Origin of the sequence: Bradyrhizobium tropiciagri, assembly GCF_018130545.1 — a bacterium.
Taxonomy (GTDB): Bacteria; Pseudomonadota; Alphaproteobacteria; order Rhizobiales; family Xanthobacteraceae; genus Bradyrhizobium; species Bradyrhizobium tropiciagri_A.
The window spans coordinates 56,650-114,320 of the sequence record NZ_JAFCKF010000013.1 but is presented as its reverse complement, the minus strand read 5'-3'; the positions used below and the strand labels follow the sequence as shown (position 1 = coordinate 114,320).

Annotated in this window: 53 protein-coding genes and 2 pseudogenes (2 of these 55 only partly in view); 28 read left to right on the top strand and 27 right to left on the bottom strand. The window is 60.5% G+C overall.

Annotated elements, in window-relative coordinates:
• The 7 genes from JQ616_RS37605 to JQ616_RS37575 form a co-directional block, all read right to left on the bottom strand.
• Positions 1-113, bottom strand: the 5' portion of a protein-coding gene (locus JQ616_RS37605) for an MBOAT family O-acyltransferase (protein ID WP_212023227.1). Its footprint begins 1,273 nt before the window's first position; only the first 113 of its 1,386 coding nucleotides appear in the window; its start codon is at positions 111-113; the stop codon falls past the left edge of the window.
• Between the two features lie 6 nt (positions 114-119).
• Entirely contained in the window at positions 120-1,208 is a 1,089-nt protein-coding gene (locus tag JQ616_RS37600; RefSeq protein ID WP_212023226.1) for a hypothetical protein, read from the bottom strand.
• Positions 1,209-1,224: 16 nt separating this feature from the next.
• Positions 1,225-2,121, bottom strand: coding sequence for a class I SAM-dependent methyltransferase (locus JQ616_RS37595; protein ID WP_249137828.1), 897 nt, complete (start codon positions 2,119-2,121; stop codon positions 1,225-1,227).
• Positions 2,105-4,099, bottom strand: a complete 1,995-nt coding sequence (locus JQ616_RS37590) for a hypothetical protein (protein ID WP_212023224.1) — start codon at positions 4,097-4,099, stop codon at positions 2,105-2,107. The genes JQ616_RS37595 and JQ616_RS37590 overlap by 17 nt, the downstream gene beginning before the upstream one ends.
• Positions 4,100-4,346: 247 nt before the next feature.
• Positions 4,347-6,356, bottom strand: a complete 2,010-nt coding sequence (gene asnB, locus JQ616_RS37585; protein ID WP_212023223.1) for an asparagine synthase (glutamine-hydrolyzing) — start codon at positions 6,354-6,356, stop codon at positions 4,347-4,349.
• 36 nt (positions 6,357-6,392) lie between these two features.
• Positions 6,393-7,373 carry a glycosyltransferase family 2 protein gene (locus JQ616_RS37580; RefSeq protein ID WP_212023222.1) on the bottom strand — a complete coding sequence of 327 codons (981 nt, stop codon included), beginning with the start codon at positions 7,371-7,373 and terminating at the stop codon, positions 6,393-6,395.
• On the bottom strand, positions 7,370-8,098 hold the full coding sequence (locus tag JQ616_RS37575) for a class I SAM-dependent methyltransferase (RefSeq protein WP_212023221.1): 729 nt from the start codon (positions 8,096-8,098) through the stop codon (positions 7,370-7,372). Before JQ616_RS37575 ends, JQ616_RS37580 begins: the two co-directional genes overlap by 4 nt.
• A 528-nt stretch (positions 8,099-8,626) precedes the next feature.
• Here JQ616_RS37575 and JQ616_RS37570 point away from each other — a divergent pair.
• Positions 8,627-8,833 (top strand): hypothetical protein, encoded by a 207-nt coding sequence (locus JQ616_RS37570; protein ID WP_212023220.1) that lies wholly within the window; start codon positions 8,627-8,629, stop codon positions 8,831-8,833.
• A gap of 377 nt (positions 8,834-9,210) precedes the next feature.
• Here the strand turns inward: JQ616_RS37570 and JQ616_RS37565 are convergent, their stop codons facing one another.
• A complete protein-coding gene (locus tag JQ616_RS37565) occupies positions 9,211-9,456 on the bottom strand; it encodes a helix-turn-helix domain-containing protein (protein WP_212023219.1) in 246 nt (81 codons plus the stop codon).
• A 163-nt stretch (positions 9,457-9,619) separates the two neighbouring features.
• Between JQ616_RS37565 and JQ616_RS37560 the strand changes: the two genes are divergently transcribed.
• Both JQ616_RS37560 and JQ616_RS37555 read left to right on the top strand, forming a co-directional pair.
• Positions 9,620-10,006: a hypothetical protein gene (locus JQ616_RS37560; protein ID WP_212023218.1), complete on the top strand. Its 387-nt coding sequence runs from the start codon at positions 9,620-9,622 to the stop codon at positions 10,004-10,006.
• A gap of 279 nt (positions 10,007-10,285) precedes the next feature.
• Positions 10,286-11,842, top strand: a complete 1,557-nt coding sequence (locus tag JQ616_RS37555) for an IS630 family transposase (protein ID WP_212023217.1) — start codon at positions 10,286-10,288, stop codon at positions 11,840-11,842.
• A 949-nt stretch (positions 11,843-12,791) separates the two neighbouring features.
• Here JQ616_RS37555 and JQ616_RS37550 read toward each other — a convergent pair.
• Together JQ616_RS37550 and JQ616_RS37545 are read right to left on the bottom strand one after the other, a co-directional pair.
• Entirely contained in the window at positions 12,792-13,103 is a 312-nt protein-coding gene (locus JQ616_RS37550) for a DUF736 domain-containing protein (RefSeq protein WP_212023216.1), read from the bottom strand.
• Positions 13,104-13,810: 707 nt separating this feature from the next.
• Positions 13,811-15,817 carry a ParB/RepB/Spo0J family partition protein gene (locus JQ616_RS37545; protein WP_212023215.1) on the bottom strand — a complete coding sequence of 669 codons (2,007 nt, stop codon included), beginning with the start codon at positions 15,815-15,817 and terminating at the stop codon, positions 13,811-13,813.
• 1,203 nt (positions 15,818-17,020) lie between these two features.
• Here JQ616_RS37545 and JQ616_RS37540 point away from each other — a divergent pair.
• The 3 genes from JQ616_RS37540 (at position 17,021) to JQ616_RS37530 (ending at position 19,381) form a co-directional block, all read left to right on the top strand.
• Positions 17,021-18,250 (top strand): tyrosine-type recombinase/integrase, encoded by a 1,230-nt coding sequence (locus JQ616_RS37540; protein WP_212023214.1) that lies wholly within the window; start codon positions 17,021-17,023, stop codon positions 18,248-18,250.
• A 248-nt stretch (positions 18,251-18,498) separates the two neighbouring features.
• The gene (locus JQ616_RS37535) at positions 18,499-18,903 is read left to right on the top strand and encodes a host attachment protein (RefSeq protein WP_212023213.1); all 405 of its coding nucleotides are present in this window, start codon (positions 18,499-18,501) and stop codon (positions 18,901-18,903) included.
• Positions 18,904-18,973: 70 nt separating this feature from the next.
• Complete coding sequence (locus tag JQ616_RS37530) at positions 18,974-19,381, top strand: hypothetical protein (RefSeq protein ID WP_212023212.1); 408 nt, start codon at positions 18,974-18,976, stop codon at positions 19,379-19,381.
• 147 nt (positions 19,382-19,528) lie between these two features.
• Here the strand turns inward: JQ616_RS37530 and JQ616_RS37525 are convergent, their stop codons facing one another.
• The 4 genes from JQ616_RS37525 to JQ616_RS37510 all read right to left on the bottom strand — a co-directional run bounded on the left by JQ616_RS37525 (position 19,529) and on the right by JQ616_RS37510 (position 23,567).
• Positions 19,529-19,993, bottom strand: coding sequence for a lipocalin-like domain-containing protein (locus tag JQ616_RS37525; RefSeq protein WP_212023211.1), 465 nt, complete (start codon positions 19,991-19,993; stop codon positions 19,529-19,531).
• A gap of 37 nt (positions 19,994-20,030) precedes the next feature.
• Positions 20,031-21,002, bottom strand: coding sequence for a hypothetical protein (locus JQ616_RS37520; RefSeq protein WP_212023210.1), 972 nt, complete (start codon positions 21,000-21,002; stop codon positions 20,031-20,033).
• An 879-nt stretch (positions 21,003-21,881) separates the two neighbouring features.
• Positions 21,882-22,085, bottom strand: coding sequence for a cold-shock protein (locus JQ616_RS37515; protein WP_212023209.1), 204 nt, complete (start codon positions 22,083-22,085; stop codon positions 21,882-21,884).
• 1,275 nt (positions 22,086-23,360) lie between these two features.
• On the bottom strand, positions 23,361-23,567 hold the full coding sequence (locus tag JQ616_RS37510; RefSeq protein ID WP_212023208.1) for a hypothetical protein: 207 nt from the start codon (positions 23,565-23,567) through the stop codon (positions 23,361-23,363).
• Between the two features lie 320 nt (positions 23,568-23,887).
• On the opposite strand from JQ616_RS37510, the pseudogene JQ616_RS39570 reads away from it, so the two are divergent.
• From JQ616_RS39570 to JQ616_RS37500, 4 genes and pseudogenes are all read left to right on the top strand, one after another.
• A pseudogene (locus JQ616_RS39570) lies at positions 23,888-24,121 on the top strand (hypothetical protein); the annotation flags it as partial.
• A 2,538-nt stretch (positions 24,122-26,659) separates the two neighbouring features.
• Entirely contained in the window at positions 26,660-26,887 is a 228-nt protein-coding gene (locus tag JQ616_RS37505; protein ID WP_212023207.1) for a hypothetical protein, read from the top strand.
• Between the two features lie 957 nt (positions 26,888-27,844).
• Entirely contained in the window at positions 27,845-28,069 is a 225-nt protein-coding gene (locus tag JQ616_RS39985) for a DUF6894 family protein (protein WP_433996039.1), read from the top strand.
• Positions 28,070-29,150: 1,081 nt separating this feature from the next.
• Positions 29,151-29,957, top strand: coding sequence for a 3-hydroxybutyrate dehydrogenase (locus JQ616_RS37500; protein WP_349630102.1), 807 nt, complete (start codon positions 29,151-29,153; stop codon positions 29,955-29,957).
• A gap of 115 nt (positions 29,958-30,072) precedes the next feature.
• Here the strand turns inward: JQ616_RS37500 and JQ616_RS37495 are convergent, their stop codons facing one another.
• The 6 genes from JQ616_RS37495 to JQ616_RS39730 form a co-directional block, all read right to left on the bottom strand.
• Positions 30,073-31,392: a TAXI family TRAP transporter solute-binding subunit gene (locus tag JQ616_RS37495; RefSeq protein ID WP_212023206.1), complete on the bottom strand. Its 1,320-nt coding sequence runs from the start codon at positions 31,390-31,392 to the stop codon at positions 30,073-30,075.
• Between the two features lie 557 nt (positions 31,393-31,949).
• Complete coding sequence (locus tag JQ616_RS37490; RefSeq protein ID WP_212023205.1) at positions 31,950-32,318, bottom strand: hypothetical protein; 369 nt, start codon at positions 32,316-32,318, stop codon at positions 31,950-31,952.
• 9 nt (positions 32,319-32,327) lie between these two features.
• Positions 32,328-32,621: a hypothetical protein gene (locus JQ616_RS37485; protein ID WP_249137827.1), complete on the bottom strand. Its 294-nt coding sequence runs from the start codon at positions 32,619-32,621 to the stop codon at positions 32,328-32,330.
• 9 nt (positions 32,622-32,630) lie between these two features.
• Positions 32,631-32,795 (bottom strand): hypothetical protein, encoded by a 165-nt coding sequence (locus tag JQ616_RS37480; RefSeq protein WP_212023204.1) that lies wholly within the window; start codon positions 32,793-32,795, stop codon positions 32,631-32,633.
• Positions 32,792-33,538 carry a CBS domain-containing protein gene (locus JQ616_RS37475; protein WP_212023203.1) on the bottom strand — a complete coding sequence of 249 codons (747 nt, stop codon included), beginning with the start codon at positions 33,536-33,538 and terminating at the stop codon, positions 32,792-32,794. Before JQ616_RS37475 ends, JQ616_RS37480 begins: the two co-directional genes overlap by 4 nt.
• 114 nt (positions 33,539-33,652) lie before the next feature.
• On the bottom strand, positions 33,653-33,784 hold the full coding sequence (locus JQ616_RS39730; protein WP_283812716.1) for a hypothetical protein: 132 nt from the start codon (positions 33,782-33,784) through the stop codon (positions 33,653-33,655).
• Between the two features lie 504 nt (positions 33,785-34,288).
• On the opposite strand from JQ616_RS39730, the gene JQ616_RS37470 reads away from it, so the two are divergent.
• The 4 genes from JQ616_RS37470 (at position 34,289) to fixJ (ending at position 37,029) form a co-directional block, all read left to right on the top strand.
• On the top strand, positions 34,289-34,657 hold the full coding sequence (locus tag JQ616_RS37470) for a hypothetical protein (protein ID WP_212023202.1): 369 nt from the start codon (positions 34,289-34,291) through the stop codon (positions 34,655-34,657).
• A 2-nt stretch (positions 34,658-34,659) separates the two neighbouring features.
• On the top strand, positions 34,660-34,881 hold the full coding sequence (locus tag JQ616_RS37465; RefSeq protein ID WP_212023241.1) for a hypothetical protein: 222 nt from the start codon (positions 34,660-34,662) through the stop codon (positions 34,879-34,881).
• Between the two features lie 112 nt (positions 34,882-34,993).
• Positions 34,994-36,424, top strand: coding sequence for a PAS domain S-box protein (locus tag JQ616_RS37460; RefSeq protein WP_212023201.1), 1,431 nt, complete (start codon positions 34,994-34,996; stop codon positions 36,422-36,424).
• Positions 36,421-37,029 carry a response regulator FixJ gene (gene fixJ / locus JQ616_RS37455; protein ID WP_212023200.1) on the top strand — a complete coding sequence of 203 codons (609 nt, stop codon included), beginning with the start codon at positions 36,421-36,423 and terminating at the stop codon, positions 37,027-37,029. Before JQ616_RS37460 ends, fixJ begins: the two co-directional genes overlap by 4 nt.
• 49 nt (positions 37,030-37,078) lie before the next feature.
• Here fixJ and JQ616_RS37450 read toward each other — a convergent pair whose 3' ends face one another.
• Positions 37,079-37,555, bottom strand: coding sequence for a CBS domain-containing protein (locus JQ616_RS37450; protein WP_212023199.1), 477 nt, complete (start codon positions 37,553-37,555; stop codon positions 37,079-37,081).
• Between the two features lie 269 nt (positions 37,556-37,824).
• On the opposite strand from JQ616_RS37450, the gene JQ616_RS37445 reads away from it, so the two are divergent.
• A complete protein-coding gene (locus tag JQ616_RS37445) occupies positions 37,825-38,094 on the top strand; it encodes a hypothetical protein (protein WP_212023198.1) in 270 nt (89 codons plus the stop codon).
• An 88-nt stretch (positions 38,095-38,182) separates the two neighbouring features.
• Here the strand turns inward: JQ616_RS37445 and JQ616_RS37440 are convergent, their stop codons facing one another.
• Positions 38,183-38,665: a CBS domain-containing protein gene (locus JQ616_RS37440; protein WP_212023197.1), complete on the bottom strand. Its 483-nt coding sequence runs from the start codon at positions 38,663-38,665 to the stop codon at positions 38,183-38,185.
• A 195-nt stretch (positions 38,666-38,860) separates the two neighbouring features.
• Here JQ616_RS37440 and JQ616_RS37435 point away from each other — a divergent pair, with 195 nt between their 5' ends.
• From JQ616_RS37435 to JQ616_RS37415, 6 genes and pseudogenes are all read left to right on the top strand, one after another.
• Positions 38,861-39,700 (top strand): universal stress protein, encoded by an 840-nt coding sequence (locus JQ616_RS37435; protein WP_212023196.1) that lies wholly within the window; start codon positions 38,861-38,863, stop codon positions 39,698-39,700.
• Between the two features lie 14 nt (positions 39,701-39,714).
• Positions 39,715-39,837, top strand: a complete 123-nt coding sequence (locus tag JQ616_RS39980; RefSeq protein WP_433996038.1) for a hypothetical protein — start codon at positions 39,715-39,717, stop codon at positions 39,835-39,837.
• Positions 39,838-40,065: pseudogene (locus JQ616_RS37430) on the top strand (c-type cytochrome); the annotation flags it as partial.
• Positions 40,066-40,136: 71 nt separating this feature from the next.
• The gene (locus JQ616_RS37425) at positions 40,137-40,859 is read left to right on the top strand and encodes a CBS domain-containing protein (protein WP_212023195.1); all 723 of its coding nucleotides are present in this window, start codon (positions 40,137-40,139) and stop codon (positions 40,857-40,859) included.
• Positions 40,860-40,933: 74 nt separating this feature from the next.
• Positions 40,934-41,191, top strand: coding sequence for a hypothetical protein (locus tag JQ616_RS37420; RefSeq protein WP_212023194.1), 258 nt, complete (start codon positions 40,934-40,936; stop codon positions 41,189-41,191).
• Between the two features lie 121 nt (positions 41,192-41,312).
• Complete coding sequence (locus JQ616_RS37415) at positions 41,313-41,990, top strand: helix-turn-helix domain-containing protein (protein WP_212023193.1); 678 nt, start codon at positions 41,313-41,315, stop codon at positions 41,988-41,990.
• A 544-nt stretch (positions 41,991-42,534) separates the two neighbouring features.
• Here the strand turns inward: JQ616_RS37415 and JQ616_RS37410 are convergent.
• From JQ616_RS37410 to JQ616_RS37395, 4 genes are all read right to left on the bottom strand, one after another.
• Positions 42,535-43,860 carry a glycoside hydrolase family 16 protein gene (locus JQ616_RS37410; protein WP_212023192.1) on the bottom strand — a complete coding sequence of 442 codons (1,326 nt, stop codon included), beginning with the start codon at positions 43,858-43,860 and terminating at the stop codon, positions 42,535-42,537.
• A 417-nt stretch (positions 43,861-44,277) separates the two neighbouring features.
• Positions 44,278-45,288: a UDP-glucose 4-epimerase GalE gene (gene galE / locus JQ616_RS37405; protein ID WP_212023191.1), complete on the bottom strand. Its 1,011-nt coding sequence runs from the start codon at positions 45,286-45,288 to the stop codon at positions 44,278-44,280.
• Positions 45,289-45,333: 45 nt separating this feature from the next.
• Positions 45,334-46,338, bottom strand: coding sequence for a glycosyltransferase family 2 protein (locus JQ616_RS37400; protein ID WP_212023190.1), 1,005 nt, complete (start codon positions 46,336-46,338; stop codon positions 45,334-45,336).
• Complete coding sequence (locus JQ616_RS37395) at positions 46,335-47,534, bottom strand: glycoside hydrolase 5 family protein (protein WP_349630101.1); 1,200 nt, start codon at positions 47,532-47,534, stop codon at positions 46,335-46,337. Before JQ616_RS37395 ends, JQ616_RS37400 begins: the two co-directional genes overlap by 4 nt.
• A gap of 214 nt (positions 47,535-47,748) precedes the next feature.
• On the opposite strand from JQ616_RS37395, the gene JQ616_RS37390 reads away from it, so the two are divergent.
• Positions 47,749-48,960 (top strand): FAD-dependent oxidoreductase, encoded by a 1,212-nt coding sequence (locus JQ616_RS37390; RefSeq protein WP_212023188.1) that lies wholly within the window; start codon positions 47,749-47,751, stop codon positions 48,958-48,960.
• Positions 48,961-49,012: 52 nt separating this feature from the next.
• On the opposite strand, the gene JQ616_RS37385 is transcribed toward JQ616_RS37390, so the two are convergent.
• A complete protein-coding gene (locus tag JQ616_RS37385; protein WP_212023187.1) occupies positions 49,013-50,149 on the bottom strand; it encodes a GNAT family N-acetyltransferase in 1,137 nt (378 codons plus the stop codon).
• A gap of 210 nt (positions 50,150-50,359) precedes the next feature.
• Here JQ616_RS37385 and JQ616_RS37380 point away from each other — a divergent pair, with 210 nt between their 5' ends.
• The 6 genes from JQ616_RS37380 to JQ616_RS37355 form a co-directional block, all read left to right on the top strand.
• A complete protein-coding gene (locus JQ616_RS37380) occupies positions 50,360-51,913 on the top strand; it encodes a glucosamine inositolphosphorylceramide transferase family protein (protein WP_212023186.1) in 1,554 nt (517 codons plus the stop codon).
• Positions 51,914-52,108: 195 nt separating this feature from the next.
• Positions 52,109-53,416: an NAD(P)-binding domain-containing protein gene (locus JQ616_RS37375; protein WP_349630100.1), complete on the top strand. Its 1,308-nt coding sequence runs from the start codon at positions 52,109-52,111 to the stop codon at positions 53,414-53,416.
• On the top strand, positions 53,413-54,204 hold the full coding sequence (locus JQ616_RS37370) for a glycosyltransferase family 2 protein (RefSeq protein WP_249137824.1): 792 nt from the start codon (positions 53,413-53,415) through the stop codon (positions 54,202-54,204). The genes JQ616_RS37375 and JQ616_RS37370 overlap by 4 nt, the downstream gene beginning before the upstream one ends.
• Positions 54,205-54,262: 58 nt before the next feature.
• A complete protein-coding gene (locus JQ616_RS37365; RefSeq protein ID WP_249137822.1) occupies positions 54,263-55,405 on the top strand; it encodes a glycosyltransferase family 4 protein in 1,143 nt (380 codons plus the stop codon).
• Positions 55,402-57,372 (top strand): hypothetical protein, encoded by a 1,971-nt coding sequence (locus tag JQ616_RS37360; protein ID WP_212023183.1) that lies wholly within the window; start codon positions 55,402-55,404, stop codon positions 57,370-57,372. The genes JQ616_RS37365 and JQ616_RS37360 overlap by 4 nt, the downstream gene beginning before the upstream one ends.
• A protein-coding gene (locus JQ616_RS37355; protein WP_212023182.1) for a hypothetical protein crosses the window boundary here: on the top strand, positions 57,359-57,671 show its beginning. The gene runs 446 nt beyond the window's last position; the window shows 313 of its 759 coding nt (coding positions 1-313); the start codon lies at positions 57,359-57,361; the stop codon falls past the right edge of the window. Before JQ616_RS37360 ends, JQ616_RS37355 begins: the two co-directional genes overlap by 14 nt.

Genomic DNA, 57,671 nt, shown 5'->3' with positions numbered 1-57,671 from the left:
ACGCTGGCGATCAGTAGCACCCAATTCTGCAGTCGGGGCCATCTTGCACAGGCGTGAAACGAGATCAAAGTAATCGGCAAGAAGGCAAAGAACGCCGCTTGGACAAACGACATGATCAGCTATTCCGAAGTGGAAAGCAGAGAGGTCAGCGGCGCGACCAACTGGTCGGTATAAAGCTGACGACCATACCGATTCAGGTGCGTCACTGAAGCAAAATAGGTCGAAGGGAGAGTGTCCGGAACGGATGCAAGGGCGTCCGGCGGACCTTCGAGGATCCTTTTTATGCGTGAGCGGGCAGCGGCGGCACGGGTCTCGATCACGTCGTCGGTGCAATTGCTTGGGCGAGCCGTGAGAAGAAAATGAACGTGGGTGCCTAGCGCGTCTACGGTCTTACGAAACTCCTGTAGCGCGTCAAAGTAGCGGGTATTTGGCCAGTCTTGGTGAAACCGATCGCAATACGCTTGCGATCTGCCTTGCTCAGGACCCGAGCTGTGAGAAAGGAACTGATCGATCGTAGAGTATTCCAGTGCCGACGGCTCGATCATTGTGCCAGACGCTCGCACGTCAGCGCGCATGCGCTCCACGCTTCCGTAATAAAGCCCGAAGCGGCCTTGCATTGGAAAGCGGACAAGCGGCCACAAAAAGGTACGTTCGGCGAAGTGCAATCCAGTGGCGATGTATTCTCGCCAGCCGCTTCCTTCTTTGGGTCCTCCCGAGCGGACAAATTCGACCCAATAATCCCAAGAGGGGTCTCGGATTAGGGAATCGGGATGCATGGCAAGTAAGAGTTCTTTATATCGGCTTCCTGACTCGGCGAAGCTCCGCAACAGTAGCGCATAGCCTGCCGGACCGAGGTAGCCAATGGAACACAGCGAGGCGACACTCTTTCCAAGCCGCTCACGCAACCGTTTCACGTCGATGCCCATCAAACAGGAACTGTCGCCGACCAAAAGGAGATCAACTGATCCGATCGATCGAGCGCGCTGCATCTGCTCGAATACTGCGATGCTCGACGTGTCATTGAGCTGCAGGCGTTTGCGGCTTACATCCTGCGAGACGGCAGCTAGCAGCATCGCAGCGCCCAACAGCAGTACGAGCACAAGCAGGCCGCGCCACGTCGTCCGAATAAGCGCGAGTGCGAGATTTGGCACTTCTGAAAACACGAGCTGGGGCACTACCTTCATGTATTTTGAACTCGCAAACAGCATGAGGCTCCGAACACGGCTATTCAGGCTTGCGGCCAATCACCGTCCAAGAGTAACCGTGCCGGTGGTGGAGACGCACATCGACGAATCCGACGCTGCGCACCAAGGTCTCAATCTCCTCTCGGTCGTAATATTTAGCCCACTGCGGATTGATCTGATCGAGGATCACCAACCGACGAACCGGCGGGTCGAAGCGGAGATAAACCTCTTGCATATAGCGCCGCAAAGGTAGGAACGGGATGAGCGCCGTGAGCCGACCGTAAGCAACTGTAACCGGATAGATTATGGCCGCGATCGCTTCATTGATGAGAACGGGCAGCCGACGCGTGATCATTCGAACGGGAAGGAAAATCGACCGATAGAGCTGGCTGCCCTCATGGCCGTAGACCCAGATGAGCAGCGTGCCGTCAGGCTTCAATCCCCGGAACGCCGCCTCGAGCACGGGCTTCGGATCCGGGATGTGATGAATCACTCCGATCGAGACGACGACGCCGTAGTCCTTGGGCGGTAGCTCGTCGCCGCGCAAGTTGAGGCATGTCACCCTGTCGGAAACGTCGGCAGTGTTGAGTACCAGCACATCATAGGCCCGACTTGGCTCAATGGCCGTAACGTGCTCCGCACCGGCGTCGATGAGCATGCGAACAATACGGCCCGTACCCGACCCGATGTCGGCGCAACGCTGGTGCTGGAAGTCGGTGCGGGAGAGAAATGGCGCCACGATGTCCTCGAACTGCTCGAGGCTTGCATAGCGGCCTGTGTTCTTCTGGTGGCGCGTCCACTGGTCGCCGAAATCAGAGATCGTCTTGTCCCGTTCGAGCGCGAGGTGATCGTGGATCCCAGGTTGGCTGACCGAGGCAGGAATCCCATGGGGGCTTGAATTTGAGCAAGAGCCGCCAATTTCACGCTGTTTCGACAAGATCATGCCCTCGTTGAGAAAGAACTTTGAGCCAGCTCCAGATGCGCGAGATCAGTGCAAAGCCAGTCAGCGTGATGAATGCCGCGATCACAAACTCGCCTGTTGACGTGTAGCGAGTAAGGGCTACCTGGAACAAGGAATTCACCGCGAAATAGGGGACGACGAAACCTGCGACGACGACCGGCGCTGCAATATCTCCGGGGATGAGGGGCAGGATGAACATGCCGAGAGCTGCAATCGTTGCGAGAAGTCCGATCAGCATTGCCGTCGTAGTCCCGAGCCTGGCTGCGAGGCTCGCTTGCAGATCACTGAAGATGAGTGAGTGTGCGCCGACAGCGACGGCGGACTCTTTGAGTGCAGCAATCCGAGCCGACGATGCCTGCCATGCTTGCGGTACCGACCACTTCTCCATGTTTTGCTGGCTCTCAGCCGCAACCTGGCGCTGCAATGCGGCCATCTCGTTGTATTTGGTCGGAATCAAAGCGTACGACCATAGTCCATAGTAGTGAGCACCGACATGGGCGATATAACGTCCCGGAAAGCGCAGCACGGCCTCTTCTGCCAAAGACATCAAGATTCCATTTCTCTCGTTGCTGCAAGAGACTTGGGTGAGAAGCGTGTTATATTCCGAGACTGTTGAGGGGTGAGAAAATCCGGGCGTGCTCGACCGAGCGTCCTTCAATTGATATTTGCTGACGATCGGCAGAATATGTCGGTAAAGCATCTCATTGTAGTCGTTCTGCGACGCGCGGACATAGTCATCGAGCTGGTTGATGGCGGGCCATTTCTCATAATAGCGGCGTATTTCCGAATCGATCAGCGCCGACATCTCGGGATTCGAGGCCCGTTCGTCGCCCCGAATGCCGTAGGCCACATGTCCGACGAGTGCTATTCCCATGAAATTGGTGGGACTCCAGCTGCCATGGGTTATTCGCCCGGCCGTCATCAAAGCTAACAGGCAAAGCACCGGAATTCCGGCCAACGCAGCGGCTTGCAGTAATCGATGTGTCGCCGGCAAGAGCAGCAGCAGCGCAGCGGAAATGAGAAATACAGGCGCCGATGCCTTGATCGCCGTCGCAATGGCGATCGCGACGCCGACCACGATGGCCGACCACAACCGGCGCGACCGAAGATAAACCAGCGCGGCGGCGACTGCGATACCAAGTGCGGCCGTGAACGTGGCCTCGGTGAGAACTTGAAAAGCGGCCCCAAATTGCTCGCCAAAAGCGAGTCCAAGGAAGAGTGTAGCGATTCCCACCAAGCTCGACGTGGTGACATAGGAGCAAGCGGCGGATATGGCGATCAGAGTCGCGATAAGGAGATTGAGCTGGACTGCTACGAGCCAACGGGGGTCGATGCTCGTGAAAGCTTGCAGGAAAATGTAATAGCCCGGCGTGCGGCAAGCATTGATTCCCAAATATGAGGTGCTGTCAGGAACCAGAACGTTCCAAAACGGCCCTGATGCCAGAAGAACCGCATTGATCACGACTAAAACTGCCGCTGCTGACCCCACGAAGGTGCCCAGGCGAGCGCCACTCCGGCCGCTACGCAACCAACCAAGGCAGGCACCAAGAACGAGCAATCCGCCGAAAACCATCAGATCGGGCTGACCGAAGCGGAGAAGCGGAGACGACAGGAATTGCGCGTTAGTCGGGCTCGGATCACCGCCGGCCAGACCTAAAAGAATTGCCGTACCGAGCAGTCCTGAGGCGCCACAGAGTACACCAAGCGCGATGACGCTACGCCGCCGCTCGGTGTCGGCTCTATCACTCCGGCGTGCGAGAAGCGGCCAGACCAAGGCTGCCAAGCCGAGCCCGCCCGCGAACCATCCGACCCACTCGACAAATCTATTCGGTGCAATGACACGGTAGGTTCGTGCATTCGTGCGCGGATCGGAATTATCAGAAGCGGAAAAATAGAGCGTATTCGCCCAGTGAGAGAGTCGACCACTTCCCTTTTCCATGATCTCGGCATGCAACGAATGCACAGGCCCGAGCGGGTGCCCATTTTCGAGAAGAACGAGTCTCGATTGTTGCGGCTGGGAGGGAGAGTCACCCCAGGCGTCGACGCCCGACATATCCAAAGAGTAAGCATAGTCCTTGACGGGCGATATGCTGTTCGGACTAACGTCGTAAATTCTAGGCGGCGCAAGAATTATTATCAGTAGACCGAGAGGGAGGAGTAGTTGACCATAACGCCATGTCCCCGGCCACAACCAGAAATTTCTAACGATTTCCCGAAACATGCCCCGCCCCCGTTTGCAGCGCCCCTGCCCCGTCGCCTGTGAATGCATTATTCGCCACCGCGATTGCACGCGGCGGCACAGCTGCTTGCCCCCGCTTACCGCCTGTTTCATCCAGCCAGAGACTTAGGTTGAGGATCGGCCACAGCGCGTAGTCGTGATTGACGACCGCGTCTCGATGCTCGCGCCACAGTCGGCGAACGGTATTCGGCTCAAGCCAGGGAGTCAGCCGGTCAGCGGCTTTGTCGAAACAGTCCTCTGCGAGAGGTCGCAGATCCACCCGCAGAAGACGGGCAAGCGGTGTGTTGAAGCCGCGCTTGCCGGCAGATACCACGGCTTCTGGCGCGCCGAGCCGCCTGGCAGCGGCGCGCAGTACTCGTTTGCTATCGCCCGTCCTGCCGAGCAGCAAGCGCGCGTCGATGCGGCCAGCGAACTCCATTACCCGGCGATCCAGCAGTGGCACCCTGATTTCCAGCCCATGCGCCATGCTCATGGCATCGCTTTTCAGCAACAAGCCGCCGGGCAGATGGAAGCGCTGGTCGGCAACGAGGCACCGGTCGACAAGTGTTCCTGCTTCGGACGCCAAAATGCCGCGATATTCCTCAAAAGGATCCAGATCGACGAGAGGCCTGAGCTCCGGGCCGTACAGGTCGTTGAGCAGAAACGCCGGGACCAGGCGGCGCCAATAGGCGTGAGCGTGTTTGGCGCCGCCGTCAGCAATACCCAAAGCCAGCCGCGTAACCTTCGCCAGAAGCGGCAATCTGGTTTCATCGCTGCCAGCCCGTGCGTAGCTCGCCCGGCCGAACGCTTGCCAGACAGCCCGTGGCAAGAGGTGACCGAGCACAGCAGCAGCAGGTGACGCCGCGTAGGTCTGATAACCTCCGAAAAACTCGTCACCGCCGTCGCCCGACAGTGCCACCTTGACGTGCTGACGCACTGCGGCGGACAACAGAAAAAGCGGTATTGACGCCTCGTCCGCCACCTGCCCGTCGTAGATCTTGACTACGCGGCGCAGGACCTCGGCAAGGCCTCCTGGAGCGGCCACGGAGATGGGATGGAATGGCGCCCCAAGATGCTTGGCAACCGAAGCCGCGAGGGGGACTTCGTCGAACGACTTATCGGCGAATTGCGCCGTAAAGAGCGGAGTGGGTGATCGCGAGGAATCATTTGCGGCAAGGCTTACGAGCGTGCTGTCGATTCCGCCGCTCTGAAGAATGCCGACCGGAACGTCGCTCACCAATTGATCGCGGACGACCTGCGGCCAGAGCGCCAGGAATCCGTCGACTGCCTCATCGACAGATCGGATGTCTGGCTGCCGTTTCGGCTGCCAGAACCGCCGAGAGGTTTCCCGGTGGCTGGTGAAAGTCATGACGGTTCCCGGCGGGACCTGCCGGATTCCCTCGAGCGTGGTCGAGGTCGGGCCGCAATAGCCGCGGGCGAGGAAGCGATGGACACCTTCTGATGATAAGCGCTGCGACTGATGCGGATCGGCAAGCAACGCCTTGATCTCGCTGGCGAACCGGACCACATCCTGATCTGCGCTATAGAATATTGGCTTGATTCCAACTCCATCGCGGGCAAGCACCAGCTTTTTTTCCGCCCGATCCCACAGGGCGATGGCAAACATCCCTTCAAGCCGGTGGAAAAACTCCTCCCCCCACGCCAGGTAACCGACCGGGATAATCTCGGTATCGCAGGTCGATCGAAACGTTAAGCCGAAGTCTCGGGCCAAAGCCGCCCTCACCTCGCGGTCGTTGTAGATCTCGCCATTGTAGGAAACGACGATCTGCCCGCTGGGATCACACTGGGGCTGATGACCTGCAGGCGAAAGATCCCGGATCGCCAGCCTGCGATGGCCGAGCCCGACCTGTCCTTCGTACCACACGCCGAAGTCGTCCGGGCCGCGATGCTCGAGAACGTCTATCATTCGCCGGAGTATCGGCTCGACAACAGGGCGACCCGAGCGATGAAAAATTCCGCATATTCCACACACGCCTGGATTCCTTCGCCGTAGACCGAAGGTCTCGCGTCAGTTGACTAAATTCGACTGCAGATCAAACTCCGCAGCTGAAGGCGACCCGCCATTGTGCGGCGATTGATCCCTTCTGTCGTCCAGTGGCTGTGCTTCGTAGGTCTGCCGCTCGGCACTTGTCTTGATCATGATCTGCCGTAGCAGCGCCGCGAGCAGGCCCAACGAGAAAATAAACAAGGCCGCGATCATGCCGCCGATTCCCATGAAATAGAAAACGTGGAGCTGGGTGGCAAGCGCGACCGAGAAGCTCAAAATCGCGGCGGCAACAACAAGCATGCTCATCAACAGGAAGATGCGAAGCGGGTTATAATAGATCGCCGCCTCCAGGATATACTGGATCGTTCGCGTCGAATCCCGGAGGAGCTTCACTTTCGATTTTCCAATCCGCGCTCTGTAGTCGATGGTGACGTAGTCAACAAAGCGTCCTGTCATCGTATAGGCGAGCGTCAGCGACGTGGTGAAGCTGAATGTATCGCAAAGATGATCGAAATAGCCTAATACCGTCGAGCGTCGGAACACGCGCAACCCGGAATTGATGTCTGGAATCTTACGGCTCGCGGTCCACTCGACCAACGAACGCAAAATCCACCTCAGCGGCATCTTGATCAGCGATTCGCGATAGTGGGTGCCGCTGCGAGCACCGACAACCATATCGAAACCGTTCCGATATCGCTCCACGAGCATAGGCAGCGACTCGATAGGATAAGTGCCATCAGCGTCAGTGATCGCAATCAGGTCGTAACGGGCATCGCGAATGCCATCCTTGAGGGAATGGCCGTAACCAGCATTGTGCGGATGACGGATCACGCGGGCTCCGGCGGCAGCAGCCCGTATTCCAGTTTCGTCCTGCGATCCGTCGTCTACAACGATGATTTCGTGAGGGACCAGTTTCGCCGCCTCGAGAGTCGCCCGCACTCGTTGCACGGTATCGCCGATGGCATCCTGCTCGTTGAGTGCAGGAATGACGATTGAGATCATGGCTTGCGCCCAATAGCGAGAACTGATTGACCAAACAAGGTACGGGTAACGGGATTGAGCCCACGAGAAACTGGCACCAACCAACGATCGAACAGTGAGATTTGGGAGTTGACGGCCGTGTCGTTCAGAGAACGATGCCGCATGAGCCGGTTTGCCCACCAACCGAAACCACCCACGGGATTGAAGTAATCGACACGCACGGGCTCCAAGCCCGCCTGCACCATGAGGTCGCGGAATTCGTCACGTCGATAGCGACGATGATGGCCGGCCAAACGGTCCAGGTCGTTGTACAGTATCTGGAGTGCGGGAACGACGACCAGGAGATGGCCGCCGCGAACCAAGGCCCCCGCGAGGTTTTTCACGGCTTGACCATGATCTTGAATGTGTTCCAGCACGTTCAAGCACACGATGGAGCGAAAGCCGTCCCCGGCCAGGGTTTCCGGGAAGTCCGGATTCGTAATATCGGCAACCGCGAAATCGAGATCAGGAAACCGCTGGCGCGCCTCGGCAACCGACTCCTTGTCGATGTCGACGCCCATGTAGGGGCCACAGGCGCGGAGCTCGGACGCATAGCTTCCGTGACCGACACCGATTTCTAGCACAGGTCCGGCCAGGTAAGGACCAAACGAGTCCAGGATCCAGGCCATATAGTTCGTGGCATCCGCCATGGCTGAGGAGTACGTCCCAGCTCCCGTCTGCACGGCACGATTTTGATCGTTCGGCACGCTTGGATCCTTGGTGTCCGTGGCCCAGCGGACCGCTGGATTGCCTTTAAGCCCTAATTGCCCCGGACTGCCCCGCACAGTCAATTGCTCAATGCATGCTGAATGTCTTGCAGCCGCAAGTAGATCGATCGAGGACGGACTGCGCTCGTGGATCGCAACGCCCGTGATCGAGGCGGAGCAACAGTTCGCGCTCCATCACGCGGGTGTCCCCGTTCGTCGTCCGTTCGGGCCAGCGGGTAACTAAGTATTTGATTTAGCTGGCAGGAGCGGTAGGAATCGAACCCACGTAACCGGTGTTGGAAGCCGGTGCCTTATCACTAGACGACACTCCCATGGAGACAGCAATGACGGATGAAGAGACCTTCGAGGCGCTGGAGAAATACTTCGGCTGCACCGTTCACGGCTGGCCGTGCATCCCGCGGGCGCGCGCCAAGTGGTGGCGGTTTTCGCGCACGCCGTGAGGACAAGCTGGTCGATGGCGCCCTCGCCGCGGTCAGCCGCGGCCCGTACACCGCCGCGATGAGTCGCGTGTTCTGGGAGCAGGTCCGCTACGGCCAAGGCATCTGCGAAGACGCCGGCGGCTACGATTGGCGGTGCTGGTGTGCCGCGCTCAGCCTGCCCTTCCGGCAGCCGACGTTCACGTACAGTGGCTATGTCGCGGCCGGCGAGGACGCCAAGATCGGCGCCGCGTGTCGGAACATTTTCACGCAGCTTGGCGCCGGCAAAGGGATCTGATGGTCCTGACTGGGTGAATCGAACCCCGCGTCTCCCGGTCCACGGCCGAGCGTCCTACCATTGAACGAAGCTCGGCCCACTCGATAACTGTGTCGACTTTCGAACACATTGCCGGCGAGCTGGTGGTCCCTGCCAGTCAGCATGACAAGTGCCACACCTGCGGCCTCTGGATATTGTTTGGCAATCTCATGGATTTGCCAACACTCTGCATCGCGGGAACACCACTCGTGTCGATTTTGAAATCGCTGTCTGTGTGCGTCTCCAATCGGTCGCACACGTATACGGTTTGCCTATTGGCTTTGTTCTGCAGAACTATGCTCTCGTGCGCGAAGGGATTGAAACCGGATGATCGACGCCTGAAAGATGACGGCGATGCGTTAGTCAGCCTTGATCGACGACAGCCGCTTTATTGCGTCGCGAGGATCAAAGCCGATGGCTTCGGCGAACGCTAGTAGTTCAACCACGTCGATCTTTCGTTGACCACTCTCAACGGTCGCAACGAACGACTGATATCGGCGGAGCTTCTTAGCGACCTCGGCTTGCGTCAATCCCGCCTTTTTTCTTTTTTCAATTAGAAACTGGGTCAAGGCCTTATGCCGTCCCGACTGCAGCGTCCTCGACATCCCCGCCCCCAAAACAACTGAGGGGGCGACCAAATAATCCGATTTACAGATTATCTAAAAATAAGATATTTGAGTGCACAGTGCACTGCGAACAAAATTCGGCAAGTTGACACGGCTTCACCTTGCCGTCGAGGTTCACTCGCTGGGTTCCAATGAGGAATCAATGGCCATTGTCGTAGAGGCGTTTTTGGATCTGGGACGCGGTGATGAGAACCCGCTCAGTCCATCGTCGTACAGCGCCGGCTATCGGCTCGTCGAGACAGGCGAGGTAATCTGCACCGTTGAACTGTCTGTTCCGATCGTCGAAGCGGCAATTCTCAAGCGGTCAAAGGTCTCGATCATCGTCACCCCCGGTGGATGCGTCGAAGTGTCTTCGGGTGGTTCAGCTGCGCACGAACAGATCGATGACCTCGTCGCTCGGGCGGTCACCCAGGCAAATCTTCATATGGAAGAGGCGACCACATCGGACCTGGAATCCCTGCTGCATCGGCTTGAACGTTCAATCGGCCTCGTGAAGGAGGCAATCGCACGAGCACCAGTGGCCCTCTGAAGGCTTCTGCTTGGCTAGGTGGATCCATTCGCCGATCGGGGCGGAGGTGTGCTGGTGCGCCTGTTGGGTAATGCGCACCTCAAAGGCCTGGATCAGGCAAGCCCGTTAACGACCCGGAGCAGACCGTCGCTAGCCGTGAGTTGCCGATTTTAGGCCCATAAGCTGACGTCCAGCATCCAGTCTGCCCGCTCGGAACTGGCTTGACTACCAAACCCTTATTGCTGAGCCACGGGTCCTACCCGCCCGGGTGATCCGTGGTTCAGAACAGAGAGGTGCAACATGCCCTGGAAGTCAAATACGCTTCTCGAGGCCCGCAGCGAATTCGTGCGACTGGCGCTCGCTCCAAATGCCAACATTCAGGGCCTCTGTCGGAGCTTCAACATAAGCCAGCAGACAGGCTATCGAACGCTGGAACGGTATCGGATAGCCGGCGCGAGAGGCCTGGAGAGCCAGTCACGCCGGCCGCACCACACGCCGCATCGCTGTCCGGTCCCTATCGAAGTGGCCGTTCTAGCCGTGCGCGCCGACCACCCAACCTGGGGCGGGCGAAAAATAGCGTTCCATCTTCGATCAATGGGCAGCGCCGGAGTGCCTGCGGCATCAACCATTACGGCGATTTTGGCCCGCGATAACCAATTGAAAGGCGCTCCCGACCCAGGCAGGTTTTTGGGTCTGCTCGGGCAGTTGCACAATCCGCTAAGTGAACAAGACCTGCCGGCTTCCCTTGAAAGTCATCCCGACCTGCCGATCCTAGTCGAGAAGCTCGAAAATGGCCGCCCCGTTCAGCGGCGCCGCGCGCTCGCAGTAGTGGCTTCACGCAGCGGGCTAAGGACAAGCGTGGCTTGCCGCATTCTCAGGCAGAGCCGGTCAAGATATGCGCGTTCGGTCCGCCTGTTCGAGGAGGGTGGAGCCGAACGGCTGTTCGCCCCTCGCATTGGCCCCCATCGCAAGTTCGACAGCGAGCAAGCCAAACAGGCTTTGTTCAGCATCCTACACCAGCCGCCAGCCAATTTCGGCATCAACCGTACAACCTGGAAAATGGCTGATCTGGTGCGTGCGATGCACGAGAAAGGGCAACCAGCCTGCGAAGATGTAATCCGCGCGATCGTGAAAGGTGCCGGCTACCGCTGGCGCAAGGCACGGATCGTTCTGACCTCCAACGATCCCGACTTCTCACAGAAGCTCCAACGTATCCGTTCTATTCTCGCCGATCTCAAGGTCGAGGAAGCCTTCTTCTCGATCGACGAATTCGGCCCCTTTGCGGTCAAGGCACAACCTGGACGCATGCTGATCGGTCCCGGCGAACAACATTTTGTAGCGCAATGGCAGCAATCGAAAGGCTCAATCATCGTCACTGCCGCCATTGAGTTGTCGCCCAACCAAGTCACCCATTTCTACAGCCGGAAGAAGAACACCGAAGAAATGATCCGCATGCTAGAGGCACTCGTCGCCGAATACCGCGATCGCACCAAGCTTTATCTTTCTTGGGATGCCGCCTCCTGGCACGTCTCCAAAGGGCTGTTCGAATATATCAATGCCCATAACGCCAGTATTGAGAGCAACGGCCCACAGATTGACACGGCACCGCTTCCAGCCCGCGCGCAGTTTCTCAATGTGATCGAGTCGGTCTTCAGCGGCATGGCTCGGGCCATCATTCACAACAGCAACTATGGATCGATTGACGAGGCTAAAGCGGCTATCGACCGATACTTTTGCGAACGCAATGCTCACTTCAAGGGCAATCCACGGCGCGCGGGCGGCAAGCTCTGGGGCAAGGAACGGGAGCCCGCCGAGTTCTCTCCTTCAAACAACTGCAAAGACCCTCGTTTTGGATAAACGGCGGCGGTACTCCCTTGGTCAAGGCGCCACGGCATTTATGAAAGCTCCGCCTCGGTGAAACGGAGGGCAGCCTCTGTACTGACGACATGACCGCGATTGGACCTTAGCGTGAGCCTCCGTCTTGGCCCTTCTGCGATGCATGCCCCCACCGTGTCTTCGAAGGCTCGGGAGATTCATACTGGCGCATCACCGCACAACAACGACGCCGCGCGACTTCTCGGCCAAACGGACGGTTCGCGGACGGGCGGAGCAGGTCTAGCTTGGGTTTCCGGACATCAACGTGTTCGACAGGAGACCACGGTCTCCTTTCGTACCGGCGCCGAAGCCTCCGAGCGGCACGAAATTCCTCGGCAATATCTCGCCGCTCCCTCTGATGCGCTCACGACGCTTAGAACCTACCGCGATCCGATGCAGACGTTATTCTTCCGCGAGACAAATCGCTTAGCAATTTGTAGCGACACCGTGCCAACCGCTAGCGATAAATCTTGGATGTGCAGACAACCACTTAGCCGACCTTCGGCGGCAGTGCTTTTATCTTGCGCTCTCCTATTCTTCACGCTTCCCCTGCTCACGCTTGCTCTTTCTGCCGTGACAAGGTCATTGCATCGCCGTCACGCAGCGTCGCCGACCGCGCGAATCCCTGTGCACCGTGCGGGTTTGCACGCTCATCGACGGCACAATTTCGTTGCCGCAAAGGTGCGTCGACGCTCCTGGAAGCTGACGAAATCACACCTCCGGAGATTAAAAATCCAAGCCAGATCCGATGCGAAAATCCAATCGCTCGGCCCAGAACGCTGCTCCAAAATCCATCGATCGATCGCCTTTTTCTCGGCCGGCGAAGCCTCCTTTCCGACCGCAAAAATGCCCTTCCGCTCCCTCCCAAAGCAGCGCAGGGCACGCAAAAATGCCCCGCCTCCGAGGAGGCGGGGCCGATGATCCGTCAAGCTCAGTCGACGCTGCGGCGCGACCAGATCAGGGTGAAACCCTCGTCGCCTTCGATCCTGACCAGCGAGGCGTAGATCGGGGCCGGGAAGCTCGGATCGTCGAGCTTGACCGAGAGATATTCGCGATCGCTGTCGCGGACGGTCTTCTTCCAGGCGGCGCCGAACTCGGTTGCGCCGGCGAAGATGCGGTAGTCGGGAGCCTTGTCGTTGTCCTTCTCGGATGCCGTGAACCTGGCCTTGATGTTGAGCGTCAGCGTCTTGATCGAGCCGGTGTAGCCGTTGTCCGATGCGGTGAAAGTGCCGATGGTCGCCATGATAATCTCCGTCTGTTTTGCTCGGGCCGCGCCCATCGCAGCCTCGATGGCGATCCCTTGCCCGGGGAGCGATCGGCCCGCAGCCGCAAGGCCCGCAGCGTCAGCGGAGGACGGCGAAAGCCTGCTTTTTTGTTGTCCCGCGAGGAATGCCGCCACTTCGCGGCAGGGGAAAAAAGCAGGCGTGAGCTGTTGCGGGAAGGCGATCGAGGCTGTTGCCGTCCCTCGGGCCTGATCAGCCCAATCGAGGATGCGTTGGACGCGAGCCTGTGCCCCGATTGACGGGGATTATCATGGCGACTGCCGGCGCCCCGCAGCATCGGACAACGGTGGGATCGATCAAAAAAGCCAACGTCTGCGCATCAATGGCAGGGGCGCCCCACCGGACAAGCGAACGCGAACCAACCGCATTGTTCGTAAGGAACCGACGTCGTCGCCAGGACTATCCGCCCGCTTTGTGCTCTTGCCGCGAAGGTCTGGACACGACCAAAGCTTCCGGCCTGATCGCCTCGTCCCTGCAAAAAGAAGGCGCGGCGCAGCCACATCGGCTGCTGCAAACAGCGTGACTCAGACGGACCGAGGCCCGCATTTGGGAAGGGCAAGCGTGCGCAGTCGCCGCTGTGCATTGATTGAACCGGCCGCGCGCCGTCAGGTGCGCGGCCGAAAATTTTGGAGCACGCCGGGGCCGCTTACGCGGCCCCGTGCACGTCTTACTCCGCAGCTTGCGAGCGAAGTTCGCTGCCCTGCGCCTCGCTTTGCAGATCCGTTTGCCCCTGCGGCGTGGCTGTCCGCAGCAGCGACGGCAACCAGTCGGTTGCCGCCAGCAGCTGCTCGGCGGCTTGCGCCATCTCTGTCTTCTTCATGCCCGACATCCGCTCTGCGGCCTCCTCGCTGACGCCTTCCCGGACGGCCTCCAGAATGCCCACCTTGGTGACGCGGCCGAGATAACTGCGCACCGTAGGCCGCCAGTATCCGGTCATGTCGAGGCCCACGGCCTCAGCCAAACGATCGGCTGCCGCAAGGGCGCGAGGCCTCCGGTCAAACGGCAGTTTGACCGCATTGACGGTCAACGCGACACAATGCGCGAACAATGCCATGCGGCTGTCATGGTCGAGTCCGGCCACGAATTCCCACAGCGAGCCCGCGTCCTTGGGCATCTGCCTCGCCCAATTGGCATGGCGATCGGACCACGCCTTGCCGGCCTGAGTGTCCTCGATTCCGACCGCATGCACGGACAAATCCGTCTTCACCGGCTGGATGCCGACCACATGCGCATTGGCCCCGAGATAGAAGACTTGCGCGGCCAGCGCATGGGTCACCGCCACGATGGTAACGTCAGGCTGCTTACTCAGATTGAGGCGCAGCCCCAACGTTCGGTGCGCGGTGAGGTCGCGGACCAGCGTGTCAGAGAGACGCTGAGCCTCCTCCTCCTCGTCATTTTCACCGTCTTCCTCCTCACCGGCGCGCTCGGCTGGATCGCCTCCGCCGCCCTCCTCTTCCGATGCCTGCGCTTCGCTGTCCTGCCCGGTCTCAGCATGGGGTTTCTCGTCCTCGGGACGGATAAAGCCTCGCTCGATCCGCAAGGTGCCGTCGTGATTGAGGATCACGAAAGCCCCGCCGCGCACGATGTCGTCGGGATCGTAAGCCTGTCGTTTTGCCGCCAGCCGCTCGATTTCGGTTTCCAGTTCGCCGAACCGCGCATCCACCTCGTCAGGCAGTTCCTCGGCCGTCTGATGCTGTTCGGTCAGCCGGTCGAACTCGCTCTGGACCGCGTCAAGGGCGACCTGATCGTCCGCCGAAAGCTCGACCGGATGCGGGTAGACGCGGCGCATGCCATGGGCATGCGGGAAGTCGAGATGGGCTTCCGTCCACCGCCATCCCTCGGCCGCCCGCAAGCTATCCGCCTCGCGGCTAAGCCTTGCCGTCACCAGGAGATCGAGCAGCGAAACGTCTTCCAGATAGCCGCCGCGATCCTCGGTGAAGAGGTCGCGCAGGATGGTCCCGCCCGCTTCCGCATAAGCCTCGAGCCCGACAAAGCGCGCCCGGCGATCCGTGGCGGCGACATGGGTTTCCGTGAGCAGGCGGCGGATAGTGGAGGCATCCCGGTCATAGGAGAGACGCTCGTAGACGGCCTCCTGCCGTGCCTGATCGTCAGTGATGGCAAAGGCCATCACCTGCTCAAGCGCCAGGTCGCCCTCGCGATAGAGCTGGATCAATTTCGGGGAAACCGCGCCCAGCCGGAGCCGTTGCCGCACCACATTGGGCGTGACGCCGAACCGGGCCGCGATCTCCTCCGCGCCAAAGCCCCGCTCGTCCGCGAGCTTCCGAAACGCCTCGAACTGGTCGGCCGGATGCATGCTTTCCCGGGTGACATTCTCGTCCAGGCTGATTTCGTGGGGGTCGTTTGTGGTATCGACGATGCAGCGGATCGGCTCGGACTTCTTGATTTCCTTGCGCGTCACCCGCAACAGCTGGGCCAGCCGCCTGCCCTCGCCGATGGTCACGCAGAAAAACCCCGTGGCCGCCCCCTCGCCATCCACCTCCGGTTCAATCACCAGATTCTGCAGGATGCCTTTGGCGGCAATGCTCGCCGCCAACGCCTCGATCGCCGCCTCGCTGTGTGGCGTCTTGCGTGCATTCTTCGGGGACTTCTTGAGCTTGCTGAGCGGAACGCGAACTTCCGTTCCGCTTGGTATTCCCAGTGATTTGGCCGACATGATCAATCTTCCTTTTGCTTCCATGGGTGCAGGCGCACCACGCGCCTGCGCCCCTGCCCGTCGGCGAGACCGGGGTTAGCAAGTGCCAGGGCGACCCGGGCGGTGGGGTATCACCCGCCCGATCAGGGCCGGTTCGCAAGAAGCGGGTCTGCACAAGCGCGGGCCACGACGTCCAAAGTCATAAGGATGAGCAAAGCGCGGAAGACCGGGGAGACCGCTCGGGTCGGCGCCGGCACCAGCCGGCGCTTTACCCTGGCGCGCGCGAGGGGCGGAGCCCCATAGCCCTCGACGATGAGAACGCTGGGCAACAAAGAGGAAGTGCAATCAAGCCAAGAGTGAGAAAATCAAAGAGGCAGCCGGCGACAGGGCAGTGATAGCGACGCGGGCATGGAATGACCGCGGGAACCGAGCCGACTGCAGTCGCGAGACCGGTCAACAAGGCACCCGAGCGCGGGACAGCGATAGCGACGCCGGCATGCAATGACGGCGGGGCCCGCGAGCGAGTGCCTCCGGCGAGCGACACATTATACTCTCTTACTTGCGCGAGGGATCGAAGCCGAATGGCCGAGACGCGATGCGGCTCGGTTGACGAGAGCCCGCTGAGGCGTCAGCCGCACGCGCACCAATGGAATGAGCCGTACCGCAAAAGTGATCGATATCCGCATCCAGGATCACGTTGGCGCGCCCACCTCGACCATTCCTTCGCAATCCCTCATGCCGGCCCAAACTACCGCTCGTCGCAATTGAGTTATCGTCCACAACTTGATCGTATGTGTCGGCGGGCGTCGACGATCCTGAGTACGCGTCTTGCCTGGAAGGACTCCTTTTGGGGAGAGCGCCGCAAAAGCATGACATCGCCTCGATCAGTCGCCGGCGCAAATCTCCAATTCCCGTCCTCGTCCGAAAGTGAATGCAGAGGCACGCTTCAGATAACCCAAAGCGGGACGATGACGCTCTTGTAGAGCCCGATCACGATTCGGACTTTGGCCAATCAGTCAAGATGATCGAGGCGTCAAAGCGACGGGAACATATTGACCCGCACGATCCACTCCGTCTTTCTGTCGCCGCGGCCATGGCATTTCCCGACGGCTCAATGACCGCTTCCGGGTTGCGCAGAGAAAATGCTCGCGGCAGACTCATCATCGAACGTGTTGCCGGCAAGGACTACACGACGCTCTTTCATATACAGAGAATGAGGGAATTATGCCGCGTCGAAGCAAGGGTGCCAGGCTCCAGCTCAAGGCCGCTCGACGAGGCAAGGCCGGCAACGTCACCCACCGAGCAACCTGGATCATCCGGGACAACGGCAGGGATATCAGCACAGGCTGCGCTGCAGATGAAATTGCGGCCGCGGAGCAGAAGCTGAAGGACTATATTGCATCGAAACATATCCCCAGGCGCAAGGCCCAAGACATTGAATCGATCCCGATCGGAGACGTGCTTTCAATCTATCTCGACGCGGAGCTCTCCAAGCTCCGCGATCGATTCAAGATCACGGAAGACGACGACGAGACAATTCCAGGCATCCGCAAGTTCAAGAAGCGAATTGGACGGCTGAACGACTGGTGGGGCGCCAAAATGCTCGCGGATGTTGATGGGGAGCAGTGCCGTCAATTCGCGAAGAAGCGAGGGAACAAAGGAGGCTCTAGGCGTGATCTCGAGGACCTGCGCGCAGCTATCAACCACCACGCTGCGGAGGGCTACCATCGAGGAGTCGTCAAGATCACGTTGCCCGCCAAGGGCGAGCCTCGTGACAAGTGGCTCACGAGATCCGATGCCGCTAAGCTGATCTGGACCTGTTGGCGCTACCGCGAGATGCAGAAAATGTCGCGGGGACCACTGAAGGGCGAGAAAGTCGCGACGGACAAACGGCCTCTGCGGCATCTGGCGCGGTTCATTTTGATCGGCGTCTATAGCGGATCCCGGGCCGGCGCTATCGCCGCGGCCTCACCCATCCCGGCAGTAGGCCGAGCGTTTGTCGACCTGGATCGCGGCATATACCATCGGCGCCGCCAAGGTGACGCGAAGACCAACAAGCGCCAGCCGCCGGTTCCGATCCCGCCGCGCCTGCTTGCGCATCTCAGGCGTTGGCACCAGATCGATTATGACGCAAAGCACTTCGTGGAGTTCAATAGAAAGCCCGTGACATCGGTGAAGACGGCTTTCAAGACTGCGGTGCGACTAGCCGGCCTCGGCGCGGGCATTTCGCCTCATACACTCCGGCATACGGCAGCAACCTGGCTGATGCAGCGTGGCGCCGATCCATGGCAGGCAGCGGGTTACCTTGGTATGTCGCTCGACGTTCTCCTCAATACTTACGGCCATCATCACCCCGATTATCTGGCGGACGCTGTGGAGAAGATCGCCAAACGAGACAGGAAGCTCCAAGGAACCCGCGACAGTTTCGGTTCGGTGTTGCCGCTACGCAGATAGAAGATGCAGTTTCACGTGGCTCGGATTGCTAGTGGACCGGGGACTATCAAGTTCGCGCGACGGCAGACGGACGGGACCCGGGCGCATACCCGCAGCGTCCCGGGCGCCCTCATTTCGATAACGGTGAGCTATGGACTCTATGGCGAGACGTGATTTTCATTTCAATCGTCATGGACTCAATCTTCGGGTTATCGTCGCAAGTCATCGCCCACCGGGGTTCATGCTGATCGTGATCAGGAGGTCTCTCGATGATTCTACCTGCCGGTGCGACAGTAGCAGTCACTGACAGCGATACGATCCGCCTGTTCCACAATGCAGGCGTTAAACCTGGGGTGCACTTGGTCGAGATCACGGCGACTCCGCCCGCACCCGCTCACTCAGGCTCGGGTGCGGGGCATCACACCGGCCGCACCGGTCCCGATAGCACGCATCCTATCGAGGACGACTTCGCCGCAGCTACGGCTGCATTCCTGAACAAGCTCTGCCTGGACGGGACCATCGAACACTTGGTCGTTGTCTCGGCCCCCGAGACCCTTGGGGTGATGCGCAAGCACTTCCACCGCGACTTGAGAAGCAAGATCATAGGCGAGCTCGCGAAGGACTTCAGCCGGCGCCCGCTCGAAGACATCGCTTCACTGATCGCCGAGGCCTGACGCGTTCCAGGAGGACGGGAGGCAGCTTTGGCAAATTCTTGCGAAACGTTTGGTCTTGCGACCAAACTTCATGAATGAGCAGGGCCGTCAGCAGAGTTCGAACTGCCATTGTGACGGCACGCAACACAACTGGCGGCTTGAACATCTCCGCTCCATTCTTGAAGTGGAGGCCCCTCCGGACGCGATAGGCGGCCGGGTTATGCGCTGCCCCGCTTCAACCTGGCTGGACCAGGCCAACCGCACCAGTTTCGCACCAGAAACGCCCCCCGAAAGAGCGACGAACGCAGCCAAAAATCAAAGAAAATGCAGAAGAATCAAAGGCTGCATCCCGTTTCCCTCCGCTCTTAACGGTTTGGTTGCAGGTTCGAGTCCTGCCGGGCCCACCAATGAGATGAATAGCTCTTACTTCAGGATCGTTGCCTGCGGGGCGATCGCCGCACCTGAAATCGCACCAGATACGTCCACTTTTCGTTCGTGAGGGCGGTTCGAGCTCCACTTCCACTGCCGCGGTATTCCTCGCAGCAGGTGCCATGTCCGCTAAGGGCCCCATCTCGGAAATGAATTTCCGGGCCTAGGTTGTCCGCAATGGTCCATGAGCAGCCCTCGCGTTGCCTCGATCAGAAATCTAGCGTGCACTTTTTGCGCGCTCGAAGATTGTTGTCGCCACCCCACCGCCCGACGAGTGCGGGTCCGTGAAGTGCAGCTCATCACCCCTGATACCGAACGAACGTTTCGTGTTCTTGCCGTCCCAGTTGGGCAATGTCGCACGCTCGACTTGAAACGTGAAACTCTTGTCCACCTCGTCGACGACGTAAGTGCCGAAATGAGCGAAGCTTCCAGAAACGACAGCGATGCTCTCATCTGCTGTCGGGCTGGAGCGGCTACCCGACGCAAACTTCGGGAGGCCACCGGAAATGAAGATGATTGAATATCGCCCGATCGAATCGAACACCAGATGGCCCTTTGCATTTGGGCCATAAGCGTCGAATCTTTTGCCGTCCCGCTCGGTTACGACGGAAATAAGCGTCCACGTGCCTTCCAAGTCCTTCGGATCATAGCTAACCGAAGGGGTGGGTTCCGAATTGACCATGGGCAATCCTCCTTTCTTTGCTCGAAAAGCATTCCGGTCAAGCACGATCCCTAAGTGAACGTCTTGCGGCCGCGAAAGCGCCGACAATCTGAGGCGTCAAATAGATCGGAAGTTGGAGCAGTGCGAAGTAGAGCCACGTCAGCTCTGGCAGCGACGATCCCGACAGGGCGGCGGCCATAAGTCCAACGTTGCGATGGCCCGTCGCAAACCCCGTTACGAAGGCTTCGTCGGCTCCCATAGCTCGAAGCGAGACTGTCGCGATTAAGAGACTGCCGAGAGCGATAACAAAGGCGACTGCAGAGAGACCAAGCAGCAGGATCGGCTCCGCGAAGAGCTTCAACACGACGCCATCGAACATCGCAAGACCAAACAGCGTAAAAGCCATAAGGTTGATACCAGTGAGTTCGCTGCGATACGCCTCGACACGGGCGCGACCGAGCCACAACCTCAACCCTGCCGCAACCAGAGCCGAACCGCCGATCATCACGAAGAGGTTGCGGCCGAGAACAAAGCCGTCAATCGGGATTGTTGTCCCGGCAACCCAGCTTACCAAAATGGGTGCAGTGAATGGTTGGATCGACATCGTGGCAAGCAAAAGCAGAACCGCGAAGGTCGCGTCGATGCCCAGCACAAGAGCAACCGCCGGGGTGGCCATGATCGGTGCGGCCCCAGCTTGCAAGCTCAGCGACAAAACAAAATCGGGATCAAATCGATCTCGGCCGACAGTGTTCAGGAACACCCAGAACAGGGCGGGAATAGCCAGCATCGCCCAGGCCGTTGCGGTCAGCAACCTCGTTGGCCGCGTAAGGCTTTGCTTTGCGTAGCTTAGATCGAGCTGCGCAAACGCATTGACAAGGAAAATTGCAATCATCAACGGGAGGCTCGGCCTGAGGGCCGTGCCCAATCCCGGCCAAATCACCGGAACGAAGACGCCGATGCAAAGCGCGATGGTCATTCCCCTCGCACCCTGCGTACCAACAATCGACAGCAAGGTTCGCAGCCTGGCCATACGACCTTCTCCCCGGGAACATAATATTGCACATACGCGATGTCTGAAACGGGTCAAAAGCGGGCTTCGCAGCGTTGCCCCTCGATCGTCCGCTAACCGTTCGAAGCCGTCATCAACAGCGTCGGATTCAACGATCCGCCAAGGGCCGCAAATGGCTTCGGGTTGACTGCCGTCAGACGTCCGAAAGAGGTCGAAAGCCGGTCGCAGGGTATGAAAGAGGCCATCAATCCATGCGGCTATGTTTGTCGCGGATGCGGATACAGGCGACTGGCAAACGTGGGTTTATGGTGCGCTCGGAGGGCGTTCGCATTTGCTGCGATTTCAATGGCTTATCGAAACCGGGAATGATTGGGCACATTTCCAGCGCTTGGGTGCCCTTTTAGACAGGCCACCAAACGCGCGCGGGGCCATTAGCCGAGTAGCGGATTTCTACTCCGCGGGTCGCAGGTTCGAATCCTGCCGGGATCGCCACCGCTTTGTTCTTCTCTTTCATTCTCAATAACTTCCGTCGATGTTAGCCACCCAGACCTAAGGCGTTAGCCACTCGTCGTTCCCGCGCTGTTCGCGAGCTTCGTCACTGCCGCTTCCGCGGCGCGCTCTTGATCAACTTCATCGATGTATTCTTGCACTAGCGCATTATGTCAGCTCCGACGCAAGAAGTCGGTCAAGCCAAGCTTTCTCTGCGCGCTGGCATGAGCATGAAAAAAGACGGCCTCAGGAGCGGTACACCCTGAGGCGGTGAGTTACCTGTAAAACGCCCGGCAGCCAGAAGGCGGCCGGGCGGTAACTGTCGCTCCATGTTGCAGTCTGTGTATCTAAGCATTTCCAGCTGACGCCAGTCTTACGGGCCGCCCGTAAGAGACCGGTGCAGACGCGACGTCAGCCCAACCGGAGGTTTTCGGCTGACGTCTTGCCGCGGTTTTCCCGCTCTTCGTAGCTAATCTTTGCACCCTCGTTGAGGCTGCTCAGTCCCGCTTTCTCAACTGCCGAAATATGCACAAAGACATCCTTGCCACCGTTGTCCGGCTGGATGAAACCATAGCCCTTCGTCGGGTTGAACCACTTCACTGTACCGGTAGCCACTAGACAAATCTCCCTTGAGGAATGACGGCAACCTAGTTCGACAGCGCCATACCTCGCAAGGCGAAACGCCGCCACCTCTTCTCTTTCTAGGCTTGTGTGAACCCCGCCATACTTGATTGGCGCAATCATCGCTAAACTCTGAGCGGTGGCGTAACTTTCGGGAGGTTTCCCGATGGTGTCTCCAACAGTGCCTACGGACAAAAAGTTCTTGTGCCCGACTTGCGGTGAGGTCGCGCTGACCGTTTCCGCCGCGGGGGCCGCGCTCGTGTATCGTGCGATATCCAATCTCCTTTGCCCCAACGGGCACGGAATTAGGATCACGTCGGACGGCGAGGTCCTGGTGACCCCTCACCTCCGAGTGAACAAAAACATCATTCCCGAAGCCGGCGTGAAATGAGCGGGAGGCAGCCGATGAATGGCGAGAACATTGCAAGGAAGACGGTGCTTGCGGCGCTCGCCATTGCCATCGCGGTTTGGGCGACCCTTGGTCCGCCGGAGCCAAGCTCCAATTCGCCGGTACACGTCGCCAGCAGGCGGTGATCGTCTCGGGATAGGCTATGAGCCTGAGTGACGCTTGGGATTTCGGGCCACTCGATAGGAACGATTCAGTGTCGGGAAAATTAGGCAGTTGAGCGACGGCGCAATCCCGCCCCAAGCCAGCTGCCTCGCCATCAGTCCCAGCGCTCTTCCCCGGAGCGCTGGGATTAATTATGCAGCCGACAAATGAGAACGACCCCAACATCAAGCGCTAGAGCCCAACCCCGCGCCGCTCCCCCTACCCGCGACGAATGCCCAAGCAGCCCCTATTCCATCAAAGGTTCCAATAGCTTAGCCTTATTCTCGGCAAGTTTCGGCGACAGGCTGCGGTTTTTCGGAAGCTCCGCGTTTCGCTGCGTTGGTCGGGAGCCATTTTATGTGGATCCGCATTTTAGTGGTTGGAATAGTGGGGTTGGTCGGGGTGGGTGCGGTTGCAGCACTTGGGAGATCCGCGCCGAGGCCGCTCGTTGAGTATCCGGTGACTGAGAGCGTCGGGAAGGCCGATAGGCTGTCGCTCATTCCTGAGCACGATACAGCCGTCAGTGCGGCCGTTCTCGAGGCACCGACGCCGCCGACCGCGTTGGTAGCGCCGCCGCCTGTACCGCAGACGATATCCGCCCCGGAGCCCGTGCCTGTCGTCGCTGCCCCGGTGCCCCCTCCTATCGTCGCTCGACACCGACATGAAGCGACCGCCCCGATCCTAAAAAAGAAAAAGCGCCTCGCCAGTAGCAAACAAGTTCAAGCCGTCCACGAAGAAAGGCCGATGCCGATCCGCACCGTCGACTGCAACGGAAACGGATTGGATAGTGTTTTGCGGTCGATGCGGCTAAAACCGGGCTGCTTGTGAGTTGAAGGGCGAACGGCTGGCGTGGTGTAAATCCCCGCAACAACTATGCAGCCCGCAAATGAGAGAACGACCCCGGCGCCGCGCGCCGAGGCCGCCATTCACAACTCCCGGCCAGGGTTGGGGGGATTTCGGCCGGGAGCCGAGGAACACTACTTCCAGAGCCACTGCTCGTTCCCGGCAAATACAACGTCATTACGGATTACCCCGGCTCGGTTTGCCGGAAACCGATAGCTGTTCTCGAAACCAACTCGGCTGACTGACGTAGCTGCCGAGTCGGCCATCGCTTCTCCTGGGGCAAAAGGGAGTAGTGGTCCGGCAGGGGTCGCCCGTTTCCAAGTTACGGGCGGTTCCACTTCCAGGTTTCACCCGTCATCATTGGAACGACAATCTTCGATCTCATCTGCGCGGGGTGAGGCTCTATCGGTATCGTGAGGTCAAGTGCCTCGGCTGCGAGACGCATCAGACGGTCGCATTGGATATCGTAAGGCGCCCGAAGTGGACGCCCGTCCACGAACTCGAGCGCTACATGCGCTGTAGGCAGTGCTCTCGATCGAATGGCTACGCCTTCAAACGGAGCCATCTCGTAGCTTTGCGTACGAACAAGATCTCGGCCACGAACCCGCCCTCGACGTGGTGGCCGGGAGAGCGCTAGGAGTCGTTCCCGTGAAGCTCAATTGAAACGATCGGCGAAATTCGCCGGTAACATTTAACTGCTAGTCTTCCTGGATTGATCTGGGGAGAATTTCAAATGGTTGCTCTTTCGAAGGCTATAACGGATGTCCGTGCCTCCCGTCGGCCGATTTCGAGCCTTGCTCTGGTTACACTGTTCAGCATTGTCGGATTGGTAGTGTCGATGGCCCTGGCGCGACACGGGATCGACATCGCGGCTGGCATGTAGCGAACGATCGCATACCGCTATGTCAGCAGCGGGACGATAACCCGTATCTTCACGGTACAGGACGGCGGCGCCGATTGCTAAATCACGCTTATGCCGACAAGCTATGTCCACCGAGGCGTCACGTTCAGCGTGACACACCAATACGACGACCAATTCGAGATCGTCGTTGAGATGGACGAAGAGGTGATACGCGGCGTCGTGCGCACGAGGTTGCCTGAACTTGCAAAGCGGCGCGCTGAAATGCTCATCAACCGCAAACTGAAAGATAGACTCAAGCTTGTATGAAAGTGCTGGCCGACAAACATGTCCGGCACGCGAGCAGACTCAATCGATAGGCCTCTCTGAGCACAATCTTCGTCGCGCAAACTTGATCATCCCAACGGCGAAACGCTCCTCCCACAGACGTCGTTCGACGAAACGGGTCTCGACGTCATTAAGTCTGGTTCGCAGCAGCCCTTGATAGTGTTCGACGTTTCGCTCGTGCGTCCGCAGCGATGCGGCATTGCGCTCTTCCATGGCAACTCTCTCCATTCTAGAGGGACGACAGCAGAGCTGTCCTGCGAGACGAGCCTCACACACCAAGCTTAGATTCATCTAGGGAATGAGAACGGCCGGCATCGGCTTTGTCGGGAGCGGAATAAGGGCGCTAGGTTGGACTGGTAGCGCTGCTACGGCGGCAAGCAGCACTAGCGCAACTACCAAAGATTTCGCCATGGGTTCCGGCAGCAATGAAATCAATGAATGGGTGCATTGTAGCACCCGGTTTACGATATTCTTGTGAACCCACTCACACGCCAAAAGGCTGGCGAAGACTATTGAGCTGGGTTGCACATGGGATCGGCCAAGGCTGGCTCGCACGAGAGCCGAACGCTAGTGAGACTTCTAGACTATTTTTGTTTCGGCAGATTGCTCGGCACAAATTGCACTACCGGCCCGAGTTCCATCGGGCGTAGGCTCCGGTTCCAACGCCGGAGCAGTGTCATGGGCAGTGGCATCTTTGGAAGCGTTTGCATCGTCCTAGTCGGACTAAGCCCCCTCGTCATCATCGGCATAGCGATGTTCGTGCAGTAAAGCGCGAACCTGGCCGTACGCACCAGGCGGACAGGTGGAAGGTCCCAGCAATCGCCTTTCCCTCTACAAGGCCCCCAAGGTTGCTGAGGCCACTTGTCGCAGACGCTCATAGCCAAACTGGGTCATGAACCTTTTGGCCGGACGTGAGACGGACCACCACCGGGATTTTGCAACAACCTTCTCGGGGCTAGGGCCAGCGCCGTTCGCGTGTTTTCAAGCGGACGGCGTTGTGCGTTTGAGACCCCGTCCAGCGTCCAAGCACTGCTGGCTCCGATGCTTCGCGGTGTCCGCAGTTAGAGCACTCGAATAAGCACACTCGCGGCCTTCATCGTCATAGGTATCAATCGATGAACAGTTCGCTCGTTCCCACACTGATGGTTGAGCCTACCCACTCGGCAGGAACATTGCGCCCCTTACAATTGTTTGTTTGAGCACGGAACGGGACCACGGACGTGAGAGACAATCTCGAATATTCAGCGAACCGGCTGGTGGTCGTCGAGCAACCCGGCGGCGGGTTCCTGGTTGAGATCGCGCCTCTAACGGGCGGTCAAACCATCAGAACAATGACCTATCAAAGTACGCGGCAAGAGATAGCCGCAGCAAAGAGGACAATCGACGGGCATCCGGAAGGCAGACGCGCCCCGTCCTCTCAACTAGTTCCTTTGGGTTCAAGCGAATTGGAAACAAGCCACCGAAGTTGCCCGTGCGGCGCTGTCTACGACCGTACCCAGTCCACCGTAGAAGATCGCAAGAAAGGTAGCTTTGCATGCTCCGTCTGCGGTACAACGCTGGAAACGTGGAACTCGGCTTGGATCCCGACATACCGACTTCTCGCGGGACCGGTGCGGCCGCCCGAATAACCGGTCGGCCAGTGAGTCCAAGGATCCGCCCTCTCTGCCTGCTGGTTTATGAGCAATGGATCAAGGCGACCACGAGGGTCTGCTTCCCGCGCTAAGGCGCGGCTATGCTCGACTTGCGAGTTGGATGGTCCGCGGCAATAGGACTCCCGAGCCGAGCCGACAACCAGAGCCAACGCGCACCGAGACACCGAACAGATTGCCGCAATCCTCGCGGCACACAGAGCCCCCTAGATCGTAAAGGCTGATGCTAACGAGGCAGCGCATACCGAACGGTAAATGATGGACCGTCTCCCGCCGGAGCTTCATAGATCACCACATCAGCTGGTCCCATAAGCTGACGCATAGCGTCGCAAGCAATCGAATGCCTGTTCTGATCCGGACTCACTATCCGATGCAGTTCACCTGCATTGATCTCGATATGCGGACGCCCTTGTCTGGAAGCCCTCGCGATTTGAGCCTCGGCTTCTTCCCGGAATTCTTCCGTCGTGGGCACGGCTCGCCCTCATTGCAATTGGTTCTCAAGCAGCAATTGATCAGTAAAATCTCGACCACTTTAGCATCGCGCCGCACGCTCTCAACCTTTGTTTGATGACGGCGGATTTTTCGCCTTCAGCAAGCGCTAACGGCATCCGCGCAAGCATTCAAGCCGCTCCAGGATGGCCGGATCTACATGGAGTGCCAGTAGCAGGCGCCCTCTAGGCCCCTGCGATCCTGAACGAATCCGATGCGGGGAATATTGTTTGTTGTCCACAGTGGGTATCGCGCCACACCGCACGGGTGGGAATCGCCGTAACGTTCACGCCTATTCTTCCCACTTGAACCCATTGGAGGTTCAATGCCTTCTTGTGGGCAGCTGACGCTGATCGAGCATTTGCCGGACTGATTGTAAACGCATCGCGACTTCACTTCCAAAACGGCGCGGCTGGCGTGGACCTATTTCGAGCTGAGAAGATCGCCTCCGTCCCGGACCGATCACATCATGACTGCCGCTTTTGTGGAGCTACGCTCACTCTTGTTAGAACAATCATGGAATCTGAGAGCGGAATTGTCATTCATACGTTTGAATGCGGGCTGTGTGGAGACCGCACTTGGACCGACTAAGGTCAGCAGGAAGCTGCAACTAGGACAGCACCGGTCCTCATAAAAACACCAGCGCCCCTTACCCGGCGCTGGTGCGTAGTTGCGCAGGCGTTGTAGCATGCCGCTGCGTACAGAGATTCTCCGCAAACTGGCCCCCGCAAAACAATGCACAATTGGTCTATGCGGAACTCGCCAAACCGGTGCCTGATACCTATCTTGGAAGGATGCCGATCACGCGAAAGCCGATCGAAATCCCGCCCAAAGGTCGCCCGGAAATTCGCCGATCGGTTCGAGCTGTCGACGACAGCCATCAGGCGCTAGAGAAGGCAAAGGCGCTTGCCCGGCGACATAGGGACGCTGAATGAAATGCGTTCGCGCCTCCCTGCCCCCCGAGAGCGCGGCGCGCCGGAACATGCTCAGGAACAAGCCTGCACCGCTCCCGTAGCCGCCCAATTAGGAGGCGCGGATGACACGCTACTTTTCCGACATCCGAGAAGGACGCGATCTTTGCCCCGACGATGAGGGATTGGAACTCAAAGACGTTCGTTCCGCCAAGATGGAGGCTGCCGCCGCGTTGGGTGGTGTGGCCAGAGAGGCTAAGAGACTCGTTTCTAGATTGGTCGCTTCTCACCCGGGCAAACTTCGACCTGGCCAACGTAGTTGCTCGGCTCGACCTTGCAGCCCGGCTTAACCGGTCTGCATCCTCCCGACGAATTGCAGATCATTTGCCCAGCCGGCGCTGGTTGGGGCTTCGACTTTGCCTTCGCGCTCTGAGCGAAGGCGCTCTCAAGCAAGCCGCCCGATATCGCTAATGAGAAAAATCCGGCCACTCCAACAGACAGCGCAATTCGCATAATGAACCTCCAAATGCTGATCGGAACGCCGCTTCGAACGGTGCGGACGGCGTTATGTTGTGTTCGCCTCGCAAAAAACGGCCCCAGCGAGGGGGTACAAGCTGAGGCCAAGTCAGAAAACGATTAGAAGCGCGCTGATGCCCACGATGAGCGCGATGAACGCAAGAGCCACAAGGCTGTACTCGACGCCGTTCATGGCCCAGTTTCCCGAGCGTTAAAGAGGAACGGCTCCGACGCTGTCCGGGGCTAGCAGGCCAATGCGGCGGGCCGTCCTCCGCGCCCATCCAAGAGCGCTATGCACGGTACCGGGAAAAGACGGCACGGACATCGGGAAAAGGTAGCAATAATTGGCAATAAAGGAGGACCCCGCCGCCCGGTAATCAACCGGACGTCTCTGAGTCTCCTTTCGCATTCAGCGCACGCTTGATCCAGATCAACGGACGCGCCGGATAGGCATCATCGCGTTGGGCCTCCGCCCTATCGCGATAGCTGCAATTGCATTGTTTGTTTGAAGAAAGATTCGCTTGCCGATATACCGGCTGGGTCTGTGAGAACCATCCGGATCAACCGTGGACTGGCGATCACGCTTGCCGGTGCGGAGGCGCTGGAGCGCCTTGCCCTAAGTGCAACAGGCCGAAGCCGGATGATGAATCGCCGCGGCTGCCACGAGGCTTTCGGAGCATGTTCAGCCGGCGCGACCGCCGATAGCGTGCGCCCATGAAAAGCAACGACGGCGAGCTCGAGCTCTGCGCCCTGAGCCTAATTCTGGTGGCGTGATCTCCGGCCCTAGTCCAGGTCGTGTCTGCGTCGGCTGATCGAGTGTGTGACGAGCTAAGGGCTTGAGCTGTAGCTGGATCTTGGGATCTGAACCGACCTAGTATGATTATGTGTTCATTGAACGCTGCGGGGGAAACGAACGTGGAGCGAGTTCTTGAAGGACGAACGGCGTTGGTTACAGGGTCGGTTCAAGGCATCGGACTCGCCATCGCCCAGGCGTTTGCGTCTGCAGGCGCGCGCGTAGGCGTGCACGGACTGGCCGATCAGAGCAAGTCGACCGCAGCAGTGAAAGCGCTGTTGGATAGCGGTGCGTCCGATGCACGGTTCTTCGATGCAGATATGCGCTCGCCGGGCGCTATTGATCGAATGATGGCCGAGGTCGACGCTTGGGGTGGTACAGACATCTTGGTGAACAATGCCGGCATTCAGCATACAGTATCTCTCGCGGATGCCACGCGTCAGGTGTGGGACGATGTCATTGCGGTCAATCTTTCAGCTGCGTTCGACACGATGAGGCATGCGCTACCGAAAATGGCCGAGCGAGGCTACGGGCGTGTGATCAATATTGCTTCCGTGCATGGGCTAGTCGCATCGGTCAGCAAAGCTCCTTATGTTGCATCGAAGTTTGGCTTGATTGGCATGTCGCGTGTGGCTGCGCTTGAATACGCCGCAGTCGGCTCACGAGAAAACGGCGGGGTTACAGTGAATTGCATATGCCCTGGCTTTATTGAAACGCCGCTCATTGAGCCGCAGATCCAAGCGCGAGCCGAGCGTTTTGGGGGCGATCGCGACGCAGGTATTGCTGATCTGCTGGCGGAGAAGCAGCCGAGCCGGCGGACCTCTCAGCCCGAGGAGATCGGCGCCCTTGCGCTTTGGCTGGCGCAGCCGATGTCCCATAATATCACTGGAGCGGCCATTCCAATCGACGGAGGTTGGACTGCTCAGTAGCCGGGATACATTTCTGGCCGACTAGTCGCATGTAAATCCCATCGCGGACGCCACCCGTAGGGGCCAGCCTGACGCTGACATCGTCCGCCAAATGCGGGGCCCTCCCCGCCTTGTGCTATTCGGCTATTGCCCGCTCCGCCCCATTTGGCTGCGGCGCAAACCGACGACGGACGATATGGATGTGTCCGCGCAGGTCGTAGATCTGATCGGCAAACGCCAAGGGAAAGCGTATTTGGCTAACTGCCCTTTCGATGCGGTCGAGTTCAGCTTGCTGCGGAGTCAGATCGCCGCTGCTCGCCTTTGAATCAATCGAGATCTCTAGCGACTTGAGCTCCCCGTACCAATAGAGCAGTCGCCGGCGCATAATCCATTGGTAAAGCAGCGGCAGATAGTGAAACGCCGGCAGACCAATCGCGATGGCCGTCACGAGTACGGCGATCGCTCTTTGCGCATGGACAGTCATCCATAGCGGCAAATGTCTCTGCAAGTACGAAGGGCCATTCTTGTAGAACTCGATGGCGGCTGCAGCGACGGGAAAATCCGGATCCGTTGGCTTTGGAAACTCGCCGGCGCGTTGAAAGATTCCCGGTTTGCTGTGAACGTCCACCATTGTCGTCAGCAACAGGCTGACAATCGCAGGGTGAAGATCGCTGCGAACGAGAACACTGCTCGTCGTTGCGATGAGAGAGATATCATTTGGTGGGATGTTTGCTTCGACGTCCACCACGCCCTGGGGGAGCACCAACCGGACCAGATTTGGAAAAATGCGGGTGAATGCTTCGGCGGTCGGGAAATTCATCAGGCGGACATTGGGCGCCCGTAGCAGTGATTGCACAGCCGATGCATCAGGCGCACCAAGGATCAACGCGGCATCCAGCTTTCCGTCAAACAAAGCTTGAGCTGCCGCGCTCCCCGCCAACGGCACAAGGGTTGCTGTCTCGGCCGAAACACCACCTTTGCCAAGGATTGCTTCAGCGGTATGGCGCGTGCCACTTCCAACCGGCCCAACCGCGATTCGCTTGCCTCTGAGCTGGACCAGGCGGTCGATGGGCTCGCCCGATGAATAGAAAATCCAGATGGGGAGATAATCGACGGTGCCGAGGGATAAGAGGCCCGATGAAAGTGAGGCGTTCGACACGCCACCGGTAACAAAACCAATCTGAACCCCCGAGTTAGGGTCTTGCAGAAAGGCTAGATTCTCCAGCGCACCATCAGTCTCCCGCAGGTTCATGGCCACGTTAGCCTTGGCGAAATGCTCACGGTAGCGCTGCCCGAACCAGTCGAAGCTGGCGCCTTTAAACGCAGTAGCCATCGTTACTTTCGAAGGTGGAGCGGGCAGAAAATAGCTCAGAATGAGCGAAACAACGCCGATGATGCCTAAGCCGATGAGCAATCCCACCAGCAAGGTCCGGCGGCTGAATCCGAGAAAAGGCATTCGGTTTGCTCAAAATAAGATGCATGGCCCGAAAAGCAGAGAATAGGGAAATGTGTCGACGCAGTCCAGATTACCCGAGCCAAGATCGTCTTGGCTTCCTCAACGCCAGCCCTTTGGGGCAGGACCGACGCTATCAAGTTTAGCGACCCGGCCGGCTTTCAACCGGAAGCCGACATGACTGCCCCGGCGAATGTCAGAGCGTGTTAGGGTCATCGAACCTTTAGGCTCAGAAGCTCAATTTTCATACTTTAGCAACGCGCATTCCCGGGAAAAGACCATGCCAGCTTACATGATTGCCTTGAACCGAAGCGTAAGTGATCGAGCGGGACTTGAGGCGTACTGGAAAGCGGCGCCGCCAACTTTTGATGGCCGCGGTGCCAAATTTCTATCTGTCTATCCGCCTACATAATTGGAAACATGACTCGTGAGCTAGAGCGCGGTCTTGCTTTGAGCGATCAATCCCTCGATCTCAATCCGAATTTAGCTCAGGCATGGGCGATCAAAGGCTACCTCAGCGCTCTGGCTGGCGATCTGGTCGTGGCACGTCATGCCTTAGATCAGGCGACACGACGCAACCCTTCAATTCCGAGGATGCTGGGTGTGCCTCCGCCCCAATGCAGCCTGGCGACATGGGGCGGTCCCTGCATGAAGCTGGCGGCGAGAGCGATCTCCGTTTCAAGCGCTTCGCGATAACGCGTCACGATGCTGTCGCGAACGGCCGTTTTGGTATTGCACCCGCAATAGAAGCACAGCTCCCGAAAGTACGGCACGTGCAGGTAGATCGAGATGATCTCACCGGCTGCAAGCTTGCCGAGCCAGTTCGCAAAATCCCGACCGGCGACCAACGGCGTGAAATCCGCGGCCGTCGGATAGGAGGTGTATCTGGGGACGTTGAGCCCTGAATACCGGCGAGCGACGCTGTCCACGATTTCCGCCTAGCCGCCCCATGCCGAAGGCATCCGCAGTTCGATGGAGTCAGCGAAGATGGTCCAGTCCCGGACGCCCTTCTGTCGGCAGAAGTCTGCCTCCGCGAGCTGCGCGGCCGTGGTGAGCGAGCTCGCATCGACCTTGAACATCGCCTGACAGGCCCGATGCTCGTGACCGGTATCGTCGCATACAGTCTTGATGAAGCGAACGTCGAACGATGGCATGACACCCTCGGATAGGCTGGTTCGTTGATTGCATATCTTGACGGCGATACGCTCGTCCGCATTGATCTGACGCAACATCAGAACTGTTTATGCGGCGTCCCGGCCGACCGTACATGCAGCTGCGGCGACGGCGAAGCCGACGATCACGCACACCGTGAGCAGGCTTGCGAGCAGGTCGATATTCAGCGCAGCGGCGGTGACCGCCGCTGCCACAACGAGCACGCAGAGCAGCAGTACGACCTGCTCCATCAAGCTGCCCCCTCCTTCGCGGCTTCAGCGGCCAACTTCTCGTCTTCGGCAGACTGAATGTAGAAGCCGGAATAGGTATCGACGTAGCAGAGATGATCGTGCACGGCCTTGACCCCAGTGACGTTATCGGCAGCAACAATGGCAGCCCGCCTTGCACGCTCGTCGGTGATAATGCCGCGCAGATGCACGATGCCGCCTTTCACCGTGACCTGCAGGCCGAGCGGGCGCCAATCGCGCGTCTCAAGGGCACGCACGATGCGATCATGAATGTGTTGATCGTCCGCCGTCGGATCCGGGATTTCATGAGCGATTTCTGCGACCGCGCGCAACAGATCGGAACGCGTTACCATTCCGACTAGGCGACCGTTGCGCGTCACCGGCACACGCTTGATCCGCTTCTTTTCCATCACATCGACAAGCTCCTGCAGCGGCGTCTCTTCGGTCACCGTAACGGGATCGCCCGACATGATTGCGCCGACCCTGCGGCCCCGCTCGTGCAGGAACTCGTCAGCCGCAAGGCCAGGGCCAACAAGGAATTGCAGCCAGCGGGGACGCCGGCGTTGGGTGCCAATCTCGCTCCGCCGCAGAAAATCGCTTTCCGAGACAACGCCAAGCAGCTTGCCAGCACCGTCGACGACTGGAAGCCCGCTGATATGATGATCCATCATGAGCGTTGCGGCTTCGAGGATCGAGGTGTCGGTTCCGACAGTGATGACATTCCTCGTCATGACCTGGTGTGTGCGCATGTGCATTTTTCCTTTCAACTGCACGCACTCTCGCATCAGGCGACGTCGGCGACATTGACTCGCCTCAACCTCAACAACCTCGGCCCTGATTTGACGTCGATCAAAGCACCGCAATCAATAGCGAGCGAGGATTGCTTCATCATCGTGCTCTGTCCGGCTGCCGCGGGCGGTCATATCCTCGGAGGTGAAAATCATGCTCAGTGCCGTGCTAGCGACGATCGGGGTCGTCGCGATCACCGTCGTCACATTTGCCCGCCTGGTATTCCCGGTTCGGCGCGCCGCGCTGAGGCCGTTCGTCGGCCCAAGCCTTCGGCGGCCTGCACCGCGGCGTCGACCGTTCTAAGGCAGCAACGGGTTTTTGACCTGCATCAACAACTCACAATCCCGGACGGCTAGACTTGCGTTTTCGTTGAGGTTTCGCAAATGGCCGACAGACAAGCTTGGCGCCCTATCATCTTCTCGTGCCCGGCCACCGGCGACCGTGTTCAAGGCCTACTGCCGAGCGAGCGATCCGACAGTGACGGCCCGCACCCAATGACTTGCACTGCATGCGAGGGCATTCACCTCGTCAACCCTCAAACCGGTTCGGTCATCACACCGACCACGGCTAACTTCGCCGCCTGGCCCCGCTAGCTTCACCCTGCTTGAAGGCTGCCCGGGCCACTGGAAAGCATTGCCGCGGTTGACGCAAATCAACAGGCTGAGCGATATCGTGGGACAAAGGTCTTCCACTCACCGAGGACGTTCAACATGACAGATCACAGCAAAAATCGGCCAGGCACGGGTGCCGTCACCGAAGCGATCCAAAGCGCCGCCAAGCGGGCAATCGCGGTGCAGTCCGAATTCTCCGAGAAGCTGATTCAGGCCAATCGGCACTGGCTGGAGCAGATCCAGATCGAGTCGAACGAGGCTTGGGAGCTGTTCCGCAAGTTCAACTCAAGCACCTCGGTGGCCGAGAAGATCACGGACTTGCAGGACTGGATGAAGCGCCGCACGGCGCGCGGTGCGGAGGATGCGACCTATGCGATCGAGACCGCACGTAGCCTGAGCACCATCGAGCTGAACCTATTCGCCCGGAAAACCGGCGACGAGGCCGAGCCGACCCGGAGCGCGGCCTGAACGTGCCGGCACGAGGTGCCCATGAGCCTCCGAAGGCTGACGAGACATGGGAGCGGATTGAATCCGCTCCCTTTGACCGCGACCTGGAGCTTGCGGTCATCGAGGGTAACGCCATCCACAAGCTGGTCTTTCCCTGTCGTCGTTTCGCCGGCGGCTGGGGCAAGGTCGGGACCGCCGAGCGCATCACGGTGCTGCCAACTCATTGGCGTGTCTGGGTGAAGTAAAGCAACTCCGAATGTATTCACTGGAGTTGAGCCGGCATGTGCTGATCGGCCGGTGGCCTTGCTCGCCCGAACATTGTACTGTCGGACGAATGTAAGGCTCTCTCGGGGAAAGATGTCCGACCGCATCTGGTATCGCTATGGCACCGCCTTGGCAGCAGCAGCGCTCGTCCTTATGTTGCGCGCGGCACTGGACCGCTTTTTTGAAGACCGGACTTTCACAATCATCTACGTGCCCGTCGTGCTGTTTGCCGCGTTCGCCGGCGGTCGCGGCCCTGCACTTCTCGCCACCGTTCTCTGCCTCGGCATCAGCGCCAAGTCCCTCGGCAAATCGCTTGTCACCGATCCCGCGAACCTAATCGATATTGCATGCTTCGCGATCCTCGGCCCTATCCTCGGCTTCATGGGCGATCGGCTGTTGCGGGAATCGAAGCAGGCACGGGACCGCCAGGCCCATCTTCAATCGATCCTGGATACCGTGCCCGACGCCATGATCGTGATCGACGATCGCGGGATCGTTCGCTCGTTCAGCGCCGCGGCCGAGCGCTTGTTCGGTTGGTCGCCGGCCGAGATTGTCGGAAGAAATGTGTCGAGTCTGATGCCGCAGCCCTATCGCGGCGAGCACGACCGCTACCTCGAACGCTATCTGACCACCGGGGAGCGTCGCATCATCGGCATTGGCCGAATTGTGGTCGGAGAGCGGAGCGACGGCTCGACCTTCCCGATGGAGCTCGCTGTCGGCGAGGCCAAGGCACCCGGAGACCGCTTCTTCACCGGCTTTGTGCGCGATCTCACCGAGCGACGAGCGCAGGAGCGCCGCCTGCAAGAACTGCAATCGGAACTGGTGCACGTTTCGCGATTGACCGCTATGGGCGAAATGGCATCGTCCATTGCCCATGAGATCAACCAACCACTCTCCGCCGTGACGAACTACATCCGCGGCGCAACGACGCTGATGGCGGCCGAAACGCTCGATACCGCGCGAATGCGTGACGCCCTCGATCGTGCCGCGCAACAGGCGTTAAGGGCCGGGGACATCATCAAGCGCTTGCGCGAATTCGTCGCAAAGGGCGAAACAGAACACTCGCTGGAAAGTCCGGTCACCCTGCTCGAGGAGGCCGTCGCCCTTGCATTGCTCGGCGCCAAGGAGCAGGGCGTCCGAGTCGCCATTCGAAGCGACCGAGACATGCCATCGATCATCGTCGACAAGATCCAGATTCAGCAGGTCGTGCTGAACCTCGTCCGCAACGCGATCGAGGCGATGGCCACCAGCGCGCGTCGCGAACTGACCGTTGGCGTCACCAAGACGGGAGATGAGGCGATCTTCACCATCGCCGATACCGGACCCGGCATCAGCTCCGGCATCACGGATCGCCTGTTCCAGCCTTTTGTCACGACAAAGGAGCACGGTATGGGCGTCGGACTGTCGATTTGCCGGACGATCATCGAAGCCCACGGAGGCCGCATTGATGCCCTGCCGAACCCGGGCGGCGGCACGGTCTTTCAATTTACCCTCCCCTTTGCGGAGGCCGGAGAAGAGACATGACTGCGCGCCGCACAATCCTTGTCATCGACGATGACTCCGCGATGCGAGATTCACTCGCGTTCCTCCTCGACGTCAATGGATTCTCCGTTGCGACCTTCGAGACGGCGACCGATTTCCTCGATCGCTTCGCGCGACACGCCGTTGACTGCGTCATTTCCGACATTCGTATGCCGGGCATGAGCGGCCTAGAACTTGTCCGCAAGCTCAAAGCCGACGCGATAGCCTGCCCCGTCATCCTGATGACCGGTCACGGCGATGTCGCCCTCGCGGTGGAGGCGATGAAGGCGGGCGCGATCGATTTCATCGAAAAACCGTTCGAGGACGAGACCTTGCTGCGCGCGATCCGGGAAGCCCTGCAGCCACAGTCGACGACGCCGGCCGACGGTGCGGTCCGGCGCGACGCTGAAACCCGCCTGGCAGATCTCTCGCCGCGTGAACGAGACGTGCTGCGGGGACTGGTGGCCGGCAAGATCAACAAGATGATCGCCCACGATCTCGGCATCAGCCCTCGCACGGTCGAGGTCTACCGCGCCAACCTGATGGCCAAGACCAATGTACGTAGCATGTCGGAGTTGATGCGGATCGCGATTGCCGCAGGGCTCTAAAGTCAACCGCAAGTACTTCGTTCAAGCGATCGAGGAGAAACGACCCGCTCTAGACCAAGCGCAGGCGTCGTGCCGTCTCGCAGGGAACGAATGACGGCGCCTGCCGCTTCGTACAGCGCGCCAGGGCGCGCATGACGTCTTCGCGTGCGATGATGCCGAGCAGGTGATGATACCTGTCGATCACTGGCAGGCTCTTGAGGCGATTTGCGACCATCAACTGCAGGACGCGCTGCAGATTTACATCCGGCTCGACCGCGATCACCTCGCTCGACATGATCTCGTCGACCGTCGTTCCCATGCGATCGGCATAGTGCGGCAGCATCTGATCGGGTGTGAAGGCGAACGTTTTTAAGGCATCAAGCTTCGTGACGAAGCCGACCACAACATCGTCGCGCAGCACCGGATAGGCGTCGTAATCATCCCTGGCAAACAGCCGATAGAGGTCGCCGACGGTCATCTCCGGAGCAACACTCCGCGCCGACTTCGTCATATTGTTCGCGACGGTCTCCTGAAGAAACTCGTACATGGCTGGGCTCCTTGTCATTGGCCAAGTTCTGCTCGGGCGGCTTGCACAGTCCTGTCGACCGCATCGCCTTGAAGCGAGGCGCCTCCCGCATGAACCTGAAGCTAATCGGAAGCGCCCGACGGGCGTTGACGGGGATCAAAAGCGCAACACGTTCGTTCTGGCGCCAACTAATTGCGGAATCTCGCGCGGAGATCGCCTACGGGAAAATCCGGAATTGGCACTCTCGCCAAGTTCGAACAACATCGCCCTGCAATTGACAGGAGGACCAGATGAAGCCGCAACTGTCCCTGCTCTTTATCGGAAGCGCCGTGCTCTCGGTCGTGCTCGCAGTGGCCTGCGACTGGTTCTTCCCTGACGTTCTGCCGCTTGCTTCGACCGAGCCACCGCACGCCTCCTGGCGGCTCGACGCAGCCTTCGTTCTCACCACGATCACGTGGACCACGACCTTTGTGTCGGCAGCTTCCGGATTGGCGCTGTTTCTGCGATACGTCAACGACGCGGCAAAGCTCGAAGAACGCCAGGCGCGGGTCGATCGATGAACATGACGGCTGGTGCGCCCTGCTGTGCGCCTTGTCTCCGCAAACCAGCCGTTGGAGAAATTGCTGCGATCTGCAATTCGATGCGCCATCACTTCGCGGCGGTCAGTTCCGCGCTCGTCGTGGCGACCTCGCTGCTCCATCTGCGCTCGAGCACCGCCAGCACCTCCCGGCGGCTAAGGACGCCGAGGACTGATCCAGCGTCAACGATCAAAACCTGATCGACTTTGTAGAGGTCCATGTGTGCAATGACTTCATCGAATGATGCGTCGATATTCGCGACGACCGGCGAAGAGTTCATGAAGATGGCGACGAGGAGCATTCCGTCACGCTGGGTAAGCCGTTCCACAGCGCCGAAAAGTTGCCCAGACCGGCTGCCCGATGAGGCGCTCATTTCGGCCTCGTCAAATTGGAGAAAATCAGCGTCCGAAATTGCACCGACGAGAATGCCGCGATCGTCGATGACCGGGAGAGCGCACTGACCGCTCTCGAGCAGTAACTTGATGGCGTCGAGCAAGGCTGCGGTTGGCGCAATCGATGCGAACGAGCTACGCATCGCTTCGGTTGCAAGCATCGGACTTCCTCCATCGACAATGACCGGCGAGCGCGACGCGTTAACCCCTCTTTCGGGCCGACGCACGATAGCAGAATGCTCCTCCTCCGTTTTTGATCTGGATCAACTGAAACGGACCGCTGCAAATGAGGTAGATCAAACTGGCCACCGCTCAGCCGTGCTTTGATGAAGCAATCCGCGCCACGGAGAACGGCGATGTTCCACAACATACTGGCCCACATTCCGACGGAACGTTTGGCGCGAGCGGCGGTCGACGGGGCGATTTCGCTGGCGATCAAGATGGGCGCACATCTCGACGCTGTGGCGATCGGGTATGAAACCGCCACGATCTCCCTCGCCGTCGACGGCGGCGCAGCGGTCGCCTCGATCTTCGAGGTCGAGCGGGAGGAGGCACTAGAGCGGGCCGAGGCTGCGCTCCGGGTCTTTGACGCGGTAGCGCGGCATGCGAACATTTCCTATACGATGCGCGCCGTGAGCGCGTCCCCCGCCCAGGCGCGATCAATTGTCTGTGCCGGCGCGCGGCTGCACGACCTGACAATCATCGGACAACCGGAGCCCAACCATACCAGCTACGACAATGTGATCCCGCAGGAGGTGCTATTCCAGGCTGGCGGCCCGGTCCTGTTCATGCCTTATACGTTTAGGGGCACGTTCGCCGCCAGACGGATCGGAATCTGCTGGGATGGCAGCCGGCTCGCTGCCCGTGCGCTGCGAGATGCAATGCCCTTGCTCCGCATGGCCGATGCGCTCACGGTGATCACTGCGGTCACCGGTTCGGCATGGACGCTGCCCGAGGCCTCGACCGACCATTTGATGCGGCATCTCGCAAGGTTGGGCCTTCCCGCGCGATTGGCGTCGATCCCGGCGTCCCGGTCCGAGGTTCAGCCAACGATCGTGTCGCTTGCCGCGGACGAGAGCCTCGATCTGCTCGTGATGGGCGGATATGGCCATTCTCGTCTGCAGGAGACGCTGCTCGGCGGGGTGACGCGCGACATGCTTCGGTCGATGACCGTTCCTGTCTTGATGTCGCACTGATGACGAGAAGAGCGATGAGACAGGTCAGTTCGATCATGCGCGCCTGCGGTGGCGTGGTTGTCATGATGATTGCGATTGCGCTGCCGACGGAAGCCGGCGCCGACTTCGAACAGGGACGCCGGTTAGCGCGGCTCTAATGCGCGCGATGCCACTCCATCGACAAGGTTAGTCCAAGCCCGCTGACGATCGCGCCGCCGTTTCGCACTTTGCACCAGCGCTATCCGGTCGAAATGCTGCAGGAAGCGTTAGCAGAAGGAATTGTCACCGGACATCCGGCAATGCCGGAGTTCAGCTTCGAGCCAGATCAGATCAATGACTTCATCCTGTTCCTGAAATCACTGGAGAATGGCAAGGCGACCGACTGAGCCAGATCAACACGCGTCGCCCATACATCGCTATCCATTAACTACCAAGGTTACTGCAGCGGAGGTTGAATATGCGTGCTCATCAGATCATGACTAGGCATGTCGTCGGCATCAGCGCGCAGACCCCCATCGCTGAAGCAGCCAACATCATGCTGCGCTGCCATGTGAGTGGCTTGCCGGTCATCGACGATAAGGGTGCGCTCAAGGGAATCATCTCCGAGGGCGACTTTCTACGCCGCCGCGAGATCGGCACCGAGCGCAGGCGGTCGGCGTGGCTCGAGTTCTTCGCGGGCGTCGGCACCGCCGCCACGGATTTTGTCCACGAGTGCGGCCGCAAGGTCGAGGATGTGATGACAGCGAACCCTGTCACCATCGACGAGCAAACGCCCCTCGCCGAAATCGTTCAGCTGATGCAGAAACACCGTGTCAAGCGATTACCCGTGATGAACGGTCCGGCCCTTGTCGGAATCATCACCCGCGCCGATATTCTCCGGGCGGTAGCCACTCTTGCGCACGAAATTCCGGATCCCACCGCCGACGACGATCACATTCGTGAACACATTTCCAGGGAAGTCTACGCCACAGCCTGGCGTCCGGCCGGGTTTCAGGTCCAGGTGCGCGGCGGCGATGTACACCTGTATGGCGTGATCTTCGACGAACGCGCGCGCCGGGCTGCAGTCGAACTGGCCGAGGCCACGTCCGGCGTCAAGAACGTCCACGATCATCTCTGCTTCGTCGATGGTTATTCGGGCTTCTACGTGGCATCCCCGGAAGACATCAAGGCGGCCAGCTGACGGTCCGCCGCCAACTGATTCCTACATCGTCATCTTCGGTATCACCGGGCCAATTGAGTTTGAGAGAGGCATCGATGCACGAGATCACACACTTCATCGCGCTGCCCTACGATCACGCGGACCGCCAGCTTGTTCCCGGCCAGCAGCTCAAATGCGCCAATCCATCCGCTGCGATCGAGCATGCCAAGCACTTGTGGAAGGTATTGGGCCACGCCGGCGCCGCCGCGATCATCCGGAGCGGTGACCCGGAGACCGGGACCACGGTGCTGAGGACATATGGCATGGTGCCGACGAACCTGGAGCAAGCCCTGCGCGGGACCCGGGAACATTGAGCCACGCGCGAGGACCTACGTATAGTTACGTAGGTGGCTTCTACTTAGGGGAAATATCCAAATTTTCCGCGGCACCAATAAGGATCAATCTGCACCCGTTATCCCGCGATGGAGTGCCGTTATGCAGACCCAGGCCGCCGTTTCCTTCGAGATCGCCCGTCATCCAGTCGGAACCGCTCCGGCTCAAGCCCCGGTAGCCGGGCCGTTCGGCGTGACCGGCACGGCGATGCGGTTTGCCCGCAATGCCGAGATCTACGGCGAGGACGAGGATGCCGAGTATGTCTATCAGGTGATCTCCGGCGCCGTCCGGTCCTACAAGATCCTGGAAGACGGCCGCCGCCAGATCGGTGCATTCTACTTGCCAGGAGATGTTTTCGGTCTCGAGGCCGATGAGGCCCACATCTCGTCCGCCGAGGCGGTTTGCGAGACGCGTCTGTTGGCGGTGAAACGCAGCGCACTGTTGGCGCGGGTTGGCCGGGAGAAGGAACTCGCGCGCCAGCTCTGGAATGCGACCGCCCGCGAGCTGCGCCGCTTCCAGGAGCATTTGAGCCTTCTGATCAGCAGTGCTGAAGAACGCGTTCTGGGCTTCTTGCTCGATATGAAACGCCGCGCCGCGAAGAACGGCGTCGTCGAGCTGCCGATGTGCCGGCAGGATATCGCTGACTACCTGGGCCTGACCATCGAGACCGTTTCGCGCACCTTTACCCAACTCGAACAGAGCGGCGCGATTTCTCTGCCGACATCGCGTAGGGTCGAGTTGCATAGGCAAGCAATGCTGAATCGTCTGGCTGCGGCGTAGTGCCCACCCAACGAAGCGGCGTGCTGGCGCAACACTTTAGCCTTGCAGGCACCGAGACTTCGGACGGTTTGTCTCGGAGATCTGAGCCCGACGACCAAATCGCGCCGACGGTTGAACCGGGGGTTGGCGGCCCAAAACAACGAAAACTGATGTAAATTCTGGTGGATCTGGCGGAGAGAGAGAGAGAGAGAGAGAGAAGTCGAACCTACGAGCCATGCCGTTCAGCGGTCGGGATCGCAAGCTACGCCAACCGCACCAGTTTCGCACCAGAAACGATCCCGCCGAGCGCGATAAACACGGCCAATCATCACAAAAAACGTAGAATAATCAAAGGCTGCATCCCGTTTCCCGCCGCTCATAACGGTCTGGTTGCAGGTTCGAGTCCTGCCGGGCCCACCAAGAGATCAACATCTTACCTGGTCCTCGTTACCCGCAGAGCGGCGACCGCACCGGCGCACGACGTTGCCGGACGATACAGGCCAAGGCTCACCACACAACAGATTGCCCCTTGAAGGGCCGCCCCCACGTGAGGCCCGCTAACGCACTAGCTCTGAGGTTTGGTCAGGAACGAGTTCTGAGTCCAGTCGGCGCCGGCTATCGCTACAGCGATCGAACCGCCATTGTTCGGACCGGAGCTACTGGCCAGATACTGGTTCAGCAACGCAAAGCTGTTGCTTGGCTCAGACGCCGCCGCCGTGCCCTGATTTCCAGACCATGAGCCCGTCTGCCGTGTGGTGTCAGCCAACGAGCTCGGTTGCGCAAAATCTTGGTTTGCCCAGCTTCCAGTGCTTGCGCCGGTCGTGCTCGCCGACCAGCCGGACGGTGAAGCCATTCCCATCGCGCTTAGGAAGCTGGGGACGGTCGTTGTAGTAACCGTGCCCGGGTCGACTGCCGCGGTACTCGGCGAAGTCGGGTCCGAGGTTGCAGCCGGCGTGACAACAGTGGTCGGAGCGGCAATTGAGGTAGCGGTCGTGTCCGAAGTGCTGGTCGTGGCCGGCTGTGACGGGGTTGTCGGGGTCGTCGTCGACGCCGATCCGGTGACGTTGGCACCGGTGACGGAGCCGCCGCTTCCGGCCGCCCGATAAAGCTGAATCTCGTCGATCTGCATCGCCATCGATGAGGGAGTCGAACTGTCGAGCGCAGTATGCCAGCCGGCCGCGTTCGAATTCGCGACCTGGTTGCTCATGATCAACTGCATCGGCTCGTTCGGAATCGGGACCTGCGCGCTGGTCACCGTCGCGATCTGCCTTCCGTCGAGATACCACGTGATCGATTGGCCGGGCACCCAGTTGATGCCGTAGATGTGGAAGCCGGCCGTAAGGTCGATGCCGGTGTTGACGGTGCCGCCGACCGTCCCTGAGGGCGTGTGAAGATGCCAGGTGAAAGCCTGGTTCGCCGGCCCGTTGCCGGTATATCCCCCCTCCTGGATATCGATCTCGAAATTATCGCCGCTGCTCGCGCCTGCGCCGGGCATCAGCCACAGCCCCGGCCATGCACCGTCGCCGCTCGGCGCCTTCATGCTGATCTGAAGGTAACCGCCATCAAACTCGAGATTTCCGTAGCTGCTGACGGCGCCGGACGTGATCGGAAACGACTGCGCCGTGCCCTGATTCATGCCGGTGACATTCTGCCTGATCGCCGTGAGATCCAGGACCCCGTTATTCACGGTCACCTGGCTCGGCATGTCGTAATCAGCGTCGTACGGTCCGCCCGGCCCGCTTCCGCCCGATCCGTTGCTATTCCACGCCCACCCGTTGGCGGCGCGACTGGTGATGTAGTTGTGCCAGTAGCTGTCCAGCGTCGTGCCGGAGAAGCTTTCCTGATAGACGAGATTGCTTGACGTGAATCCTGCTGGCGCGGCAAGTGCCATTCCATGTCCCTTCCGGAAGATTGAACGAAGAATTCCACCGTCGCGAACTGCGCGACCCATTCCAACATCGCGAACTGCGCGATCATTCCCCTGCCGCGAAACGCGCGACATACTGCACGCCCGGCGCACGTGATGCGCGGGCACATTTCAACGCAGTGGAGATTTCGAGGTACGCCCCTTCGACTGCAGGTCGGTTGGCTAAAGATCAAGTATGGCGAAAAATGGTTTCAAAATGAACTTCACACAGGCGTTTGCGGAGCCGCTCGCCTTATTCACATAACATTTTGACGCGGAGGCCTTAGTTCGATTGGGATTTAATTCTCGACGCGATCGCCACGAGATCGTCGATATCGAGGCCGCGCGGCAAGCGACTCGAAGTCGCGCAGCGGCGTGCTGTCCGAAACGGAGACGGAAAAGCTAGATGTGGCGATATCCTTCCGGATTCTTCAGCTGCCAGTGCCAGTGATCCGCGCACATCTGCGCCAGCGACTTGGCCGATTTCCAGTGCAGCGCCTGTTTCGCAAATGTCGGATCGGCACAACAGATCGCGACGTCGCCGGTCCGCCGCTCTGCGATCTCATACGGAATTGGCCTGCCGCTCGCGGCTTCGAATGCGCGAACAACCTCCAGAACGCTGCTGCCGTTTCCCGTTCCCAGATTGACCGTGAACACCCCGGGCTGTTCGAGGTGGCGCAGGACAATGAGATGGCCGGCCGCAAGGTCGACGACGTGAATGAAATCCCGGACACCGGTGCCGTCAGGCGTGTCGTAGTCGTCTCCCCAGATCCGCAGCTTCGCGCGCTTTCCGATCGCCACTTGTGCGACCAGCGGCACCAGATTGTTCGGAACGCCGATCGGGTCTTCGCCGATCAGGCCGCTCTCATGCGCGCCGGCCGGATTGAAGTAGCGCAGGATGCCGATCCGCCAATCCTGCTCCGAGCGATGGAGATCCTTGAGCATTTCCTCGATGAACAGCTTGGTGCGGCCGTAGGGATTGGTCGGCGCCAGCGGGTGCCTTTCGTCGAGCGGCAGGTAGGCGGGCATGCCGTAGACGGTCGCTGACGAGCTGAAGACCAGCGTCCTGACGTCAGCCCGTTTCATTGCCGACACCAGCCGCATCGTTCCCACGACATTGTTGTCGTAATAGGTCATGGGATGAACGTTGGAGTCGCCGACCGCTTTCAATCCCGCAAGATGGATCACCGCGGTCACGCCACAGGACCGGAGCACGTCGTAGATCGCCTCTTCGTTGCGGATGTCGACGCAGTGAAAGCCAAGCGGCCGCCCGCATATTGCTTCAACACGCGCGAGCGCGGCTTTGTTGCTGTTGCAGAGATTGTCGATCACCACGACATCGAAGCCAGCATCCAGCAGCGCGATGCAGACGTGGGTCCCGATATATCCAGCGCCTCCGGTCAGCAAGATCATGTCAGTCACCGTATCGGTCGAACAGGCATTCCGTGCAATGCCGCGCTAGGATCTCTCGATCTGGGCGCGCGACGACAATTGCTGTGACAAGGCGTCGGCGATGCCGCCGAGCCGTGCCGTGGTGTAGGCAAACGCGGTGAGGCTGAAGCCGGCCACGATCGCGCCGGCGCGCCGCGCGGCGTCGAACTTGCCGCGCATCGCCGCCATGAGCTCGCTCGCTACGGCACGCGGCAAAACTTCGCGAACGTAACGCTGCTCGGACTTCAGCCCGTCACCGGCTCCCGCGAGATTGCGCAAGACCGCCTTGGCGGTGCCCTCGATCAGGCAACGCTGAACGAAGTAAGCCCAGGTGGCCCGCTGCGCGGGCACGACATGGTGCACCCGCGCCCGCCGTCGATAGGCCCAGTAGCCGCCGGGATAGAGGCGCGCGGCCCGGATGCAGAGCTCGGTCTCCTCGCAGCTCTCGGCCTTGCCGCCGAACCTCGCGCGACCGCTGACGGAGAATCCAAGCTTGCGGCGTCCGAGATCCGACGTGAAGCCGCCGGCAGCGCGCAACACGTCGGCCCGCACCGACATGTTGGCGCCGATCGGATTGCGGATGCGCCCGTCCTCCACATGCATGCCGGCATAGGTGCAGCCGACGACCCACCCGAACTCGGCGGGAAACCAGGAAGGCGGCGGTGCTTGCCACAGCGGCAGCACCGGTCCCCCCGCCCCCAGCACCGCTGGATCCTGGTAGGCCTCCAGCAGATCCTCAAGCCAACATGGCTCGGCAGCGGCATCGTCATCCAGAAAAGCGATGACCGACGCCTTGGCGTGCTCCGCCCCGGTCATCCGTCCGCCGGACAAACCGGGTTGGCCGATGTTGGAGAGGACGGTGACGCCACCAATCTCCTGCGCGGCACGCGTGCGCAGGGCTTCGTTGTTGTCGATCACCAGGATGATTTCCCTGGCGGACCGGGTCTGGGCGCGGACCGACGCGACCGCGCGTTGCAGCACATCCCAGCGGTCCAGCGTGTGCGCGCAAATCACCACCGAAGCCTCGATCATGGCGTTCTCCGTCCGCTATCCGAAGCCTGGCTGGCTTCGCGCGCCTGCTTCGCTCGTGCCGTCGCCGCCTTGAAGACGTTCCAGATCGCGCTTCCATCATTGCGGATATCGAACTGATCGTGTTCATCGGCAGGAAAGCGGCCGCTGTCCTGACGCGATACCAGGCGCCAAACCATCCAGCCGGCGCAATTGGGGTCGCGCTGCAGCTTGTCGAGCCACATCGCGTAAGCCGCAGCCGAGTCCGGATTGGAGCGCGCGTAACCGAACTCCTCGAGCAGAACCGGCTTGTTGGCGCGCGCCGCGATCTGGCAGAACTCGGTGATGCTGTCTGCGAACTGCTGGACCGTCAGTTTGTAGTAGAGCGGGTAGCCGTGCCAGGTCCCGAAATCGAGCGTCGCGATCGACAGGTCCGACAATTTGTCGGAGACATTGGCATGCCCTGAACTGACGAGATGATTGGGATCGAGGAACTTGACGTAGGCGGACATCTCGGTGGTCCACGCCAATCGCAAGCTCTCCGGACTGGCGTTGCCTTCGTTCATCAACTCCCAGGCCATGATGGTCGGGTCATCGCGGTAGGCAATTCCGGTGAGCGAATTGGGGCGCTGCACGACGTGACGAACCCAACTCATGTAATCGCGCCGCGTGCGCCGGTCGCGAAAGAAGAACCCGGACTTGTCCTCGCTGCCATACCAGGCCCGCATCTGCTGCGCGCCGCCGGTGTAGGCCCAGAAGTCGAGAAACGCGATGATCAGCTTCAGGTGTCGCTTGTTCGCTTCGGCGATCAGGAAATCAACCTTCTGCATCCCGTTGGCGCCGTCATTGAAGGCCATCCCGCCTTCGCTATCGTCCCAATAGATCAGATAGGTCCCCTTGACGCCGAGATCGCTCGCGTCGGCCTGCATCCGCCACTGCCAGATCGTCGCCATGCTCCCGTCGAGCGATCCGATGACGGGCTGAAGGAAGGTACGGACCACATTGGCGCCCATCGCCACCGCGTCGTCGAGCACGCGGGTGACTTCCTGCTGTGACCCGAAGGTGAGGTAGTGGTTGTTCACGCCGGTCACGAAGAACGGCTTGCCGTCAATTGTGAAATGCGTTCCCTGAGCCTTGATGAAAGGCGTTGGCGGCGGTCCGTCGGCAGCCGGGCTCTCTGCTGCATTCACCAGTGCCGGAGCAGTGAGAAGCGCATACACAAGGACACGCAGTCCAATGTTGCGCAGCCTGTCTTTCGCGCCTTTCCAGCCGACACTCATCCGTCCACGTGACTATCGCGCACAGGCGAACGCAACTTCCCCGAAGGATTACTCCCTTCGGCACCGTGCTCCGGCGGGCTGTTTTCTCTACAGTGACCCACGGGCTCCGGATCGAACATGGCAAGTTGAGATGCAGCAGTATGGATAGTGCGCCATGACGGACACTGACGTGGTGGTGATCGGCGCAGGCCTCGCCGGCTCGACCACCGCAGCAATATTGGGGCGCGCGGGCATCCCCACCGCACTGGTCGACCCTCATCCGGTCTATCCGCCGGATCTGCGATGCGAGAAGCTCGATCGCGGTCAGGTCGCGATTTTGCAGAAGACCGGTCTCGCCGACATTGCCCTGGCGGCGACGACGTTCGACGGCGCGATCCGTGACGGCAAGGCCTGGATCGCCCGCTTCGGGCGCGTGATCGACAAGCGTCCGGGTGGGCAATACGGTATCCTGTACGACAACCTCGTCAACGTGATGCGCAGCGCGATTCCGCCTGACGTGACGAACGTCGTCGCCAAGGCGGTTCACATCGTCACCGGCGATGACCGTCAGCAGGTCTCGCTGTCCGATGGCAGCACCATCTCAACGCGTCTCGTCGTGCTGGCCAACGGATTGAGCGTTGCGCTGAAGGACCAGCTCGGCATCGAACGCACCGTCACGAGCCCCTGCCATTCGATCACCATCGCCTTCGACATCAAACCCCGTTCCGGCAGGGCATTCGACTTCGCGGCCCTGACCTATTATCCGGAGCGCGCCAGCGACCGGATGGCCTATCTCACGCTGTTTCCGATCGGCGCGTCGATGCGCGCCAACCTGATGGTCTACCGGACCATGGACGATCCATGGCTGCGGGAGATGCGCCACAATCCGGAGCGCGCGCTGTTCGCTTTGATGCCGAATTTGCGCCGCATCATCGGCGACGTCGAGCTGGTTGGGCCGGTCAAGATCCGCCCCGCCGATCTCTATGTCAGCCAGGGCCATCGCCAGGCCGGGATCGCCCTTGTCGGAGACGCGTTCGCGAGTTCATGCCCGGCGGCCGGCACCGGTGCGGGCAAGGTCTTCACCGACGTCGAACGGCTCTGCAACGTCCATATTCCGAATTGGCTCGCAAGTCCCGGCATGGCTGTAAACAAGATCGAACAGTTCTACGACGATCCGGTGAAGCGCGAATACGACGAAACCTCCAAATCGTGGGCCTACCGGTTGCGGTCGATGTCCATCGAGGAGGGCATCAGCTGGCGCATCCAGCGCAGGCTACGCTTCTTCGTCGGCGCGGCGATCTCCGCGGCTTGCAAGATCGGCGTGATCTCCGACGGCGATCAGTTCGTGCCCGAAGGATGGACGCAGCGCCTGCGGGATCGCACCTAGGCGCGCTTGTCGCTGAGCCTACGATCGCCGAGGCCTTGGCGCGTCTGCGCGCTTACCGTGATTTCTGGATCGCGTGCCAAATTCGGCTGCGCACATTGCGGTACTGCTGATAGCCCTGATGCTCCGCCACTTCCATCGCGAAAGCCAGCGGATGACGTGCGCGGACATCGATCAGCGTATCGACCATGGTTCGTCGGCCGGTCCACAGCTGCGACATGATCCCATCCGCCGACGAACATGAATCGATCGTGTCGGTCTGACCGGATTCGAGCAGCTCTTCCGTGATCCTGCTGATCAGCAGCGCCCCCGGCGAAAAGCCGGCGAAGGACGCATCGAATGCGGTTTTCCATGTATAGGCCCGCTGGCCGCTGTAGATCAGGACCTGCGCCGCGATCGCAACGCCATCGACGCGCAGCAGCGCAACCGAGGCCAGGTTGTGCGCGGCAAGGTCTCGGATGAATTGGCGGGCAAAGCGCGCATCGCCGGCATCGCACAGCAGCGCCGTTCCCTCCTTGCCCTTCCAGCTCGCCGCCTCGAGCGCGAGAAAGATTTCGAACGCAGCTTCGGTCGCGGCCGGCGTTCGATCGTTCACAATCCCGACCTTTCCTGTCGCGGAGAGCCGATTCCAATCCTGGCGCAGCTTCTTGCGGGTCGATCCCGATTTCTTGATCCCTGCGCTCGGATCCGCAAACGGGCGTTCGATGCGCGCAAGCTCGCGGTGTCGTCCCCTGCCCTCGAGCTGCCGGAGCATCGCCGGATAGACGACGGGATCAGCTTCGAAGGAGCGCAATTTGATGATCTTGGGCAGTCGAATGTCGCGTCTGATCACGTCGAAGAATGCCGCCACCACCTCATCGGCACGCACGCTGTCGACCACGGCATTCGAGCTGAACGCATAGTTGTAAGGGATCGCTTCGAGGAACGCGGGCGCCGTCGGCAGATTGCGCCTCTCGCACAGCGCCCAAAAGCCGACTAGACAATGCGGCTTCACCCCCTCGTCCCAGGCAATCAGGACGTGGATCTTGGCAAACCCGGTTGCGGCGGCCGCAAGCAACGCCACAGGATGCATGAACGCGTTGCCATCGACGCGCGCGACGAGATCGTTCCACGGCTCGCAGAGTTCGGCACTCGGTGCGCAGCTGTATGCAGAAATCGATCCAATCTTGGTCGGCGACCAGCCCACATTCATGCGTCCAATTGACGCTGCCGGCCGGCTGAGCGCAACCTCACCGAGGGATTACCTCGTCTGGCATCACGCATCCGGATGCGGTTTTAGGCATAGTTTTGCGGCCGGTCGCGTGAGCGCGGCCTCATGCCGCAGACACACAAGGTGCAGTTTTCCGCATCGGCGGCTCCCGAGGTCGCGCAGGCGAAGGACTGAACCGGGCTCGGGGTGTCAATGCGCATTTGCCTGCATCTTGATCCGTCACGGCTATTGCGCTGGCACCTCTGGCTGGCGGACGCGCTTGCCGACAATCCGGCCAACGAGGTCTCGTGCAGCTTCGGATCGGATCGCCATCCGCTGCCGCCGACATGCCGTCTGCTGCTCGAGCTGGAGCGGCTCGTCTACCGCGTTCGCGGCGATGGCGCGACGGACTCCGTGGCGGCGGCGCTGCGCGCTCTGGCGCGGCCGACGACCACGCCAGACATCGTGATCAATCTCAGCGGCGAGGCGCTTGCCGCTCCCGGACAGCGGGTGCTGACCCCGCGCTTCAACGGCGTCCCCGGCGAAATTGGGACGCTGGCAGCGCTGGCGAATGACGAAGACCTGCTCGTCGAACTGCACGACACCGCGCGCCCCTGGGGCCCCTGGACGGCACGCCCCGCCAGCGCAGACCGCGCCGTGCTCGCCATGACCCTTGATGGCAGCCTCTCATGCGCCGTCCTGCTGATCCTCAAGGCCTTGCGCGAGGAGCCCGCGGCGGCATCCATTGCGCCGCGCACGCGGATGAACGGGCCCCCAGGCCCCTGTTCTTCGACCCTCGTGTGGGCCAGCGCAAGGGTGGCATCGAAAGCCGTCAGCTTGCTGAATATCATCGCGAGGGGCGGCAAGATGTGGGGCGTCGGCTGGCGCCGCGACGAAGCGGCAAGCCTGCTCGACCGGGGCACGGCCGTCTTCAACATGCTCGCCGCGGATGCCGACAGTTACCTTGCCGACCCGTTTCCCTTCAGCCACCGGGGGCAGGATTTCATCTTCGTCGAACAATACTCCTACAGGAAAAAGCGAGGATGCGTCGCGGTCGTGACCGTGAACCGCGACGGAACGGCGAGTGAGCCGCGGATCGTGCTGGAAGAGCCGCATCATCTCTCCTACCCGTTCGTGTTCGAGCGGGACGGACAAATTTGGATGATCCCGGAATCCGGCGCGGCGAGGAATGTCAGCCTGTACCGCGCGGTCGAATTCCCCACCCGGTGGGCCCGGGAAGCGTGCCTGATCGACCGGGTCGAGGCCTACGACTGTACGCCGCTGTTTCGCGAAGGCCGTTGCTGGTTTTTCGTCAGCCCCAGGCGGTGGGGATCCACGTCATGGGACGTCCTCGATATCTACCGCGCGGAGAGCCTGACCGGCCCCTGGGTCCCTCATGCCGCAAATCCGGTCCTGATCGACGCCTCGCTCAGCCGTCCGGCAGGCGCCTTCATCGAGCACCACGGTCAAGTTCTGCGCCCGGTCCAGGATTGCTCGCGCGGTTATGGCGATGCGGTCACGCTGTGCCGGCTCGACGCGCTCAGCCTGTCGGAATTTGCTCAGACCCCGGTCGGCGTCATTCGCGCGGCGAGCTTCGGCTGCCACACCTACAATCGCGGATCCGGCCTCGAGGTGATCGACGCGTTCGGTCGCGTCAGGCGGCTGCGACAGGTCACGGCCAGCTACGAGCCGCTTCCATCCGAGATTTCGGCCCGCCCGGACCGACACCCCGCCTGGTCGTGCTCGATGCCGGCAGGCGTCGCCTGAGCAAGCCAGCAACGATCGAAATCGTCGCTGGCGACGTCGGTATTGCAGAACCATTTCCGTTGAGACGCAAGAGGATAACTACAAAGAGCTAACCATCTATCGCGCTTCCACTGCGCAGCTGCATCAGCGATCCTCGTCAGCTCAGGATCGCCGGAAGAGGGTCGCCAGGAGAGAGTTTCGCGTTTCAATCTCCCGATGTCTTTTTCATCTCATCTACCTTTTTTATTTCGTGCGGGAGGTGCGCATATGGGCCGATCGAGCACATCCGTGGATGTGGCCGTCATAGGAGCCGGCCCCTACGGCTTGTCGCTGGCTGCACATTTGCGTGCACGCGGAGTGGAGCACCGGATATTCGGTGAGTCCATGGGCCCCTGGAAGCACAACATGCCCCGCGGCATGCTGTTGAAGTCCTACCCTTGGGCGACAAGTCTCTCCGATCCCGGATCGGAATTCACGGTGAAGTCGTTCAGCACCGAACGTGCCTTGCCTTATCATGACACGTTGACGCCGCTGACGCTGGAACGGTTCATCGACTACGCCGAAGCCTTCCGGATGCGATACGTGCCCACCGTTGAGAACAAGAAGCTCACCGCGCTGGAGGTTATCGACGGCGGCCTTCGCGCCAGCCTAGACGACGGCGAGACGGTCAACGCGCGGCGCGTCGTGGTGGCCGTCGGCACGCTGCCCTTCAAATACCTGCCGAAGGAGGTCGCAGATCTACCTGCCGAATTGTGCTCGCACAGCGGCGCCTACGGCTCCTTCGATGCACTGGACGGCAAGGAAGTGACCGTGGTCGGATCCGGATCGTCGGCGACCGATCTCGCCGCGCTGCTCCACGAACGGGGGATCCCGGTTTCACTGGTGGCGCGCGCCCAGCGAATGCGTTTTGCCAACCGTCCCCGCAATCGATCGTCCGTCGAACGCATGATGGCGCCGTTGAGCGGCATCGGCCCAGGTTGGGCTCTGACGGCTTGCGCGAACTATCCCCATCTCATCCAGCTGTTGTCCGAGGAACGGCGCATACGGCTTGCCAACGCCAAGGCGCTGGGTCCCCTGGGCGGCGCGTTCGTGAAGGACCGCGTTGTCGGCAAGGTGCCGATGTGGCTCGGTACCTCGCTGCAAGGCATCGGGATCCGCAATGGCCGCGTCCTGCTCGATCTGGCCAGCACCGACGGAGCGCGCCAATCATTGCAGACCGACCATGTGATCTTCGCGACCGGCTACAAGATCGATGTCAGCCGGTTGAATTTCCTGAACCCGACGCTGCTTCGCCAAATCCATCTGGTCGAGGGAGCGCCGCAGCTTTCACCGCAATACGAGACTTCGATACCCGGCCTGCATTTTATCGGTCCCGCCGCAGCAAACAGCTTCGGTCCGGTGTGTCGGTTCGTCTACGGGACCTATCATCCTGCACGGGCTCTTGCCCAATACTTCTCAAGCATTCTTGTAGGCTCGCGACCTGCGCGCCAGGTCCGGCCATTTGATCGCACGGTGTTGCCATGAACGCTCCCATTCCCAACAGCCTCTCCCCCGTCAGTACAGTATCGGTGCCTGACGCGATCAATCTCGCGCTCGGGCGGCCGCTGATGATGCCGCGTGTGACGTTCGTCGTCCCGACACTCAACGAGGCCAAGAATCTCCCCTGGCTTCTGCCCCGCATCCCGGCATGGGCCCACGAAGTGATCATCGTGGATGGACGTTCGACCGATGACACGGTTGCGGTCGCGCGCGGTCTGCGCGAGGACGTGAAGGTCGTGATGGAGCCGCGGCGCGGCAAAGGCGCCGCGCTGCAGGCCGGATTCCGGGCTGCCACCGGCGATATCATCGTCATGATCGATGCCGACGGCTCGATGATTCCAGAGGAGGCGATCGTCTTTGTCGGCGCGCTGATCGCCGGCGCCGATCTGGTCAAGGGCTCGCGTTTTCTCCAGGGCGCAGGAACCGACGATATGTCGTTGTTCCGCATGCTGGGCAACTGGGGGCTCACCATGTTGGTCCGGATGCTCTACGGCGGCTCGTTCTCCGACCTGTGCTACGGCTACATGGCGTTCTGGACCAAGCACGTCCCCACGCTCAACTGCGACTGCGATGGTTTCGAGATCGAGACCCTCATCAACGTGCGGGCCCTGAAGAACGAGCTGAACATTGTCGAAGTCGCGAGTTTCGAGGCACCGCGCATCAGCGGCTTGAGCAATCTGCGCGCCATTCCGGACGGCTGGCGCGTCCTCAAGACGATCCTGCGCGAAAAGGTGCGTTCTCCGGTCTCGCTCGTTGCCTATGGTTATCCATAGACGCCACGGGCGGGACGCACGTCCACGATGACGGTAGGTCAGCCGAATGCGAATCCTGATGGTTGCCGCTCGCTGCTACCCGTTCGTCGGCGGCATCGAAACCCACATCCAGGAGGTCGGCCCCCGCCTGGTGGCGCGCGGCTATTCGGTCGACGTGCTCACCACAGATCCTTCGGGAAAATTTCCGGTTGAGGAGGACGTCCGCGGGATGCACGTGCGGCGCGTGCCGGCCTGGCCGAGAGAACTGGATCTGTATCTGGCGCCACAGGTCTACACCGCGATCCGGCGCGGCAGCTGGGATCTGATCCATTTTCAGGGCTACAACACGTTTGTGAGCCCGATCGGGCTGCTCGCCGCCGTCCGCACCAAAACCCCGTTCGTCCTGACCTTCCATAGCGGCGGGCATTCCTCGCCGCTGCGCAACGCGGTGCGCAGCACCCAGCGCGCCCTGCTCCGTCCGCTGGTGGCGAAGGCCGCAAAGCTGATCGGGGTCTCCGAATTCGAGGCCAGTTTCTTCAGCACGGCGATGCGCATTCCGCGTCAACGGTTTGTGGTGGTCCCAAACGGCGCCGCGATGCCGGCCGCCAGTCCCGGCGTCAAGGTCGATCCCAATCTGATCGTCTCGAGCGGCAGGCTGGAGCGCTACAAGGGCCATCATCGGATCATCGAGGCGTTGCCGGAGTTGAGCCGCAGGATGCCGAACGTACGTCTGCGCATCGCCGGCACGGGGCCCTATGAAGAGGAATTGCGCGGTCTCGTCGGCAGGCTTGGCCTTGACGATCGGGTCACCATTGCGGGCATCCCGGGCTCGGAGCGGCAGAAGATGGCCGACCTCCTGGCGAGCGCCGGCCTGTTCGTGCTGCTGAGCGACTACGAAGCGCATCCCGTCGCCGTGATGGAAGCGCTATCGCTGCGCCGGCCGGTCCTTGTCAGCGACACGTCCGGGCTGCGCGAGCTCGCGACCAACGGCCTGTGCCGCGCGCTTCCGCTGAACGCGAGCCCGAGCACGACCGCCGCCGCTATGGCCGAGGAGCTCGAAGCTCCGCGAGAAATCCCGGATTTGGCGTTGCCGGATTGGGACGCCTGCGCGCAAGCCCTGAGCGACGTCTATCGTGATGTCTCGGGTCACCGGTCGACGATCAGTCTTGCACATGACGGCGCACTGGGCCTGCGATCTGCGACGAGGGCACGGGGCGGATGACACGCGTTCATTCCAACGCCGATATCGCGGTCATACCGGTGCGAAGCTGGTTGCAATCCTGCCTCGCCGTCATCGGCCCTGACCTGCGCGGCAGCAGCGCCGATGCAACGCCGGAGCCCGCGAACCCCGGATGGATCGCGACGCTTTGCCTGGTCGTGGCGATGGGCCTGCTGCTGATTGTGGCCGGACATGGCGCCGGGCGACGCGGCGATGCTGTGGCGCCATTGCTGTTCTGGTCCGGCGTCGTCCTGGCGGTCGTTCCGACCAGCCTCCGCATCGCGTGGCCGAATGTGGCCCGGAGCGAGCGTCTGTTTGTTCTGATCCTGCTTGCCGAAGCCCTGCTCTATCTCAAGACCGTTTATTCGCCGACCGGCTTCGCTCACCACGACGAATTCCTGCACTGGGCTTCAGCCGAAGACCTCGCGACCGGACACCGGCTGTTCCTGTCCAATCCGCTGCTGCCGATCGCGTCGGCGTATCCCGCCCTCGAAATCGTGACGACGGCCATCGTCAAGCTCACCGGCCTGTCGATATTTGCCGCAGCGTCGATCCTGTTGGCGGTCCTGAAAGGCACGCTGATGGCGGCCCTGTTCCTGTTCTACGAACGGATCACCGGGTCGGCGCGCATCGCGGCGCTCGCCTGCCTGACATACATGGGCTGCTCGACCTTCGTGGTGTTCGAGTCGGGCTTCTCCTATGAAAGCCTCGGCTTCGTGCTGTGCATGCTGATCCTCGCGGTGGAGGCTGCCTCGAAGGATCTCGTCGGGCGAGAAAAATCCGCTGCGCTCGGCCTGATCGCATTGCTGCTGGCGAGCCTTGCGGTCACGCATCACCTCACGGCGGCCTTTGTCGCCATCTATCTCGGAATGCTCGCAGCCCTGGAGGCGTTGCGGCGAGACGTCTCGCTGCGGCTCGAGGCGCGGATTGCGATGGGCCTCACTGCGGTGCTCGCGATCACGCTCCCCCTGCTGTGGGTGATGGCCAGCGGAAGCTCCTTCACGGGTTATGTCGGCCCCGTGATCGAGACCGGCTTCAAGACATTGATGGGAAAGATCTTCGGCACCGGCATCCCGCCGTCGGAGCACCTCGGCGCACCGAGCCAACCGCTCGGCATGCGCTTGACCACCCTGCTTGCCATCCTGTTGCTGTCCCTCGGGCTGGCAACGGGCTTCTTCCGATCGCTGGCCATGACGGCGCCGCCTTATCTGCATGCCGGCTGGCTGCCAATTCACGGCATTCTGAAACGGCGTTGGCGTGACAGCCGCGTGGTGCTGCTCACCGTGCTGGCCTGCGGGTTTCCGATCTCGATCGCATTCCGCTTGACCGTCAACGGATGGCAGATCGGCAACCGGATGGGAACGTTCGTCTTCATCGGTGTCGGGCTGGTCGTCGCGGTCGGCATCATCCATTTCTGGCAGGGCCGCGCATCACGCGGGTGGCGCCTGATCGGCCCGTGCGCGGCACTCGCGGTCATCGTGTTGGGCGGCGTCACGGCGGCCTCGCTCGAGCCGATCCGCGGTCCCTACAAGGTGGCGTCGGACTCGCAATCGATCGAGCACATGGGCATCGAAACGGCGCGCTGGACCAAGGAATGGCTCGGGCCCGGCAACCGCTTCACCGGCGATCGGGTCAATCGTCTGCTGCTCGCAGGCTACGGCCGGCAGGACGTGAGAACCAAGATCAGCGAGGGCATCTTTGCCGCCCGCGCCTTCAGGCATGACAAGCTCGGATCCGACGAGCTCTACGCCCTCGCCAGGAGCGACCTCGATTACCTGGTGGTGGATCTCCGCCTGACGACCGCGCCGCCGGTCCTCGGCTTCTACTTCGAGCCGTGGGAATCGGAGCAAGGAACCCGGCTTACGGCTGCCGAGCTGCTGAAGTTCAATGACGTCAAGGGTGTCACGCGCACCTACGACAATGGCTATCTCATCATCTACAATGTGAGAGGACTGCATGGCGCGCCCTGACAAGCGGGACTTGCTCGGCGCCTGCATCTGGGCAGGAGCCACGTTGGCCGCGGTTGCGGTCAGTGACAGCATGCTGCTGCGTACCATCCTCGGCGTGCCGATGGTCCTCCTGATTTCCGGTCACATCGTGCTGCGCGCGATCGGCGTAAGAACCACGTCGCTGTCCGAACACCTTGCCTATTCGATCGGGGCGAGCCTCGCTGTCACCGTCGCCGGTGGCTTTGTCCTGAACGCGATCGGCTCGCTCACGTCGCTTGGCTGGGCCTTCTGGTACCTGGCGGTGGCGACAGCCGCGATGC

What these genes read in the sequence shown, in the direction of transcription:
- JQ616_RS37410 (WP_212023192.1), bottom strand. Translation starts at nt 43,860, where the DNA reads ATGGCACTTGCCGCGCCAGCAGGATTCACGTCAAGCAATCTCGTCTAT.
- JQ616_RS37390 (WP_212023188.1), top strand. Translation starts at nt 47,749, where the DNA reads ATGACGGACACTGACGTGGTGGTGATCGGCGCAGGCCTCGCCGGCTCG.
- JQ616_RS37540 (WP_212023214.1), top strand. Translation starts at nt 17,021, where the DNA reads ATGCCGCGTCGAAGCAAGGGTGCCAGGCTCCAGCTCAAGGCCGCTCGA.
- JQ616_RS37550 (WP_212023216.1), bottom strand. Translation starts at nt 13,103, where the DNA reads ATGGCGACCATCGGCACTTTCACCGCATCGGACAACGGCTACACCGGC.
- JQ616_RS39980 (WP_433996038.1), top strand. Translation starts at nt 39,715, where the DNA reads ATGAGACAGGTCAGTTCGATCATGCGCGCCTGCGGTGGCGTGGTTGTC.
- JQ616_RS37360 (WP_212023183.1), top strand. Translation starts at nt 55,402, where the DNA reads ATGACACGCGTTCATTCCAACGCCGATATCGCGGTCATACCGGTGCGA.
- JQ616_RS37470 (WP_212023202.1), top strand. Translation starts at nt 34,289, where the DNA reads ATGACAGATCACAGCAAAAATCGGCCAGGCACGGGTGCCGTCACCGAA.
- JQ616_RS37505 (WP_212023207.1), top strand. Translation starts at nt 26,660, where the DNA reads ATGCCTGTTCTGATCCGGACTCACTATCCGATGCAGTTCACCTGCATT.
- JQ616_RS37495 (WP_212023206.1), bottom strand. Translation starts at nt 31,392, where the DNA reads ATGCCTTTTCTCGGATTCAGCCGCCGGACCTTGCTGGTGGGATTGCTC.
- JQ616_RS37445 (WP_212023198.1), top strand. Translation starts at nt 37,825, where the DNA reads ATGAAGCCGCAACTGTCCCTGCTCTTTATCGGAAGCGCCGTGCTCTCG.
- JQ616_RS37485 (WP_249137827.1), bottom strand. Translation starts at nt 32,621, where the DNA reads ATGTTGCGTCAGATCAATGCGGACGAGCGTATCGCCGTCAAGATATGC.
- JQ616_RS37400 (WP_212023190.1), bottom strand. Translation starts at nt 46,338, where the DNA reads ATGATCGAGGCTTCGGTGGTGATTTGCGCGCACACGCTGGACCGCTGG.
- JQ616_RS37460 (WP_212023201.1), top strand. Translation starts at nt 34,994, where the DNA reads ATGTCCGACCGCATCTGGTATCGCTATGGCACCGCCTTGGCAGCAGCA.
- JQ616_RS37375 (WP_349630100.1), top strand. Translation starts at nt 52,109, where the DNA reads ATGTCTTTTTCATCTCATCTACCTTTTTTATTTCGTGCGGGAGGTGCG.
- JQ616_RS37555 (WP_212023217.1), top strand. Translation starts at nt 10,286, where the DNA reads ATGCCCTGGAAGTCAAATACGCTTCTCGAGGCCCGCAGCGAATTCGTG.
- JQ616_RS37600 (WP_212023226.1), bottom strand. Translation starts at nt 1,208, where the DNA reads ATGCTGTTTGCGAGTTCAAAATACATGAAGGTAGTGCCCCAGCTCGTG.
- JQ616_RS37510 (WP_212023208.1), bottom strand. Translation starts at nt 23,567, where the DNA reads ATGGCGGCCTCGGCGCGCGGCGCCGGGGTCGTTCTCTCATTTGCGGGC.
- JQ616_RS37370 (WP_249137824.1), top strand. Translation starts at nt 53,413, where the DNA reads ATGAACGCTCCCATTCCCAACAGCCTCTCCCCCGTCAGTACAGTATCG.
- JQ616_RS37365 (WP_249137822.1), top strand. Translation starts at nt 54,263, where the DNA reads ATGGTTGCCGCTCGCTGCTACCCGTTCGTCGGCGGCATCGAAACCCAC.
- JQ616_RS37525 (WP_212023211.1), bottom strand. Translation starts at nt 19,993, where the DNA reads ATGGTCAATTCGGAACCCACCCCTTCGGTTAGCTATGATCCGAAGGAC.
- JQ616_RS37565 (WP_212023219.1), bottom strand. Translation starts at nt 9,456, where the DNA reads ATGTCGAGGACGCTGCAGTCGGGACGGCATAAGGCCTTGACCCAGTTT.
- JQ616_RS37520 (WP_212023210.1), bottom strand. Translation starts at nt 21,002, where the DNA reads ATGGCCAGGCTGCGAACCTTGCTGTCGATTGTTGGTACGCAGGGTGCG.
- JQ616_RS37385 (WP_212023187.1), bottom strand. Translation starts at nt 50,149, where the DNA reads ATGAATGTGGGCTGGTCGCCGACCAAGATTGGATCGATTTCTGCATAC.
- JQ616_RS39985 (WP_433996039.1), top strand. Translation starts at nt 27,845, where the DNA reads ATGACACGCTACTTTTCCGACATCCGAGAAGGACGCGATCTTTGCCCC.
- fixJ (WP_212023200.1), top strand. Translation starts at nt 36,421, where the DNA reads ATGACTGCGCGCCGCACAATCCTTGTCATCGACGATGACTCCGCGATG.
- JQ616_RS37545 (WP_212023215.1), bottom strand. Translation starts at nt 15,817, where the DNA reads ATGTCGGCCAAATCACTGGGAATACCAAGCGGAACGGAAGTTCGCGTT.
- JQ616_RS37425 (WP_212023195.1), top strand. Translation starts at nt 40,137, where the DNA reads ATGCGTGCTCATCAGATCATGACTAGGCATGTCGTCGGCATCAGCGCG.
- JQ616_RS37560 (WP_212023218.1), top strand. Translation starts at nt 9,620, where the DNA reads ATGGCCATTGTCGTAGAGGCGTTTTTGGATCTGGGACGCGGTGATGAG.
- JQ616_RS37535 (WP_212023213.1), top strand. Translation starts at nt 18,499, where the DNA reads ATGATTCTACCTGCCGGTGCGACAGTAGCAGTCACTGACAGCGATACG.
- JQ616_RS37420 (WP_212023194.1), top strand. Translation starts at nt 40,934, where the DNA reads ATGCACGAGATCACACACTTCATCGCGCTGCCCTACGATCACGCGGAC.
- galE (WP_212023191.1), bottom strand. Translation starts at nt 45,288, where the DNA reads ATGATCTTGCTGACCGGAGGCGCTGGATATATCGGGACCCACGTCTGC.
- JQ616_RS37450 (WP_212023199.1), bottom strand. Translation starts at nt 37,555, where the DNA reads ATGTACGAGTTTCTTCAGGAGACCGTCGCGAACAATATGACGAAGTCG.
- JQ616_RS37415 (WP_212023193.1), top strand. Translation starts at nt 41,313, where the DNA reads ATGCAGACCCAGGCCGCCGTTTCCTTCGAGATCGCCCGTCATCCAGTC.
- JQ616_RS37475 (WP_212023203.1), bottom strand. Translation starts at nt 33,538, where the DNA reads ATGCGCACACACCAGGTCATGACGAGGAATGTCATCACTGTCGGAACC.
- JQ616_RS37580 (WP_212023222.1), bottom strand. Translation starts at nt 7,373, where the DNA reads ATGATCTCAATCGTCATTCCTGCACTCAACGAGCAGGATGCCATCGGC.
- JQ616_RS37435 (WP_212023196.1), top strand. Translation starts at nt 38,861, where the DNA reads ATGTTCCACAACATACTGGCCCACATTCCGACGGAACGTTTGGCGCGA.
- JQ616_RS37530 (WP_212023212.1), top strand. Translation starts at nt 18,974, where the DNA reads ATGAATGAGCAGGGCCGTCAGCAGAGTTCGAACTGCCATTGTGACGGC.
- JQ616_RS37380 (WP_212023186.1), top strand. Translation starts at nt 50,360, where the DNA reads ATGCGCATTTGCCTGCATCTTGATCCGTCACGGCTATTGCGCTGGCAC.
- JQ616_RS37440 (WP_212023197.1), bottom strand. Translation starts at nt 38,665, where the DNA reads ATGCTTGCAACCGAAGCGATGCGTAGCTCGTTCGCATCGATTGCGCCA.